Source organism: Microcystis wesenbergii FACHB-1317, assembly GCF_014696875.1.
Taxonomy (GTDB): Bacteria; Cyanobacteriota; Cyanobacteriia; order Cyanobacteriales; family Microcystaceae; genus Microcystis; species Microcystis wesenbergii_A.
In genome coordinates this window covers 1-57,671 of record NZ_JACJQV010000211.1, presented here as the reverse complement: position 1 = coordinate 57,671, position 57,671 = coordinate 1, and the positions used below count along the sequence as shown (strand labels likewise).

The following is a 57,671-nucleotide window of genomic DNA, read 5'->3' as shown; positions in this document are numbered from 1 at the left end:
AAGCTTCTGGGGCATCTTCTCGGTCATTTTCGGCGATTTCTGCGGTTATTATCGGCAAAGAGTTTAATTTGGTGACACGATTGACGATTAAATCATCTTGACTCAGGGTTATCGATTCTTCCCAAGCGGGGATATCGGATGCCTCGGTCATACCGTAAACGATCACTTGTTCTAATCCATCGATGCCCAAGCTTTTGATTTCTGCCGACAAAAAAGGTAATAACTTGTGTTGATTAGGTATATTTTTGGATTGAACTTTTAGAGTCAGGGCATTTTCTTGTGGGGTGGCTTCAATAACCTCTATTTTTCTGGTTAAGAGACTTTGGTTAAGTAGAGCAATAATAGCGGCTGGATGCTGGAGTTTAGCGGCATGGATAAGTTGTGCCTGATTCATGACCTTGAGGGGCTAAGGAGGGGATATTATAATACTAAACCCTGTGGAAAAGGTATAGGAAAGTGGGTGAGTGCCGGAGCAGGGGGAAACAATCCATAACTGGGTTTTTAAAGTTGAATTGGGACTTAATCATGCTATTAAAAACCGATTTGGTATCGGTCTGTCCATCCCTGCCCCCGGTGCCACTTAAATTTCCGCCACGGCTCTTTCGATTAAACGACGAGCCAGGGTTTGAATGCCAGTATGTTCATAGTAATTAGTCGTCATATCGAGGAATGCACCGACATATACCAATTTATCGGCAGAAAAGTCGATAAATCCCTGAATTTTGCTCAATAATCCCTGCTGGGTCAAATCGCGCTCGCTGACAAAACCACTCATCCAACCTTTAGTCGAGTCGAAACTTTGACCGATAAAGTCTAATTTTCTGGCAGTATTTCCCCCCGGAATCAATTCTTTAATACTGCCGAAAGTGGAGTTAGATTCTAATTCTTCCGGCCTGAGAATGCTGAGGGTGGATTCCACTTTGCGGATAAAACTGCCCCCCAGGGGAATTAAACCATCCAAACAAACTAACGCCGCCATCCGCATCAGGGATTCGCCGCTATAATCTCCCAGAGAAGCGACGAAATCATCGATACTATCCCCCGGAATGCCATTAATTTGACAAAAAGCGACTAATTCGGTCACTAATTTCAAGGTTAGATCGATGGTTTGCGCTTTTTCGGGGGCAGGGGTTAATTTTTCGATTAAACCGCCCATGAGGGGAATTTTACCACCGACGGCATTAGCAAGAGAGGCGGTGGCTAGGGCATTATCGGCGCTGTCGATGGTTTGGTAGAGCCAGAGCGCCCGTTGATAGCCCTGGGATTTATCATTAAACAACCAAACGGCTCGATCGCCAATCTGTTGAATCATGCTTTCGTCGGTTTCGCCGGTGACTTTGATAATCGTATTTTTAAACCCGACTAGGTTATCCCACTGCCCCGGCACCACATAATCAAGGGTTTTGAGGACTTTGACGGTGAGATTATTCGTCGGTAATTTGTCCACCAGTTCAAAAATTGGCTTACTCACGGATGTCTCCTTACTTTAATTTTGCTAGACCATCTAAATCGAACTTAGCTAACCAAGTTTGGCGATCGCTGGCGGTAAAATCGGCCTCCCGCGATAAAACCTTGACTTGATAGCGATTATTGACTAAAACGGCGCTGGCGGTTGCACCCTGTTCCACAGAGGGAAAACCTTTAATCGTGGTTTGACTGTCTTGGAATTTATTGGCCGCAGCGGGATTATTGCTGATATCAGATATGGCTAACATGGCCAGAACTTTGCCATCTTGCTTCAGTTTTGCCTCAGCAAAGCCTTTTTTCTCCTGGGTATAGACGCGCTCGTATCCTCCCCCGGAAGGCGGGAAAAACTGATTAAAACTGCCGCCAGAGGTGGATTCTTTCACCACTGCCTCCGCCCCGCGAGCGGTACTTTCTTGTTGCGCCTGGTCAAATTGCGAGGGAGCTTTAGCACAGGAAGTTACTAGCAAAAGTGTCGCTAATACCCCTGCTATCAAGATTTTGCCAAATCGAAAGCTCATAGTTATCTTAATTAAAACTTGCTCATGTTTGTTTGTAGTATATCTCTCGCTTATTGCCGATTATTGTTAAGTTTTTCCGGATTCTGCCACACCAGACCAAAAAAAACAGAAAATCAGCAAAATTCGAGTCAATAACGAAGGCAGGAGGCAGTCCCGATGAAAAAATTTTCACCCCCACAGATGAAAGAGGTTTCCTTCCCTACACCCCACACCCCACACCCTACACCCCACACCCCACACCCTGCCCCCGGGAAAAACTTTTTGCCGCAAACCCCAGCTACAGTCCCGCAATTGCCCCTCGCGCCATAGATGCGATCGCTTGTTCCGTAGCCCGGGGTAGATGATAATATTTACCCCCGGCTTTTAGGGCTAATTCTTTGGCAAAACCGGTGGAGACGAATTTTTTCTCCGTATCGATAACCAGCAGTTTAATGCCTAAAGAGCGAATTTTAGCGGCAATATCGAGCAGTTCTGCCTTAATATCGGGTTTTTCCCCCTCCGGAATCGGTTCGCCTAAAGATTTCGCCAAAGGAATATTACTTCTACCGTCGGTAATCGCCACCACCACCACTTGACCGATATCCCCCGATAAACGGGCATTCATCCCCACATGAACCGCTTGGGTTAAACCGTGGGCTAAGGGGGAACCGCCGCCACAGGGCAGGGTTTCTAGACGTTTTTTCGCTAGGGTAATCGATTTGGTTGGTGGCAATAGTACATCTGCTCGCTCACCCCGGAAAGGAATCAGGGCAATCTGGTCGCGATTTTCGTAAGCTTCCGTTAACAGACGCATGACCGCACCTTTAGCCGACTGCATCCGATTCAGGGCCATGGAACCGGAGGCATCGACGACAAAGACAATTAAAGAACCGGCCTTGCGGGCCAGCCGTTTTGAGCGCAGATCCCCTTCTTCTATAATCACATGACGTTCGGGATTCCTTAAGCGACGGGCTTTTTGATAGGGGGCGGCCGCCCGGAGAGTGGCATCGACGGCGACTCTTTTTACCTTGCCCCGGGGTAACATCGGCTTAATATAACGTCCCCTATCTTCCGAGAAAATCAGGTTACGCGCCCCCGATTTTCCCTGACGCTGGGCCATCTGGGCAAAATACAACACACTGGGATCCAGTAAAACCCCTTCCGGGTCGAAAACAAATTCTTCCGGCAAATTATCCGGCTGTTCCGGCTCTTTTTCTTCCTCTTTCTCCTCCTCTTTTTCTTCCTGTTCCTGCTGGTTTTCGTCTTGGGGCGGTTCCGGTGGTGGCGGTGGTGGTGGTGGCTGTTGTTCCTGTTCCGGGGGTGGTGGCGTAATCAGCGATCGAGGTACAATAACTAATTCGACGGCCCTTTTTAAGTCATCGGCACTGACTAAATCCCGACCTTCTAAAGCAGCGGCGGCCTTGGCTACTCTCACGGCAAAAATCTCGGCGCGATGACCTTCTACCTTACCGCGCACCGCTTCCTCCACTAGATAACTAATTTGTTCGGGTTTAATTTTTACCTCTTTTAACCATTCCCTCGCCAGAATAATTTCGGTTTTTAGATCATCGATTTCTTGGGCATATTGGGCGATAAAAGCGCTGGGAGACACAGCATACTCGATCGCCTGATTGACGGCGGTGACTCGTTGGTCTAAACTAAGGACACCATCGGCGGAAAGAGCAATGGCAATTCTATCTAATAAATGGGTTCGTAAATCCCCTTCTTCTGGGTTATAAGTAGCGATCAGGATTGGTTTACAGGGATGTTGAAAACTGATGCCTTCCCGTTCGATTTGGTTACGTCCTTCGCTTAAAACTGTGAGTAATTGGTTAGCAATTTGGTCATCGAGTAGATTAATTTCATCGACGTAGAGAATTCCCCGATGGGCGCTGGCTAATAAACCGGGTTGAAAGACTGGTTCCCCCTGTTTCACCGATTCTTCCACATCGACGGAACCCAATAAACGATCCTCGGTGACTCCTAGGGGAATCTGCACGAAAGGGGCCCGGATAACTTCCGTGGGGACTTCTCCACTGCTATATTCTTCTTTAGTGCGATCGTCCCATTCGTCGGCATTGTTGGGATCACAATTAAAGACATTACCTGCGATAATTTCGATCGGTGGCAGTAGGGAATGTATCGCTCGCGCCATGACTGATTTGGCGGTTCCCCGACGACCGGCAATTACCACACCCCCCAGGGCGGGATCCACGGCGGCTAAGAGTAGGGCTAATTTAATCGCTTCTTGGCCGACAACGGCAGTCAGGGGAAAATTGAGGGTCAGAGTGGGCATAGATCTAGATTCAGGCGGCCAAATTCTAGTGTAAAACAGAAGCTCACTGGTCTGGCACTTTTCCTCTTTTGATTCCCGAACTCAGATTTTAAGTAGGTAGGCGTTAAAAATTATCAGACACCCCCCTTATCAAGGGGGGCAGGGGGGATCGAACCTAAAATCCCTTTTTAATTTAATTATAACCAGCTACTTAGCTGCATCTCGATGGATTTCTTCCTCCCCGAACCGATCGAGAAGTTGCCGGGTTAATCTAGGATTAGCTCCTGATAACGGCTGTAGAGAGGACAAAAATATGATAGCGACAATAATCGATCGCCTTACGGAAACCAACCCGCAAATTATGCGAGAATGGCAAGGAAGATTAACCCCGAAAAATATCTCGATCGCCTCAGTCATCTCCCTAGTTGGTCAATTATTAGTTTATTTATACTATCAAAATCTCTTGCCAGTAGCGGCGGGATTTAGTCGTTACTGTACCGCTAATCCCCCTCATAACAACGATTATGAGCCCTATAGTGGGATTAAATACTGCATCCAAGACCTAAATGGTCAATGGATGATTATCTCCCGGTTATGGTGGTTGGATATCTTCACTTTTCTGAGCATTACCGGCATTTTCGCTCTTTTAGTGGTGGGAACCTATCAATTAATCGCCGATCTTTCCGGGGAAGAACGCCGGGGTACACTTAATTTTATCCGTCTGAGTCCCCAACCCGCCAGAACGATTTTTATCGGCAAAATTTTCGGGGTTCCCATTCTCCTCTATCTCGTCTGTCTTCTCGCTTTACCCTTTCACTTGGGGGCGGGTTTATTAGCAGGTATTCCCTTGTCGTTAATTTTAGCCTTCTACGGGGTTCTGATCGCTAGTTGTGCCTTTTTCTATCATGCCGCCCTGAGTTTCGCTTTAGCCACGCCATGGTTAGGGGGATTTCAACCCTGGTTAGGCAGTGCTGCAGTCTTAATCTTTGTGTTTTATAGCACTATTGTTACTTTATCGGGCTATGGCGGTTCCCGTACCCCCTTTGATTGGTTAATTCTCTTTAATCCTAGTTTTGTCCTCCCCTATCTAGTTAAATCTACCTTTCTCCCCCCCGATGCGGTACGCTATCTAGGAATCTCACAAATCTTCGGGCTGCGTTGGTACGGTCAATCTCTCTGGCAATCGGTTATAATGGGTATTAGCTTAATTTTGCTCAATTTTTCCCTCTGCACCTACGGTTTAACCAGAATTCTCCAGCGTCGCTTCCATAATCCCCTCGCTACTCTTGTTAGTAAACCCCAAAGTTACTGGATGATGGGCTGTTTTAGCGCTATTAGCCTAGGTTTTGTCTTCCAAACGCTGGAACCGAGCTATCTTTTCGATAATTTTGCGATTCTTAGCGTTTTTGTGGCAATTTTTGGCTTGTTAATCCTTTTTGCCCTCACTCCCCCCCGTCAAACTCTCCAAGATTGGGCGCGTTATCGTCATCTGCAAGGAAAAACGGGCATTAGTCTGGGGAAAGCTTTAATCTTTGGCGAAAAAAGTCCTTCTACCCTAGCCATGGCTGTTAACGTCGCCATTGCCATTTTATTCATTCTTCCCGCTATTTTTATCGCCCCTCTCCATCAATATAAACTAGCCACTGCAGCCGGGTTTCTCTTGGCAATGAACATGATTTTAGTCTATGCCGCTATCGCCCAATTATTGATATTAGCCAGCACAAATAAACGCGCTTTGCTGGCAGCCACTAGCATCGGCATTTTGATTATTTTCCCCTTTCTCTGTTTCGCTGTCTTGCGAGTTGATCCCAGTCAATCTCCGCTGTTATGGTTTTTTACTTTTCTTCCCATTGCCGCTACTAAATACGCTACACTTCCCTCTTTCGCTTTAGCAATCTTCAGTCAGTGGTTGGGTTTAACCCTCCTCGGATGGCAAATTAATCGGCAATTAAATCGCCTTGGTGCCTCGACAACTAAAGCGTTAATCCCGGGCTGAAAAATACCGACTCACAGGGGGGATTAAATAATATCTCTTTGGTTAATTTTCTCCCCTTGAGTGTCGGTTAATTTTTTTTCCCAAAAAAGCTTGACAAAACCCCACGACTTGACAGATAATTTCTTATATAATGGGAATCCGTGCCTGCCTGCGAACCCCCTTTTTTCAGGTCAAATAAAGCCCCAAAAAATTAGGCATTGTCAGATCAGAATAATTTCAGTTCCGGTGCTGATTCGGAGCATCTTTCAATTTGACAACGCCTATTGTAGGGCTAATTCCGGAATTAGCCCTACACCTAGTAATTTCAGTTCCGGTGCTGATTCGGAGCATCTTTCAATTTGACAACGCCAAAAAATTAACCCCAAAAAGTAGGGGGAGTTAGTTTCAGTAATCAGTGAACAGATAAGTAGCTAGACGCGGTTAATTACACATATCTAACTACCTGTTACCTCTTGCCTTAAGAAGCTGCCGACAATTTTCTCCCCTTGAGTATCGGTTAAATTTTTTTTCCCAAAAAGCTTGACAAAACCCCACGACTTGACGGATAATTTCTTATAGAATGGGAATCCGTGCCTGCCTGCGAACCACCTCTTTTCAGGTCAAATAAAGCCCCAAAAAATTAACCCCAAAAAGTAGGCTGAGTTAATTTCAGTTCCGGTGCTGATTAGGAGCATCTTTCAATTTGACAACGCCTATTGTAGGGCTAATTCCGGAATTAGCCCTACACCTAGTAATTTCAGTTCCGGTGCTGATTCGGAGCATCTTTCAATTTGACAACGCCAAAAAATTAACCCCAAAAAGTAGGGGGAGTTAGTTTCAGTAATCAGTGAACAGATAAGTAGCTAGACGCGGTTAATTACACATATCTAACTACCTGTTACCTCTTGCCTTAAGAAGCTGCCGACAATTTTCTCCCCTTGAGTATCGGTTAAATTTTTTTTCCCAAAAAGCTTGACAAAACCCCACGACTTGACGGATAATTTCTTATAGAATGGGAATCCGTGCCTGCCTGCGAACCCCCTCTTTTCAGGTCAAATAAAGCCCCAAAAAATTAACCCCAAAAAGTAGGCTGAGTTAATTTCAGTGAAAAGTGAACAGTGAACTGAAAACTCACATCTGATAACTGATAACTGATAACTGATAACATTTTTACCCCACCACCGATAAACTATCAACGATTAGCGAGGGAGTATAACAGGAGCCATTCCATTGATTATCGGCTCCCAAAGCGATTAAATTCTGCAAAGCTGTATAAACATTTCCCGTCACCATTGTATCTTTAACTCGTCCGGTGATTTTGCCCTTTTCTATGCGATAACCCAGATCGATATTGACAGAAAAATCGCCCGAAATATCGGCCCCATGACCTAAAATTTGGTCAATAACTAGGCCTTCGTCTATTTGCGAGATTAAATCCTCTAAAGTTCCCTCTCCCGGTGCCACGATTAGATTAACTAAATCTGGCATAGGATAAACCCCTAAACTAGGACGAAAACCGTTTCCTGTCGGAGGAGTTTTTAATAATCTGGCCGTGGTACGATCGCTATAGAATTCTTTAACTCTACCTCCCTCAATTAAAGATAAAAATTTGGTAGGAGTTCCCTCATCATCAAAGGGACAACTATAGGGTTCTCGCTCCGGTTGTTGGGATAAAGTCAACTTTTCCGACATCACCAATTGACCGATTTTATCACTCCAGGGCGAGGATTTTTCTAAGATCTGTTTACCATTTAAAGCCATCTCCACCGTACCCCATAACAGGGTAACTGCATTAGCCGTCAATAAAATTGGTAATTTTCCCGTGGGACTATCCACATTATTGGCTGCCCATTGTAGTCGCTGCAATAACTGTTTAATTACCGTTTCGGGATGAGGTGTACTGCGAGTATATTCCCCATCATAAACTGCGAGAAAATCCTCCCCCCGCACCCATTCAATCCCCAGATAATAACTCAAAGCTGTATCGGTATATTGACAATATAAACCCTGAGAATTAACTAAACGGGTGATTTCCCGTTCACATTCCCATTCACCACTACAAATAACCTCAGGGTAAACTTGGCGAATTTGGCCAATCATTTGATTACCCATCTCGATTAAAGATTCTACCGCCACATCTTGCCCAATCGGGTCATAAATTGCCCGTCGTGGTGCCGAAAATTCGATTTCTTCGGGGGCATTGAGATAGGATAAATTTAACGCTGTTTCTACTAAAATTTCCGGTTCCACATCACCATAACCCACCGCTAACCCCGGACAACCCTCGCGCCATAATCTTAAGGCAGTTCCCACGGATTCAGAACTTTCTAGCTGTTTGAGACGATTAGCCTCAAAAAAAACGGGATGGGAAAGGGAGGAAGATTGATAAACTTCGGCTGCCACCGCTCCCGATTTGAGAGCTAGTTCGATGAGTTGTTGCGGATTGATCGTCATGGTGATAGTTTTTGAGATGATAGCTATCTGATTATCTCAAGCCCCGGCGCTTCGGTGCAAACACCGCTCATAAGACTGCAGCGAGTTAAAAAATTTTTGCTTATTCATCAATATTTTTGAGCAAAGATGATCAAGTTGGCAATGAAGTTATCATAGAATCGATCGAGAGTCAAAAATATGGATACTCCCACCTAGAGAGGCCGAAAAAATGACGATTGCCAAAAGCGACGAAACTGCCACCTCTCCGGCACTGATAGAAGAAGATTTCGAGGACTTCTGGGAACCCCCCCCACCCCCCACAGACTTAATTTTTGATGATGGTGAACCCTTGGAAAGCAACCGACACCGCATTGCCATGAATGTCCTGATTCGCTCCCTACACCAGGGTTACGGCGAACGAGACGACTTCTACACGGGTGGCAATATGTTTATTTATTTCAGCCGCGAACAGGCGAAAAATCGCGATTTTCGCGGGCCAGATTTCTTTGCTGTTCTTAATGTCGATGGCAGCAGAGAGCGACAGGGTTGGGTAATTTGGGAAGAAGAGGGACGTTATCCTGATGTTATCGTGGAATTAACCTCTCCTAGTACTGCGAGAACCGATAAAGTGCGAAAAAAGGCAATTTATGAGGGAACCTTCCGCACGCCAGATTATTTCATCTACGATCCTTTTGATGCCAATTCTTTACAAGGATGGCATTTAGGGTCTGACCAACGCTACCATTCTTTAGAACGAAACGAGCGCGGCTGGTTATGGTGCGAAACCTTAGGCTATTGGTTGGGAACTTGGGAGGGTACTATTGACCGAGAAACGGCAATTTGGGCCAGATTTTATGACCCAGAAGGCAATTTAATCCCCTTGCCAGAAGAAGCGGCCCAGGAGCAAGCGGCCGCGGCACAGGAGCAAGCGGCTGCAGCACAGGAGCAAGCGGCTGCGGCACAGGAGCAAGCGGCTGCGGCACAGGAGCAAGCGGCTGCGGCACAGGAGCAATTAAATGCTACTCAGCAAGCTCTGGAAGCGGAAAGACAGCGTTCTCAACGGCTGGCGGCTCGTTTGCGAGAAATGGGGATAGACTTGTAGTACAAGTGTAAGGAATGTTCGGGGTGGGGAGATGGGGAAATGACCTGATGGGGAGCTTTTTGCCTGACTGACGAGCAGATTTTCAACACAATCAGTGGTCGTGCCAAATTAATTTCCTCAATCTTGACGACAAATTCTGTAAACTTCGATCAAAAGTCGCGTAAATTCTGTATTTTCTCTGGAAGTCTTAGATATAGCCTTTAGAATTTTGATCGTAGCGCTAGGCTAATTCAGATCAATTAAACTTCTTCCTCACTCCCGACTTTGTTAGTATCATGAAACCTAACTCTGGCCGTAAACGGTTATTATCCCTGATATCTGCTGTTTCCTGTGGTTCCCTCTTGATTTTATCCCCTCTAGCCCAGAGAGCGCAAGCAGACGATATTACGGATGCCCTAGAAGCGGTAATTGAATATACGGCTCAATTACACCAGATCAATTTTAAGTATTTGTTAAGCAATGGCCCGATAACCACTCCCTGCGGGGTAATTTCCCTAGCGGCTTTCTGCACTGTAGATAATACAATCTACGTCAATCTCCAGCAAGTTACTCGCATTAGTGATAATCCTCTATTTCCCCTTTACGCTGTCGCTCACGAGGCTGCTCACGCTGTTCAGTGGAATCGGGGTATCGGTGGCATTGATGAAGGCGGAATGAGCATCGGCATTGAATTACAGGCCGATTGTCTAGCGGGAGATACCCTTTCCTGGTTATTTACCGAAGCGAGAGGTTTATCCAAACAGGATTATATAATAGCAGGAAAACTTCTAGCGGAAGCGGCATCGGAAGTGGGCGATTTTGAGGCTCCTAATCGCTCCCACGGCACACCGCAACAGCGAGGTGATTCTGTCCTGCAAGGATTCTATGGGGAAAATCATCAAGCTTGTATGCGTTAACTAACACTCAAGGCTCTATTTCCCCTAGAATGCCTAAAAAAGCCTAAAAAACTACTGTAACCCTAACCAAGATAGCAGACCTTGGCCAGTGAGATACTCGATCAACAGGGTGATCACAAAACCAATCATAGCGGCTCTACCGTTGAGGCGCTCGGCATAGTCATTAAAGCCAAATTTGGGGTCTTCTAATTTGGGGGTTTGAGTCGGTTGCGGTTCAGTCATGATCTTTACAGTCCGTTTACATTTCTTTACTATTCTAGCGGAGTTAGAACTTAGGTGGTAACTAATTTCTAACTCCTCTCTATTTGCCCTAATCCCGACCGTTAAGAGCGATTAAAAGGCGCAGAATAAAGATAAATAGGTTGATATAGGTCAAATACATCGATAAAGCAGCACTGAGATACTGTTCATCTCTGTAGGTACGGGGCAAGATGTAAAAGTCCACCACTGCGGAGCCAGCAAACAAGAAAACCCCGATGCCAGAAATAGCGATTTCTAACCAGGTGGGAGTAGCGCCACCAAAGATAGAGAAAATTAGCTGACCAATGAGAACAATAAAGAGAGCGAGAATACCGATGCTAACGGTTTGAGTCAGTGCTAAACCGTCTTTTTCCGACAGATTCGAGCCAATATTGCGTCCCAAGACAAAAGCGATGCCGCAACCGAGGGCAGCAATTGCCACTCCTCGCAAACCAACACCGGAAGTACCTAGGGCCACATAGACGATTCCACTGAGAGTATAGCCAGAAAGAAGACTATAGAGAGTCAGCAGGGGCAGAGCAGTGCCTGTATTGCCTCTTTCCGCAGTATTACGGGCGACAAAAAATAAAATAATCTCGGCAATCAGAGCGACAAAGAAAGTCGGGAAGAAAATCTGGGGATAGGATTGGATCACACCTAAACCGCCATAGGTTCCCACCGCAGTTAAAATTAGACCGCCACCGAGATAGGGTAGGGCCTTGGGGATAACATTGGGGCCGATAAGTGCTTGGCTTTTAGCCTCGCGTAAAGCTTGACGAAAGTTACTGGTATTACTCATGGTGACTAGGTTCGAGATACTTGTCTCAATCAATCTTGTTAAACAGAAACTATTCTTGATTAGTTCGTCAAGAATGGCGAATCGGAGGGAAGAAAAAAAGGTAAATTTTTTCCCCGGCATCGATTCCCTCTTGATTGTAACGAAAAGACTAGGGATCGAGCTAAGTAGTCAGGTGTTAAAAATTGTCAGATGCCCCCCTTATCAAGGGGGGATTAAGGGGGGATCGGTACCGAGGGGGGGATCGAACTCAAAATCTATTTTCTCCCCTCTTGACGGATCAAGTTACCGTAAACAGAAGCCCAATGCAAGGCGATTATGTCCCATAAACTGGATATTTCCAGTTTTTATTAATTACAATCTTCAGAGTATCCCCTGACCTAAAGCCAAACCTGTCACCAACATTCCTAACACTAGAAAAGGCTGAGCGCTGGCTTGATATTTGACATCATTTTTGAGCGGATCCCGCAGAAAATACATATCTTGGAAAGTGATCTGAGGGATAATTAATAACAGTAAGATAGCGGCATAAAGATTCTGATGAATACTAATCAGATAGCCCGCAATTCCCGCTTGAAAAACATCGATCATAATCACGCAAATCCAAGCCGCAGTGGTAATTCCAAACATAACTGGCAAGGATTTTAAGCCTAATTTTTCGTCACCCTCCACACTTTTAAAGTCGTTAACTACAGCAATGCCTAACCCCGCTAGACTATAGATGAGGGTTAGGATCATAATTGTCCCATTTAACTGACCAAAAAGGGCGTGACCTGCCCACCAAGGTAATGCTATATAACTAGCACCGAGGGCATAATTTCCCAGCCAACCATTTTGTTTTAATTTTAAAGGTGGCGCTGAATAAATATAGGCGATAAAAGAACCAAATAGGGTTAAACAGAGCATGATCGGGAAATCATGACCGGCCCAGCGATCAAGAAGATAAGATATTCCTAACCCAGCTGCTAATAAAACCAAAATCTGGCCGACTACTTGGGGAATAGAAATTGCCCCTGAAGGAATTGGGCGATAGGGTTCATTAATTGCATCGATTTCTCGATCGTAAAAATCATTTAAAGTTTGGGTATAACCAGTCATCAACGGACCGGAAAGTAACATACAGGTGGCCGCTTTTAAGACATCTTCTAAAGACCAAGTATAATTACCCGATGAAGCTGCCCCACAGACAACCCCCCAAATTAGGGGAATCCAAGTAATCGGCTTCATCAATTGTAAGCGGATTTTCCAGAGGGAAGTTTCTGCCGATGAGGCCCCTTTCATGCCCAATAATTGGCGAGTTTTGGCCGCTCGATCGTCCTTGTTTTCTATCTCGGTGTTTGACATAATCCCTTAAAAAGAAATAATTAAGTAACCGTCTTGGAATTTTGCCCCTTTTACCGCTCGTCCGGTCAGAGGCGGTGGTACATCAATATTACGCCGTTGATCCCCGGCTTCGATGGTTAATTCTGGACCCGATTGCGTCAGTTTTACCTGTTTTTTCTCGAATCCGGGTAAATAAACCTTGACCTGAGCGGCTGCCGTATCGATTATTAACGGTTTGGGCGGCTGCACCGTGAGAAAATTGGGTAACTCGGCGATTAACTCCTGCCAATCTTCTCCTTGACGGTCGGGTAAAATCGCAGCCGGCAGCGGTGCAAAATCCTCTGTAGCACTCTGGCAGCGATTAAAAATCACTCCCCCCACATTTAAACCGATTTGCTGCGCCGCACCCCAAAGATATTTGGCATCTGCGATCGCAATTGGATCATCATTGGTGACTAGATAGGCTAAAACTCGCCGAGGATTAGCTAAAGCGGAGCGCCCCTCGTCTAGGATGTTATTATCGCCCTTCTGCCCTAAATCTTGGGGATTAAAGGAGAAATTCAGCACGGCGGCGGCGATTGGTTGGAAAAAGGGAGAAAGGGTGCGACCAATCTCAGAATCGCTGAAAACCTGCCGAAAACGCCGTGAATACCAGCTGCCCACCTCTGGAATCCCTAACATTCGCAGACTGTTGATATCTCCGCTGCCGTCGTAGATGATGACATCGTAATTTCCGCTTTTATCCTGTTCCCGCAGGAAATTTAAAGCTAGAGCTTGATCCATTCCGGGTAAAATGCCCAACTCTTGACCATAAACATTTTTCAAGGTGGGAGAACGCAAATACTGCTTTTCTAATTCCTTGACTTCTTCCCAACTTTTTTCTAGTAATTGAGTACTACTAAGCTGGATAACCGAGAGATTAGGGGCAATTTCGGTAATGGAGGAGCTAGGGGAGGCCTTGAGGAGTAATCCCCAAGCGGGACCAGAATCTTGCCCGATCAAGAGAACTTTTGACCCCAGACCAGCCATTTTTCTTGCCGAAGCGATCGCTATTGTACTGCGACCGCTGCCCCCCTTGCCCAAAAAGGTCAAAATTAAGGACATAATTAATTCCTAAGCATTGTATTTAGATGAGTTTGAGTTCATCCTCAAAAAACCAAGTAGCGGTCTTATCATCGAACTGGACAACAGCACCAACACCGCTGCCATCGGTCATCTTAAAGTTTTTGATGACACCCACTTTACCCAATTTACCCGCTACGTCCGAGTTAACGCGGTCTCTTAAGCGACAGACCTTGACTTTTTGCCCGATTTCCATTACTTCCACAGTTTTAATAAGACGATAATTCAATAAACCAATCCTAAGTTTAATATAAATTCGTGTAAGATAAACCCCCCCAATGATCTTCGGTCATTAGTCTTTCTAAGATCATCTGCACTCAGCGATCATATATACTAGAACATTGAACAAAATCAACTTCTTGCTTAGTATAGGCAATAGGCAAGAGGTAGTTAGATATGTGCAATTAATTGTGTCTAACTACTCAAAAAAGGAGTTTTATTTGGTTTCTGGGGCAGGATTTTGCAGATTTTCTATTTGTTCCCTTTGCTTGCGTTTAAACTCCTCGGCCGCTTCGTTGATATTATTGAGGGTGTCTTCCTGAAATTCCGATCCGTCCCGGCTACGGCGAAAATTACTATTATGAATCAAGTCTAAAGGATTAAAACCACCGAGACTATCCCTGCCATCGGAACTACGTTCATTTTTTTGATAATCCGGTTGACTGGGGTTCAAGCTTTGAGCTAACACTTGCGAATTAAAATCAGCCCCGACTAAGAAAATAGTAGCTAGGAATAAAGACGATTTGATCAACATTTTTTGAGTATTCATAATCTAACTAACTCCTCAGAAAATTATCTTGTTTTTGGTTGTGAGAAAGTTACCAGCTTTTCAGTTATCAGTAAACTGATAACTAATAACTAATAACTGATAACTGATAACTGATGACTGATAACTGATTTAAGCAAAACGACGACGAAGTAAGGGCTGAATTGCTAAAAGGATTAGCAGATCAAAAGCTAAGAGCAGGGCTAAAACTGTCAAGAAATTGAGGTCAAGCCAAGGGGTTTGTAAGACTATGCTATCAAAAGACCAGTGCTGATTGAAATAAATATAACGGATCGGTTCGATCGCATAGGTAAGAGGGTTGAGACTAGCGATTACTTGTAACCAATCTGCCATAAAGTTTAAGGGAGCGAGGGCGGTACTGGCAAATAAAAGCGGTAAATTGGTGACGAAAATGACGGCGATTAATTCGATATGTCCGGGGAGAGCAAAGGTTAAACTGAGACTTAAGGCAGTCATACCCAAAACTATTAGGAAAACAATCAAAGCGATCGCACCTAATCCGGCTAAACTGGGCAATCCTGCCCCTAAAAAGGCACTAGCAGCCACGATCGAGGCGGTTTGGATGAAACTGAGGGCGATAATATAGATGGTAGAAGCGGCCACGATCGAGTAACGAGTGGTTAAAGGTGCCACCAAGAGACGGTTAAGGAAGCCAAATTCTCGATCGAACATTACCGGCAAACCGGCATTTAAGGCCCCAGAAAAAGCGGTAAAGACAATCACCCCGGGGGCGAGAAATTTAGCATAACTGAGATCGTTGCCGAATAGTCCCTGGGGGGCATTATAAAACAATGCTCCAAATAAAATCAGCCACATAAAGGGCTGAATTACCCCCGCGATTAGGGTTGAAGGACGACGTTGTAATTGGATGAACAGACGTTTAGTCATGGCCAGAGTTTCTTGCAGAAATTCCCCTAGCACATTTCCCCCATCGTCCACCGTTGCTGCTCTAGTGGGATTGGGGGCTAAACTAGCTTTTAAGGAAGAAGGTGTGATCGTTTGGCTCATGAAATATTTACCTCTAATGCAGTCTTAACGGGTAATTTAGATAGTCAACAGTTTATCAGTGATCAGATGGCTCTCTTGGGGTTCCGGTGAGGGGCAAATCCTCTCGAAAAAAGGGCTTACACTCTACCACTATACAAGGGGCATCAGTCCTGGAGGAGAAGAATGTAAAGATTTATAAATTGTACTTTATGATACAACGCGGGGGGGGGAGTGTGTATGCTCTCTAATGTTCTGTTTGCTTGTCATTGTTTTGGGTTGCCCTATCCCTTAACCCAAATATAAATGTCAGGCACTCAAATCATCTACCATTAACCCTTTTCTTTTCATGAAAATAAAACAACTCGGCTTTTGTATGGTCTTTCCTCAGTCCTGACACTTAAGAAAACGGGTTTCTCAAAGAAACCCGTTTTCTAGAATACAGGTTTCCTCTCTCTTTTTTTGGTTTTTTGAGACCTAGCACGACTACATTTAGCCGTTCGAGATGGGACGAGGCGGACAAGGATTAAGCAAAATTACCAAGTATTTGGCTGAAAGTCGGCATCATTGATAATCACTACGGTATCCCCAGAAGGTTTAATCACAAATAAGCCTTTTTTATAAGCATAGCGATCTACGCCTTTGTTAATTTCAATACCGGCAACTGCACCGTAAGCTTGATAGTTTTTGTAATGAGGAAAGGCAATTTTAAAGCGGGTCAATTTTTCGATAAATTCATCGACATCATCTTGAGATAATCTCGATTTACATTCCACTAAAACGACATCCCGCTCATCAACCGCAAGAATATCAATTTCCATGGCAATACCTTGGCGTTTGACCTGAGCGCGAGGGTAAAGTTCTTTAATATCAATGCCTTTTTCCTGAAAGAGTCGCAAAACCGCAGGTGCTACTAATTCTTCGACGAAGCGCCCCCATCGTGTAGTTAGGCTATCTACTGTACGCTTAAGTTCTGCTATGGTGCGATCGCTTGCTAATTTGGATTGGGTGAGGAGGCGTTCTATTTCAGCCCGATGGCGATCGCTTTCTAACTTTGCTTCCTCTGCACGGCGATCGCTTTCTAACTTTGCTTCCTCTGCACGGCGATCGCTTTCTCTTAAACGGCGATCGAACTCTTCAGTAGAAGTGCGGAATAATTGGTAAATATCTTCAATCGTTATCGGTTCGCTCATCCCTTTGATCCAAAATATTCTCAATCATTTTAGCAATTCATCGGGGTTAATTCCAATCAGCAAGGCGTGTGGCTCTTTGTTCAGCCTCTTGTTTAGCCACGCGGCCAGTTTCAGGAGAAGCCTTCCCTTCTGTGAAAGGCAATTGGCGAAAATGGTATGCTCCCAGCCCTAGAAGAATGTAAAGATTTATCAAATTGTATTTTATGATACAATGCGGGGGGGTAAGTGTGTATGTTGCTCTTTAAGCCCTATTCGTGTTTAATTCTAAAAATGAAAAATCCAATTTTAGCGGTGCTGAGTCAAAAATCTCTCTCAGTTGGTATTGTGGCATCAACCGTTTTCTTCGGCACTACTAGCCACGCCTTGGCCAGCGTTCTGATTGCCGGAGCTCCCACAACTGCGAGTTGGCTCAACGACGTTCAAGCAAAAATTGTTGGAACTGGCCTGATTTCTGGGAGCGTAGATATACTGAATGTCGGCTCTTCTACCCCAACTCTCGCGCAATTACAGGCTTATGACGCCGTACTGTTCTTTTCTGATACATCTTTTGCTAATCCAACCACTTTCGGTAATGTATTAGCAGATTACGTCGATGCGGGTGGTGGAGTAGTCCAAGCGACTTTTTCGTTCTGGAGCACTTTCATAGACATTGGTGGTCGGTGGAGGGCGCAAAACTACGATGTTTGGCAACCAGGAGGACAGAACCAACCCGGAAATCTAACATTAGGAACAATTTACGATCCATCGAACCCGATCCTCGCAGGCGTTACCAGCTTCAATGGCGGGTCATCGAGTTTCTACAATACAGTGGGATCTCTCAACCCTGGCGCAGTAGCAGTGGCTGACTGGAGTAATGGGGTACCGCTAATCGCTGTCAATACCTCCACATTTGCTGGCAAAATAGCTGGGTTGAATTTTTATCCCCCATCAAGCGATGCTCGATCAGATTTCTGGGTCAGTAGTACCGATGGCGCACTGTTAATGGCCAATTCCCTGAACTTCGTCACCAAACAAGTTTCTGTTCCCGAACCCAATTCTCTTCTTGGACTGTTTGCTATCGGGACTCTTGGCGCAGCTTCAACCCTCAAGCGCAAGCTAAAACCATCCAAATCAGCCAAAAAAGAAACCACAAAAGTTGGCTAAATTGCCCACAAAATATCACAAACACCCCTTCATTCAGTCAGTTGAGGGGGTTTTCGCTGGTTACAAGGTAGAACCTTGTAACCAAATATTTAGGCTCTGCCTAATTTAAATATATTATTCTTCAGGTAGAACCTGAAAATAGCGTTCCCAGGTAGAACCTGGGAACGAGGTAGGAGGCGCGGGTTTCCTCTCTCTTTTTTTGGGGGGGTTTTTTGATGGGTAGCATCTAAGTCCTGAATTATGTTAGGATTAGCCCTAGAATGATCAAAAATCATGACTACACAAGCAACAGTAATCCAAGGCACAGCCAAAGAAATTAGGGAAGCACTGGCACTTATACCGGATGATGAAATTGTCCGCCTTATGGTAGGTTGTCCCAGCTTATCTATTATTGCCAGAAAATTACAGCACGAGGCCGCAACTCTTGGCATAACAGCTGCGGAACACGACGCACTCATGGCATCGTTAAAAGATGATTTGTGATGCGGGTTGTTGTTGATACCTTGGAGAAGTCAGATCCTACATTTCATCGGGGTTAATTCCAAGCGCTCTGAGCCTTTCAGCCAGCCGGATGGCTTTTTGTTCCGCCTCTTGTTTCGCCAAGCGCTCTTGATTGGCAATTTGCCGTTCTTGAGCAGCGATCGCCTCAGCGTTCATCGCTCTTTCCTCAGCCGTTAGATAGCGATTTCCCGACTGGTCATACCAGTATAACCATTCCCGATACCAGGCAATATGTTCTCCTTTCTCGTAACCCAGCGCCAAGCCAATTTCTGGCAACCAAACTCGATTATTCTCACTCTCTAGAAGTTGATATTTTCCTGAGATTAATTTATATACTTCTAATCTTTGTCGGTTTTTAAATCTTCCTCTTCTGCCACTGAAAGGATTGTAGATTACATAATACAGAATCCCCAGGCTTTGGTAATTGAGAAATTTCTCCTCATACTCACTGTTATATTTCTCGGAAATTACCTCTAAAAACAAAATCGGCAAGATATATTTTTCCCCCCACAAAACATAGCTTAACCGACCTCTTTCTCCCGTATCATGGTTGACTCCAACTGCTAAGAAACCATCGGGGACAAAAGCTGATTCGTCTGGATTATAATAAACAGCCATATCTACCCCAAAATACCAATCATCTCGACGGTTCCAAATTAAGGCTAATAAATTTAGCAGCAGATTGGGAAGATCATTCTGTAACTGGTTGTCCACTGGAGTTTCATCGGAAGAGGGCAATTCTTCGGCGCTGGGAAGAGGGCGATTTTTGTTATAGGTGAGGTTAACCATAGCTCCTACAAGCGTGGTGTTTGATTACTGCAATTCTAACAGAAAATTACGGTTTTAGATTTCGTTGTTTTTCTGCGATTTCTCAAAGCACTTCATCAAAACTCGGCTCAAGGCTTTCTTGAATGTCATCAACCTGATTAATTTCTTGGTTAGGAGAGGCACTCAGGCACTCATGCAAGAGTCAAAGGGGAGAATAAATCAGGGGTGCTGTCCGCAAAGCTGGAAAATAATGTCTCAAGGGAGAGGAGAGGAGGTGCGGGTTTCCTCTCTCTTTTTTTGGGGGGTTTTATGGGAAGATCGGGGAAGAGCTATGGTGCAATCCCGATCATCATGAAACGAGACTCGATATTTTACCGGCTTTTCCAACAATCCCCCTCCCTTCTCTTCGATTTACTCGAAAACCCACCAGATAATGCCACCGAATACCGCTTTGACTCCGTAGCCGTCAAAGAACCCAAATTTGAGATCGATGGCGTATTCCTGCCACCCGATAATGATAGTAGCGGGGTGATCTATTTTTGCGAAGTGCAATTTCAAAAAGACGAACGACTCTATGAACGGGTTTTCGGCGAATCATTTTTGTATTTTTATCGCCAGCGAGAACGATTTACCGATTGGCAAATTGTTGTCATCTATCCCACTCGTAACCTAGAACAAAGTAACACCCATCCCTACCGAGCGTTCCTCAATTGTAATCAGGTGCATCGAGTTTATCTGAAAGAATTAGGGGAAATTCAGCAGTTACCCCTAGGGGTTGCCCTGATGGTACTCACTACTGTGGAAGAAACCCAAGCACCAGAAAAAGCCCGCTATTTACTGGCACGAACCCAACAACAAATTGCAGATCCAGAAGCAGGTCGCGCCATAATAGAAATGATTGCCACAATTATGGTCTATAAATTTACTAACTTGAGTCGGCAGGAGGTGGAAGCGATGCTAGGACTACAATTGGCAGATACAAGGGTATATCGTGAAGCCAAGGAAGAAGGACGACTGGAAGGACGACTGGAAGGACGACTGGAAGGGGAATCTGCCCTGATTTTGCGTCTGTTGCAACGTCGCTTTGGTGCGGTGGATGAGGTGTTGGCTGCCCGAATTCAGGCTTTAGAAATCGAGCAATTAGAGTCCTTGGCTGAGGCTTTGTTGGATTTTACAGCATTAAACGACCTAGTGCTTTGGCTAAATCGCTACTCGCAACCGCTTAACTAAACCTAGTCAAACCTAAGCCACCTGAAAGGGTGACTCGGTAAATTTTGATTGCCAAATATCCATCCCTACTGATGGGTGACAAGGGCAATTCTCGTCGGAGGGCAGATAAAAGTTTATGCGGATGGCGAGACTCGAACTCGCAAGGCGTAAGCCACACGCCCCTCAAACGTGCGTGTCTACCAGTTCCACCACATCCGCTTGATTTTAGCTTAACCATTATAGCACAGAAAAAAAATAATCTGCAAGCAACTTTTAAAAATTACTGCCGCATAACTTTCGCGCCACCTGAGTTAGTACGGATAAACCTTTTAGGGAACCTTGAATCAAATGGAAGGCCGGGATGGGACGGATTAACATTTGTCGAGCTAGGGGCAATGGTAGCAGCTGACCTTGATTATCAATTGCCGGGGCTAAATCGGGTAAATCCTGTGTCACTTCGTCGCTAATCACGCGCACAATTGCCACTTTTTGCCCCGGTAAAGCCGCTAAAATCCTTGCGCCTTCCATATCTACCACCTCATAGCCCCCCTGTCCTAAACGTCGTTTTTCCTCGGACTGGCTAATTAGGCGATCGCTGGTTAAACCTTTAACGAGACTATATCCGGTTAATTGGGCGATTTCTGCGGTTATTTCTGGCTCGCACTGGCAATAATCCCCCTTTTCTGTGCCACAACCTTGATAGATTACCCCATCTCCGACCCGATAGCGATCGCTAAGACTGCCCGCTAATCCCATTAGCACAATTTTTCCCGTGAGCTTATTAAGAAATTCTAGAGATTGCCCAGAGACTGGGGAACTGTCGAGGAATTCTGGAGCGCCAAGGTTAATGGGGATAATTTGCGGGGCTAAATCGCCGATTTTCCTTAATCCTCGGCGGATTGAGCTATGCTCGGCCCCCCGGGTAACGAGAATAATATCTTCAGGTGTGAGCATGAAATTTTTGAGAAAGTTTCCTAATTAGTCCAGTGAGATGTTATAAACAATAATAGTGAACTAATTAGGAATAATTCTTAAGTAAATAGCCCTGGCACTGACTGGGCGATTGTCTTTCTCACCATGAAAAAGTCTGTCATTCTGCGTTTATCCGAGGTTAACAAGCGTTTTCCCGCTTCTCCTACTCTAGCTGTCGATAATATCAGTTTTAGTTTAACAGAGGGCGAAATTCTCGGATTATTGGGTCCGTCGGGTTGCGGTAAAACCACTCTACTGCGGATGATTGCGGGATTTGAAAAACCATCTCAAGGAGTGATTGAATTGGGAGGGCGAATAGTTGCCGACGAAAAAACCTTTATTCCCCCAGAAAAACGCAATACGGGCATGGTTTTTCAGGATTACGCTCTTTTTCCCCATTTAACTATCGCTGAAAATATCGCCTTCGGGTTAAAAAATTCTGGGGAGAAATTATCGAGCAGAGCTATTAACGCTAGGGTGGCGGAAACTTTAGATTTAGTCGGACTGCAAGGACTAGAAAAACGTTATCCCCATCAGCTATCGGGAGGACAACAGCAAAGAGTCGCCCTCGCCCGCGCTTTAGCCCCAAAACCCTCTTTAATCCTCTTAGATGAACCTTTAAGTAATCTCGATGTGCAGGTACGGCAACGCTTACGACACGAGATCCGTCATATCCTGAAAGCGACTGGTATCTCGGCCATTTTTGTTACCCACGACCGGGAGGAAGCAATGGTGATCAGCGACACAATTGGGGTCATTTGTCAAGGAAAATTAGAACAAATTAACAATCCCGAAGAAATTTATAGTCATCCGGCCTCGCGATTTGTGGCCGAGTTTGTCACCCAAGCTAACTTTCTCCCCGCTAGACGGGAGGGGGAACAATGGCAAACCGAGATAGGAGTCTGGGAAATCCCTGATGGTCAAGATTTGGACAAAGGGGAATTGATGCTGAGAGAGGAAGATGTCAAAATTAAGCCGGATGAGACGGGAGAGCTAGTTATTTGCGATCGCCAATTTTTGGGGCGGGAATACCGTTATTGTCTGCTAACGGCTACCGGCAGCCAAATCCACGCTAGAACAACGATTAACACCCAATTAGACATCGGTACAAAGGTAAAACTATCGATTATTCCCGATAGCGTCCGTGTATTTGCTGACTGATAACTGATACTAAATCCTGTTTAAGGGGTGTGGGGTGTAGGGTGTAGGGTGTGCCCCCCCCTGCCCCCCCGACATCGGGGGGGTGTGGGGTGTGGGGAAGTGGGGAAGTGGGGAGATTTTTTTCAGTAAAAAGGCAGCTCCGAGCTTATCGCTTAATACTAAGTACCTAAGCAAAATTAATTACACATATCTAACCCCCCCTTGCCTATTGCCTCTTGCCTATCTTCACTAGGAAATTAATTTTGCACGACTACTTATTGACTGATAACTTACCCACTGATAACTTACCCACTGATAACTGATAACTGATAACTGATAACTGATAACTGATGCAAGGCTGACAGCTAATATTGATATCGATCGCGATTTAGGACTAGGGTGGCATTTTTAGCGACAAAATCAATAATTTTTTTGGCCACATCCACACCAGTGGCTGCTTCTATTCCTTCTAAACCGGGAGAGGAATTGACCTCAATAACCACAGGCCCGTGATTGGACCGCAATAAGTCCACACCCGCAACCCTTAAACCCATGGCTTTAGTGGCCCGTATAGCTGTACTGCGTTCCTCTGGGGTTAATTTTATTTTTTCTGCTTTGCCACCGCGGTGAAGATTAGAACGAAAATCCCCTTCGGCCCCCTGTCGTTTCATCGAGGCTACCACTTTTCCATCGATGACAAAACAGCGCAGATCTGCCCCACTGGCCTCTTTAATATACTCTTGTACTAGAATATTAGCCTCTAATTGCCGAAAAGCTTCAATAACTGACTTGGCTGCTTGGTCGGTTTCCGCTAGGACTACCCCAATACCTTGGGTTCCTTCTAATAATTTAATCACTAGAGGGGTGCCGCCGACGGTTTCGATTAAACCATCGATATCTTGAGTTGCGTGAGCAATTCCCGTCACCGGTAAACCTATCCCTTCCCGAGCGAGGATTTGCAGACAACGCAATTTATCCCGCGACCGAGAAATTGCCTGGGAGTCGTTGGCAGTAAAAACATTCATCACCTCGAATTGTCGGACGACTGCGGTTCCATAGAAGGTTTTTGAGGCGGCAATACGGGGGATAATCGCATCGAAACTCTCCAAGGGTTTACCGTTATAAACAACCGTGGGTTTATGGGAGGTGATGTTCATGTAACAGCGCAAATAATTGATCACTCGTACCTCATGACCTTGGGCTTCTCCCGCTTCTTTCAGTCGCTTGGTCGAGTAAAGAGAAGCATCTTGGGATAAAATAGCGATTTTCATAAATTTTCGCTTAAATATTGCTTTTAAAACTGAATAGCTCCTTATTCCCCCATATTGGCTTGTTTGGCCGGCAACTCATAAAATTTCTGCTCTCGATCGAAGTCCATCGATTATTATGGCGCTAACAGTTCCCTTTGAACAGTTAGGTTAAATGAAAAGTAAAAAAGAGCAAGCTTAAGACTAGATTTACTTTTGTCCCTAGGCTCAGTTTAAGTAGCTGGTTATAATTAAATTAAAAATGGATTTTGCCTTTAATCCCCCCTTAATAAGGTAGGGTTGATTCATGAATCAACCCTACCCTTGATAACGGGGGTGTCTGATAATTTTTAACGCCTACCTACTTATGACTTTACTAGCGAAATCTTTAGAGGAACTGACCGACTGGGTAAAAGACCAGGGACAACCCGCTTATCGGGGTAAACAATTACACCAATGGCTATACGAAAAAGGGGCGCATTCTTTGGCGGATATTTCCGTATTCCCCCAAGAATGGCGCAGCAAGCTGGCGGATTATCCTATTGGTCGTTCCCTTATACATTATCGCAGTGTAGCACCCGATCGCACTCGTAAATATCTGCTAAAACTGGCGGATGGTTTAATTATCGAAGCGGTGGGAATTCCTAGTGAGAAAAGATTGACGGTCTGTGTTTCTTCCCAAGTGGGTTGTCCCATGGCCTGTGATTTTTGTGCCACGGGAAAAGGGGGTTTTACTCGTAATTTAAAAGCTTATGAAATCGTTGACCAAGTGTTAACAGTACAGGAGGATTTTCAGCAGCGAGTTAGTCATGTGGTGTTTATGGGGATGGGGGAACCTTTATTAAATATCCCCGAAGTGGTGACAGGGATTCATTGCCTGAATCAAGATGTGGGTATCGGTCAGCGTTGTTTAACGATTTCTACCGTGGGATTGCCCCATAAAATCAAGCAACTAGCGGCACATAATTTGCAAATAACTTTTGCCGTTAGTCTCCATGCTTCTAATCAACAAGTTCGAGCTAAATTAATCCCCAGTGCCGACCATTATCCCCTAACTAATCTGATCCAAGACTGTCAGGAATACGTTCAAATCACGGGACGAAGGGTGACATTTGAATACATTCTTTTAGCGGGAGTTAATGATTTACCCGAACACGCAGGGGAATTAGCCAAACTGGTGAAAGGTTTTCAATCCCACGTCAATCTCATCCCCTATAATCCTATTCAAGAGGTAGATTATCAACGGCCTGATCAAAAGAGAATCAGGGCTTTTAAAACTATTTTAGAACAGGAAAAAGTCGCCGTTACTGTCCGTTATTCCAGAGGTTTAGCGGCCGATGCGGCCTGTGGACAATTGCGAGCGAGCGTCATGGTACAATAAACGACCGTAAATCGGCCATTAACTAGGGTTGGCTGAATAAATCTAAAAACCTTGTTGGTTAAGACGTTTAGACTTTTGGAAAATCAAAAAGTGCCAGCCATTGGAGGGATCGGGGGGAAAATTCAGGGGAAAAGTACCTTAAAATAAAACCCTACACCCTACACCCTACACCCCACACCCTGGCCCCACGAGAAACTTTTTGCCGCAAACCCTAACTAGATTGCTAGTCTCCCTGCTAGGCTAAACTAGAGAACTATAACATCAATGTAGGAGCCATTTCGATGCAAAGTCTCTCTAGTGCCAAAGAAAATCGCCTTTTTGTCTATGAAGTCGTCGGTTTGAGTCAAAATGACAATACTGATAACCTAGATTATTCTATCCGTAAGAGTGGCAGTGTCTTTTTGACCGTTCCCTATAGCCGCATGAATCAAGAAATGCGTCGGATTACCCGTTTAGGCGCTCGCATCGTCAGCATTAAACCCTTAAACGCTGCTGCGGCCGAGTAGTTCATCGGAAATTTTGGGTCTGAAACCCCGCCGTTCTAGGTTGGCTTTACGTTAGAATTAAAAGGCCAGTCTCGAAAACCAAGTGGACGGCGCAGCACCTTGAAAACTCGGCTTAGGGGGTTCCGACCAGAAAAGCTTGGCCGAGTAAAAAGTCGCGCGCAACAAGTACAAGAAGCTATAGGCGGTCAACGTACCGTGGGACACACGGAATCGGGCTTCTGAAATGGGGCGAAAGTCTGTGGACTCTGTGTAAGACAGTACATGGTTTTTTAACTGTGGTATGCGACGGTGGTGGAAGCAGAAACTTAAATCGTGAGGTTTAGGAATCGCCGCCCTTTTAGGGCGGCGAGGATGTCAAAAAATAATTATCGCTAATATCTGTCCCCCGCTCTTGTCCTCATCAGGCCAACCAGGGGGATTTTTAGCATAAACGGGAAAAAGTAACATAAATCTTAATAAAAAGTAAAATGCTGCAAATGTGACAGATTTTAACCAGAGACTTAACCTATCCTATCCAAAAGGATAAAAGCGATGTCTGTGGTTTTTTTAAGATAACTCTCAATTAGGCCTAGGTGTAGTGTACCGATGGTAGGCTAAACTATGGAACGATTATCGTGACTTGAGTTGGGAGTTATATTTAATGTACAGTCCGAGTACACTAGCGGGAAACCGTTTATTTGTTTACGAAGTGGCGGGTCTCAATCAAAACGACAATACTGACAGCTTGGATTATTCAATCCGTCAGAGTGGAAGCGTGTTTTTCACGGTTCCCTACAGTCGCATGAATCAAGAAATGCGTCGGATTACCCGTTTAGGTGGTCGTATCGTCAGCATCAAACCCTTCAATGGGATTGCCCCCGTAGCAACTGTTTCTAGTGCCTCCACACCACAGCCAATCGCTCAATCATCGCCCGTCCCCGAACAGACCAAGAAAAAGGCCATGACTCAAGCGAAAGAAAAAACAGATATCCCCGTCAATATCTACCGTCCGAATCAACCCTTTATCGGCAAATGTATCGAGAATTATGCTCTCGTTGATGAGGGGGGTATCGGCATCGTACAACACGTCACCTTTGACCTTTCTGGGGGCGATTTACGCTATTTAGAAGGGCAAAGTATCGGTATTATCCCCCCGGGTACCGATGCTAATGGCAAACCTCATAAATTGAGACTCTATTCGATCGCCTCCACCCGTCATGGTGATAAATTAGACGATAAAACCGTATCTCTCTGCGTGCGTCAGTTGGAATACCAACACCCAGAAACCAAGGAAACCGTTTATGGGGTTTGTTCCACCCATCTCTGTAATATAGAGGTGGGTGCTGATGTGGCCATCACCGGTCCCGTGGGTAAGGAAATGCTGCTACCGGGTGATGAAGATGCCACTATCATTATGATGGCCACCGGGACGGGAATCGCTCCCTTCCGAGCTTTCCTCTGGCGGATGTTCAAGGAACAACACGAAGATTATAAATTCAAAGGTCTAGCTTGGTTGATTTTCGGAGTTCCCAAAACGGCCAATATTCTCTACCAAGAAGAATTAGAGAAAATAGCGGCGGAATTCCCCGATAACTTCCGTCTCACCTATGCCATCAGCCGGGAACAGCAAAATCCCCAGGGCGGCAGAATGTATATTCAACACCGGGTAGCCGAACACGCTGACGAAATCTGGAATCTACTCCAAAGTCCCAAAACCCACGCTTATATGTGCGGACTGAAAGGGATGGAAGATGGTATCGACGATGCTATCAGTGGTGCTGCTGCTAAAAATGGCGCTGATTGGTCTGTCTATCAGAAACAACTGAAAAAAGAACATCGCTGGCACGTAGAAACCTACTAAACCAGAAAGGTTCTCTGAAAATTTTTTCGGGTGGGCATTGCTCACCCTTTTTGTCTTGGCTTCGGTTAAGATCAGTTTCTTAAAAGGCTTTTAATACTAAATCTAGTTATTAAAAACTGATTATCTATTCCCTCTTTTGCATGAGTGCCTCTTACCTTTTGCCTGTCCTCACAAGTAGCCTATACTCAACGGATTTAGTATAAAAAGATGAAATTCTCTCGACGCTTTTTTCCTGTTTTCCTTGCCCTCTGCTTACTGTTTATTTTGCTGCCCCGGGCCTGGAGTTTTACTAATAGCCAAAAACAAATTCTGGCAGATTTAAAAACAGCCGAGATTATTTATCTAGGGGAAAGGCACGATAGCCAAGCCGATCATCAGGCCCAATTAGCTATTATCGAGTATTTACAGGCTAATAATCCCCAAATAGCGATCGCTTTCGAGATGTTTCAACGTCCTTACCAAATCTATTTGGATCAGTATTTAGCCGGCAAAATTAGCGAAAATCAGTTGAGAGAAAAAAGTGAATACGACCAACGTTGGGGATTTGATTGGGAATTTTACGCCCCGATCCTGCGCTTGGCCAAGGCAAAAAAACTACCAGCGATCGCCCTAAATACACCCACGGAAATCACTAGAAAAGTGGCACGGGAGGGCTTAGAAAGCCTCTCCACCTCAGAAATGACCTACATTCCCCCTAAAAGCGAAATAAAACAGGATAACGAGGAATACCGTCAACAGATCTTAGCCGTTTATGAGCAACACACGGGGGGCAAAAGTCAGGGATTCGATCGCTTTTTTTTGGCACAGGTTCTCTGGGATGAAACCATGGCCGATGCGATCGCTAAATTCTGGCAAGCTCATCCCGAATATCAGATCATCGTCCTAGCAGGAAAAGGTCATATTGCCTACGGTTACGGCATTCCCAGTCGAGTCCAAAGAAGATTAGGCGATCGCGTCAGCCAGCGCTCGGTTTTCTTGGGAGACGCGCCTCAATCATCACCAGCAGAAACCAAAAAACCCGCCGATTATTTTTGGCAAGGGCAAAATTAAGCCAGTCAGGAGCTAGGAAGCAAGGGATGATAAGCTAAGAAGCCAGTCTTTTAATTTAGTAGATAATAAGTCTGAAAAACTGAGGCTATTTTATGATTAATTTAACCTGTCAAGATACCGAAACGCTCGATCGCATTTTAGCTGTGACTCGTGCCGTCGGTTGGGGTGGTGCTAAAATTCTCCAATCCTACCACCGCGGTGAACAGGATTTAGCCGTCAACAAGAAGAAAAAAGGCGGACCTGTGACGGCGGCGGATTTAGCGGCAAATAACTATATTTTAGGGGAATTACAAACAAACTTTTCTGATATCGACTTTGGTTATCTGAGCGAGGAAACCCATCAAGGCAATGAAGCTATCCCGAAAGATTGGGTATGGATTATCGATCCTTTGGACGGAACCCGCGATTTTATCAACAAAACGGGAGAATATGCCCTACATATCGCTTTATGTTATCAGGGAAGACCGATCATCGCCGTGGTTGCCCTACCTGATCAAGAAAAACTCTATTTTGCCCAAAAAGGAAAAGGCACTTTTCTAGAAACTAGCCACGGAAATATTACACAGGTAAAAGTTGCCAATAAAGATAAAATTACCGATCTCTATCTGGTGGTTAGTCGTACCCATCGCGACCAACGTTTTGATAATTTATTAAGCCAAATACCCTTCTTCGGTAAAAATTATGTGGCTAGTGTGGGCTGTAAAATTGCCACAATCCTCGAACAAAAATCCGATGTTTATATCTCCCTATCGGGGAAATCGGCGGCTAAAGACTGGGATTTTGCCGCTCCGGAGTTGATTTTAACGGAAGCAGGTGGCAAATTTTCCTATTTTGACGGTCAACCCGTGCGCTATAATCGCGGCGATGTGCGGCAATGGGGGGGGATCATGGCTAGTAATGGTCCTTGTCATCAACAACTTTGTCAGTTATCCACGGCAATCCTCGCCCAAATTGATGCCACTGTCTAATTTCTGCCCCCCTAACCGAGAATCAGAGATCGGTAGAATGGAAAAAAACCAGATCGAGCAATGTTACGGTTAAAAACTTGGCAAGGGTTGATTTTAGCAGTTCCGATCGCCGCCGTGGTGATTTTTCTGATCGTGGCCGCCAGTTTCCAGATCAATCAATGGGGTTTAAATTGGATTTGGGCAGTTTTTACCCTGATTTTTGTTGCTTGGCGCTTCCTGTTGGTCAAATGGACGCGCCCAGTGGTCGGGGAAATTGAAGCCACCATTGCCGAAGTGAAGGCAGAATTAACCCCTCCTGACGGTGATTCCGGGGGCAATGTCGAGGAAATTATCGAGAGGATTATCGTCGAGTCCCGCAATGATCGCCCGGTTTGGGAAGATTGGGCGACTTTTTGGCAACGCTGTCAGGATTTGGTCAGTGCCATCGCTCATATATATTACCCCGATGTCAAGTACCCCTTATTAAATATTTACATTCCCCAGGCCTACGGTTTAATTCGGGGAACTGTGGATGATAGCGATCGCTGGATGCAGAATCTTTCCCCGGCCCTGAATCAAATCACCATCGGCCAAGCCTATCAGGCCTACGAAGTTTATCAAAAATTGCAACCCTCGGCCCAGAAACTTTGGCAAGTCTGGAATTGGGCGCAATGGGTGATCAATCCCGCTGCTGCCGTGGCTAAAGTGGCTAGTCAAAAATACAGCGATCAAGCGGATCAGCAATTATTAGTCAATTTAGGGCAAGTTTTGCGGGAAAATGCCCTGAGAAATCTCTCTCGCCAAGCGGTGTTACTCTACAGTGGCAGTAATCTCGCCCCAACTCTCCCCACCAAAACCAAAATCGCCACCACTACTCTCAAGGAAATTCTCGCCCAAGCAGAACCGATCACGGAAATTGATCGCCAACCGGTTAATATTCTGCTGGTTGGACGCACCGGGGCCGGCAAAAGCAGTTTGATCAATACTCTCTTTCGGGCCGATTTAGCCCAAGTGGATCTATTGCCTAGTACCGATGCGATTCAATCCTACCATTGGCAAACCCCAGAAGGAGACGAGTTAATCCTCTGGGATACCCCGGGCTACGAACAGGCAAATCGGGCTGATTATCGGCAAAAAGTTCTTAATTATGCCAAAAACGCCGATTTATTAATTCTTGTCACCCCCGCCCTCGATCCCGCTCTAGCCATGGATGAGGCTTTTCTTAAAGATTTGCAACAAACTATTGACAATTTACCAGTTATAGTCTGTGTTTCTCAAGTCGATCGCCTGCGTCCGCTGCGAGAGTGGCAACCCCCCTATAATTGGCTGACGGGAGAAAGTCCTAAAGAAGTCAATATCCGCGATTGCTTGCAGTATCGGGCGGAATTATTCGAGGATCTCTGCGATCGCATTTTGCCGATGGTCAGTCAACAGCCGGATAGAGAAGCTTGGGGGGATGAGGAGTTATCAATCGCTTTGCTGGGGGCAATTTCACCCGCAAAACAGTTGCGTTTGGCCCGTTTTTTAGCGGATTTAGAAACTCGAACCCTGGCAGCGGCGAAAATAATTGATCGCTATACTTTACAGATGGCCACGGGGCAAGGTTTAACGGCCCTATTAAAAAGTCCTATTCTAGGTTTTATCTCCACTTTGGCCACGGGAAGACCGACTTTAGCCTATCTTTTAGCTGAACAAATTCCTGTGGAACAATTACCAGTAGCGATCGGTAAATTACAGATGGCATACGAGCTTTCTTCTCTCTTAAATCCGGAGAATAAAAGTTTTGATTTATTGGCACTTTGGCCAATACTATTAGAAAATTCTAGCACTGCTGACAAGGAAGCTTGGGCCTGGGGTCATGCTCTGGTAGAATATTGGACAAAGAACCTATCGATCGAACAGTTCCGGTCAAGTTATCAGGGGTATTTAGAAACGACAAAAACAGGCCTCTAACCAGATTAATTAAGCTAAAACTTTCTTCCACTTTAAAAGTATAGGGGAGTGGGGAGGAGAGGTTTCTGGAGTTGAGATTTCTGGCCCTTGTACTAAAATTCCTCAGTATGCGGTTTAAATGCAGTGCAGCTTAGATGGGTACGGGAATAAAATAATTACTCAAATCTTTGTTTTTAGGTGTGTTATCGCAGAATAATATACCTTGTTTGATCAATAACTTTTTGGGTTTCTATGTCGCTATAACAATGCTAGATATCATCTAAAAGATGGTTTAATTGACCTCTCAACAAATCTAGGTTCTGATTAGCCTTTTCAAGTTCAAGACTCAGGTTTTTTATTTCCGACTCTTGAAGCTTTATCTTTTCAGAAAGATCGTCTATCTGTTGTTTGCAAGAGTCTAGATATCCACTTTTTATGATCTCAATAACATCAAAGTAAGAAATTTTTTTATCATTCATAAAGCAATATATTTGACATATTTGCTCTAAATTCGACAATAAAAAATCATTTTTAAATATATCTGAAAATGATATTATACTAGACGCATCAAAACTTTTTTGTCTCAGGGAAAGGATAAGTTTTTCAATATTTTGATGATTATTGGAAAAAGTGTCACTTGAAAATATTTCTATAAATTTACTGATTTCTATTTTCTTGCTTTCTAAGAACAATAACAATTTTAGAGTTTTTGTCTTTATTCGTATCTTTAGATATTCTGCAATCTCAAGGTTATATTTTTGTTCAAAAACAATTTCCAATAGATCTTTAAATGTAACTATTTTTTTAGATCCTTCATCGTATGGAATTTCTATGTCAAATTCCTGCTCTATTTGATACAAGAAATTTAGAGCATCATCTTCATCTCCACCATTTGATAATTCAAGAATATAATTATACTCAGTTTTAAAGATGACAAAATCTAAAACTGGCTGAGGTATTTCAGAAACTTCAAACTGTTCTATCACAATATTATAAATTCTTGAATAAGTTCTTGAATAAATATCTTCATAAGTTTTATTGTTCATATCCACAATTATAACTATTTTGTTTGTGTTAAAGGTCATCCAATGACAGACTGTCTTGAGTGTAGCATTTTTATTAAACTAATGCAAGCACAAGTAATACTCAATCCTGTTTAAAAAGTATAGAAAAGTAGGCAGGGTGGAACGGTAGGCGAGTGGACAGATTTGCTATAATGCTTCAGCAATTATTGAGATGTTAATTTATTGTAAGCAGAAATGATCGCCGCATTTTCCCAATCATCATCAAAAGGAAGCGCATCGGGATCTGACAAAGCATTAGCCTCGATTTCTGCATCGCTCATCGATTTAACTCGCTCCCAATCGGTTAAATTATTAATATCTGGGGGATTATTTGTTATATTTATCCTTCCTAAAGCTAGTCTTTTCATAGGCTGTGGCCAGTGCAGAACTATAGTGATATACTAAGGATAACTTGATCAATACTTTCTAGGGAGATTTTGCTATCAATTCCCAGAAAGTATCGGGGTTTAGGTTTTGCGTCCGAGAAAATTAATAATCTGGGGATTGATTTCTTTTGACCAATGTTCTTGGGGATAGTGTTTCGCTTCCGCGAGGGAGATTAATTCCACTCCTGATTTAGTGGCTAATTTTTCGACAGTGACAGAAGATAACCAAGGGTCCCCCATTCCCCAGACAAAAAGGATAGGTTTTTCAAAGTTCTCTAAACCTGTCTCAATTTCTGCCATAGTTTTCGATAGGTTTAAATTGCGAATCGTGGCCACCAAAGCGCGACCCACTGCCGAAGTTTTTAGATAAGGTTGACGGAAAATAGCCAGATCTGCATCACTAATCACAAAACCGCTACCGGTTTCTAAAGTACGATCGACTAATAAGGGGTCTTGAGTCGCCATATCTCCGAGGAAAGGTATCCCCCATTGTTTCATTATCCAGGGTAATTTGACATCACTGGACAGGGGAGTATTTAAAACGATCAAGCGCTCAATTTTGTCAGGATTTTCTAGGGCGTATTGCAAACCGACGGAGGCTAAAAAACCCTGGACAATGAGGGAGATTTTCGGCAATTGGAGAGCTTGAATAAAATCGGCCAAGGCTTGACAAAAAGCGCTAGGTGTGTAGGCGAAATCTCTGGCATCGGGTTTAGCGGATAAACCGGAACCGATCCAATCGGGGGCAATAGCATTAATGTTATATTCTTCTAAACTGGTCAATAATTCCCGCCAAATATAGCCATGGGCGGGTAAACCATGGAGTAGGATCACGGGGGTTGTATCCGGTTGTTGAGCGGGGTTAACCTGTCGATAAAACCACTTGAGAGAGCCGACTTCGAGAAAATTTTCTAAAATAGCCATGGTTAATGGGGGATTAATCATCAATAACCATTGTCTAACGTCTAGGAACCGATCGCACCGGCAATTTTTGCACCCTTGCAGTTAAAGAGAGCTTGCGTCGAGACTTTGTGCTTCTCCGGGGGTTAAGGGCAAATGAAGACCGCATTCTTGTTTTAAACCCTTGAAACGGGTGTCTCGTTCGTTGCTATCATCGGCAGTTAAAGGCCGACTGGAGTGCCAATCGCCGACGGAGACATAACCTAGATCAAAGTAGGGATGGTAGGGAAGATCGTATTTGGTCAGATACTCGTAGATGGTTTTGGCATTCCAGTCAAGGATCGGTAATATTTTGTAACGTTCGCCCTGTTGATTGACCCATTGGAGAGTTTTGCGGTGGTCGGTTTGGTCGCGACGTAAACCCGCTAACCAAGCGGTGGCCTTTAATTCCTTCAGGGCCCGTTGCATCGGTTCCACCTTGCGGATTTTGTCGTAGAGATTGAGAGAGTCCAGATCGTTATTTGACCACAGTTTACCGTGGATTGCTTCCATGCGGGCGGGACTGAGGGGAGATTGATAAACTTTCAGGTTTAAATGGAGGCGTTGGCTTAAGTCTTCGGCAAATTGATAGGTTTCTGGGGGAAGATAGCCGGTATCGATCCAAATAATCGGAATATCGGGGATAATTGCGGTGACTAGGTGCAACATTACTGCCGCCTGAATGCCGAAACTGGTACTCATCACCAAACCTTCCCCAAAGGTGGCCGCGGCCCAAGCGACGATTTCCGCAGCCTTAGCGGAGTCAAAACGTTGATTAATTCTGGCGAGGTCGAGGGATAGAGGGTAGGAAAAAGACCGGTCGGCAGTGGCGATGAAGGCGGTTTCTAGGGCCTGTGGATGAGAATTAAGCAAGTGTAAATCTGGCATTCTGGCTAAGATTTAAGGTGTACAGTAGCGGCGGATACTGATAGAGTCCAATCTATCCCTGTGATTGGATTATAGCATTCAGTCATCGGCCCGCTCTAGCTATTCCTTTTCCTTTCCAGAGCCGGGTGATTCGATCGAGGATAATGGAACTATCAGGCCTCAATTGTATCTTAGTCGCTGATTTCAGGATAATTAGACCCTCAGCCCCGCTACTGCTAGAAAAGTTACTATTTAGTAATTTTTTACTTTAAGTTAAGAAACTTATCTAAGGCTAGAACCATATTCGGCGGCCAACGGCGCACGCTTTTTACCCAATCGAGGTCTTGATAGCGGGTATCCATACCGACGGCGGCCACCCAATTGCTTTCCGCTTCTCCCTGTTGTCCTTGACTCCATAAAACGGCGGTTAAGGCGGCCCTGACATCGGGGAACATGGGGTATTTGCGGGCAATATTCCGCATTTTTTGGACTGCTTCTGGATATCTGCCCAATTCGTACAGGGCCAGCGCCAGATTAGCTTGCGCCCAGGCAAAATTCGGGGCTAGTTGAGTGGCTTGGCGATAGTCTTTGACGGCGGCTTCCCAGTCCCCTAAACCGCCCTCAGCGTTGCCGCGATTGTTATAGGCAAAGGCATCATTGGGGGCGAGTTCTAAAACTTTATTATAATCGGCGATCGCTTCTTGATATTTGCCTTCTCCCTCTAAAGCGGTGCCGCGGTTGAGGTAGGGATCGGGGGCATCGGGGGTAATGGCGATCGCTTGGTTAAAATCAGCGATCGCATCCTCTAATTTATTGAGGCTGACTCTGGCATTGCCGCGATTACTCCAGACGGCGGGATTAGTGGGGAATTTGGCGACTAATTCGGTCCAATAGTTTTCGGCCTGGACGTAATCCCCTTTTTCTGTGGCTTCTAGGGCTTTTTCGGCGATAACTTCCCCTTCTCTCATCTGTTCTTCGCTAATAGTCGGGCTATCGGCATAAGCGGCCATGGGTAGGGCAAAAAAGAGTAATAGACTCAATACACAAGCGGTGATCCAACGCATAATTACTTCATAATTTGTTACTTAATCTTTTCTCAATCTACCCTACTTAGGTGAACTCTGCCCTAGATAGTCTTGATAGCCTAGTCTTTGAAGATTGCTTTGTTTTTCGAGGACGGAATCGGTGAGGGATTGACGATAGGCGATAACTTGCTCTAAAAGATCAGTATTACCAGTGGCGAGAATTTGAACCGCTAAAAGTCCGGCATTTTTGGCATTACCGATCGCCACCGTGGCCACGGGAATGCCTGCGGGCATCTGTACAATTGAATAGAGAGAGTCTAACCCTTGTAAAGTGCGCGTGACTACGGGAACCCCAATCACGGGTAAGGGGGTTAAAGATGCCACCATCCCGGGTAAATGGGCAGCGCCGCCGGCTCCAGCGATAATCACTTTTATTCCCCTTAAATGCGCGTTTTTGCCGTATTCAAACATTTTTTCGGGGGTACGATGGGCCGAGACGATGGCGACTTCGTGGCTAATCTGAAAAACCTCTAAAACTGCGATCGCTTCTTTCATGGTGGGTAAGTCGGAATCACTGCCCATAATTACACCCACTAGGGGCGCTGCTGTCACCATAGTTGCTAGAAAATAATTTTGCTTTTTAATCTTATAGCAGGGTTTGTTATTTTGTCTTCAAACCCTACTGATCAGATTTCCCCTAAACTGCATCGGGATCGATGCCTAATTCTCGCAATTTTGCCGCTAATTTTTCTTTAGCTTGTCGTTCCCTTTCTTTTTCTAAAAGAGCCTGTTCTTTTGCCTGTCGTTGCTCTAATTCGGCTTCTTGAGGAGTGGGGACTAATTGACCATCGGCGGTAAAATAACGCAGTTTACTGTCAAATATCCCTAAATATAATCCTAACTGTTCACTCCATAAATAACCTTGGTCATTGGGATAAATGGCTTGATATTGTCCCCCAATTAGTCTAAATCCTTGCAATTCTAACGTATTAGGATCGAACCAAAAATAATTAGGAGTGCGAAAGGTATTCTGATAGAGAATTTTCTTGTTATTGCGGTCAATATTGGCCGTAGAATCGGAGAGAATCTCGACAATTACATCGGGATATTTACCCTGTTCTCCCCAAACTACCCAACTTTTGCGGGGACGTTTTTCGGTATCTAAAACCACAAAAAAATCAGGACCACAGAAATTGCGTTTTTTCAGTTGTTCCTCGTTGTAGTAGATGGTCAGATTTCCCGAAGCGTAGTAATCACTCCTCTCGCGCCATAATAATTCTAGACAACTAAGGAGAATGATGATCTGTTGCAGGTGTAGATCACTTTCCAATGGTGGTTCATCACTCCATAAATCTGTGGGGGGACAGGTAACTTCTGGGATAATGTCTAGGGCTGTCATGACTTTTTCCCGGTATTTTAGGATTGATTAATTGTAGCTTTTTCTCACTACTTTAGAGATGGTGCTGGGGGATTTTTGCCCCTAACTTAATCCTATACCTTGACCGATCGCCGTTTCTAAACTAAAGCCTGACTGCAAATAATGATGGGAATTGGTTGCTCCTCACCTTGCAAGCGGCGGCGATCTAACCAGTCCCGCATCTCATGTTGGCTATATAATTTCTTCAGTTCGCTAAACAAAGCTTCTCCTGTCAGGCTACGGCGCTTAATCAGGTTTAACTCGCGCTTGAGTACAGTGGTAATCGGTTGGCGAAAGGCCTGTTCTAATAGGTTAACCTGCTTACGGATTTCTTCATCCTGAGTGGTTTTAAACAGCAGTCCCAATTCTCGCAAGATGTATCGCTGTGCTTGAGTCAGAGAACGGCTGTACTCCCGTTCAGACTGGCGGTGTTGGACTTCTTGGGCAAATTTCACCTTGACTTGCATGACTGCTTGGTTGTAATTTTTGGGCAGCGGCAGTGCTGCTTCTTCTGGGTTGGTTTTGAGCATTCCTAAAATGCGGGCAGTATCTTTTGATCTGATCTCTCCCTGTTCATCGAGCCAATATAATTGCTGGTAGCCCTTCCAATCTTTGCGGTTCGGGTAAGAAGCTTCACAGAAGACAATTATGCCCTTATTGAGAGAAAAGCGAGCCGTTCGGATGCCATGAGGCAGGTTAGCTATCCGTTCGTATTCAGCCGGATTTTCTCGCTGGAGTTGTCTGAGAATTTCTTCGGCTTCATTGAGGTCGAGAAATTCTCCCTCATCTTCAAACAAACTTAATTGATGGCTGCTACTTTTTTCATAAATCGCATACATAGCCTCTTCGTTAAGCTGTTCCGTTGGGTCAAGAATTGCCGCATCCTCACCGATGGTTTCATGAATTTCTTGAATGCGGTTTTTGAGTTTTTGCCGTAATCCTAGATTCCGCTCCAATCCCGTCTCTGGGAGAAAATTAAAGCCGTAAACCACATCATTCTCGCTGCCAATCCGATCAATCCGACCAAACCTTTGAATGAGTCGGACGGGATTCCAATGCAGGTCATAATTAACAATCAGGTTGCCATCTTGTAGGTTTAAACCTTCGGCTAAAACATCGGTAGCAATTAAAGTCTTGATTTCCGACTCTCCCTGTTGAAATTTATAGTATTTGTTGGCTTTAGGGGCAAATCTTCCCACTACCCGCGCCTTATTTTTATCGCCACTGTAGATGACTTCTAGATCGTCTCGATCGCCGTTAGGATTGAGGTTTTGATACAAGTAAGAGGCGGTATCAGCATACTGAGTAAAAATGAGGCACTTGCTATCCTGCAGCGGAGGTTTATTCAACCAGCTTTTAAGGGTTTGTAATTTAGCGTCTTTGTCTGGGGTAATTGGCTCAACTAAGTGCAAAATTCTCTCTAGCAATTCGATGTCATGTTCGAGGTGTTTCTGCAATCTTGGGGCATCAAAATCAGCTAGATCATACTTCCCAGATGCCTGACTCAAGGCATCGATAATGTCTTGTTCTTCCCCATTGTTTGGTTCACAGAGAATTGCTTGAGCTTCTTCCCCGGCGGGGATAATTCCTTGACGTAAAGCTTCTCGAAAGCGTTGATGGACTTGCAGTAATTTCTTAACAGTTTGTTGGAAAGCATAAACGCTAGATTCAAAGCGTTTGAATAACAGAACTCGCATCAGTCCTCTTAAATTTGCTCCCCCAGTTTGTAAACTGAGTAATGGTTCTTGTTTGCGCTTATTTGGTAATACATAATTTCCCAAACTATAACGAGCATAGCAAAGTTCATTTTTACGAGGGTTGGCTGGTTGCTGTTGGCGAGATTTCCCTAAATATTGGCGCAGTTCTTGGTAAAGTCCTTGATAGGTATCTTCAATACTATATTCAATGGTTTGTAGTTCTCTTTTGGGAAAAAACTGATGCTTACCACCCACAATAACGTAAGCGCGTTGATTTCCGTTTAAATAATCCTTGAAATTGTCTGCATCTACGGGTTTATGAGTCTTGGCATCAAAGCCGTACCAGCGTAAAATGTGGTTGCGAGTGCGCCGGATCAAGATGTTAGATAACAAGTCAGGTAACTGTTTTTCCCCTTTCTCTACTAATCGAAAATACTCTTTTAGATCGGGCGGATCTATGGGTAAATCTGTCTTATCATCTTGATGAAAAAGTTTAATCTGATGGTAAATATCCCAAGCACTTTTATTACGAGGAGTTGCTGTCAGAAAACAGCATTGTCTCCCAGCTGCTAAAAAAGCTTCGACAATTTTATATTTTTGGGTTGCAACATTCCGCAGGTTATGACTTTCATCAATTAAGATAAAATCTCGATCTTTGTATTTAAAATCTTCTAATAAAACTCTGATGCCACTGGTTTCATCTTCCCGCAGCAATCCCATCGATAAAACGCGGGCGTTAAGTTGATAAATTTCGTTGTAGCGTTCCCACATTTCCACCAGTGGCGCTGGACAAATAATTAAGGGGCGGGCTTTTTCCACTTGTTCAAAGCGTTTAACAATGGCAGCACCAATGAAGCTTTTTCCTAGTCCTACCACATCGGAAACGAAACAACCTCCATACTCGCGGATGAGTTTAACAGCTTGGTTAACTGCTACTTTTTGAAAGTCTGCTAGTTTCTCGGTAATTTCGTTATCTATCATCATTTCGCTGGCAGTTTCTTCTGTCAATCGATCGCGCACGAGCATATAGAGAGTTTTCATATAGATGTCGTAGGGACGTACTGGCATCATCGCCCAAGACTGTTTTAAAGACTGCATCAGTATTTCATCAAATTCTGTTGCTTCCTGCCAAAGTTGGTTAAACCATTCTGTTAAACTGGCATGATTTTCATTACCGTGAACGATAACATTAAGTTCGGTATTGTGGGAAATTCCTGATAAAGTAAGGTTAGAAGAACCAACGATAGCAAGGCCTTTTTCTTGACGTTCTAGGGGTTGTCCCTGCTGGTTATAAATTGTCCCGTAGTCGAAGATATAGGCTTTAGCATGGAGTCGCCCTTGAGTATAAACTCGCACCTGAAGGCGTTTTTCTTCAATCATTTGAACCAGCTTTTTTACTAAGGTTTCTGCTTCATCTGTTTGGTCCATTAGTTCGACGCTGGAACGAATATTATCGGCGGTTTCTGTTGCCATCTGCTTGCGTTCTGTCCGTTTGGGGTATTCTTGTGCTTCCAGATGGTCTTTAATTAGTTCTAAGCGGCGGTAGCCTTCTGCTAGTTGTTCGATGGTTTCCCGGTTACTGGTGTTGCCAATCAGGAGGCGCATTTGTTGGATGGTGGCGAGACGAGTTGCGATCGCAGTAAAGCCGGAGAGGAAGAAGTAACCGACGGCAAAATGAGCGGCTTCTGAAGAGTGGAGAATTTGGTTGATGTTATCGACTAATTTTTGCTGGCGATTGTCGATGATGTCGTGGGTAGGCATAGTTCGATATCCATAAGAGAATTGTTATATCAATAATGTTTTTTAAGAAAATTTACCCTATATTTACAGCTAAATTTTTAGGTTCTAAGGGAGAATGATGTAATAACATTAGTTGATTTTCTTGTAAGGTTTCGATAGCATAAGCACGTCCTGATGTGTCGCTAAATTCCACTTCAAAAACTGTCGGTTCATAAACTTCTACAATTGTTCCGACTTGTCCGCAATATAATCCTAATTGGGGTAAGTCTTCTAATAAGGCAACTACATCTAAGAGTTTCATTTGATTATCTCCTTAAAGTACATAACAAGTCACTAAGCGGGGAAAGTTTTCGTCATTTCTGATGATCCAAACACTGTGAATAATGGCGGTTTTGTTTTGATGAGTCAGGGGAAAATCAATAACATACTTTTGTCCATATTGATTGATTTTGTCAGGAATAGCATCATAGGTTTTAACTGCTTCTAGGAGTGCATTTTTAAGAAATTGAACGTTATTAATATCTAAGTTTAAGACGGATTTAAAAACCCTGGCTTTATGCTGTCCATCTGAATGATTTAGATTCAGGGCATAACCGGTCAATTTGTTATCATCAATAATGGTATTTTTAGGATTGGGTAATTTCACATTATACCACCTACTCAATCATTGTCTCTGCTGCCTTGATTGAACTATGATCTATGGCGCTCTCGGTCAATTTCAGAAAATATATCATCGAGTTCTGGTTGATTTTTCCAGACTCCGATTGAGGTTTCAATTTGTTCCCATGATACTTTTTTAGGAATTAAATTATCGGGGATTGACCGAGAAATTTTTACGCCATTAGGAAGAGATAAATCCTCTAATAGCTCGATAGTATTGCCTTTGATAATTCCTTGTATTTTCATAGTAGTTTAGGATAATGCTTGCTCAACTAAGACGGCAGTTTCACGATCTAGAACAGAGAGAGTTTCTTGAATTAAATTGACTTCACGAGCTTCAAAAAGCACTTCGCCACACTGTTCGCACACCCAAGCAGGGACAGCATCCCAAGAAAGATGGTATCCGTTGCGATCAATGGCAAAGGGAGCAGTTCCCCGTTTCATTTGTCCCTTGCAGCAGAGGCATTCCATTCTAACGTCTCCTTCTAAAATTAGATGACCACTTTGATGGATCGGGAAGATAGTTAGTAATAATGGGTTAATTCTCTTGGGGGTTTTAATAATTATATCTCAATCAGGAATATAGCGGTTCTCACACCTGTGTGGCACATTTAAACCTTTGCTGATTAAGCTTTTTAACATCGATAATGTACCTCTTGTGAACAGGAAACGCTATAGAACAGAAAGCGGGTTTCTGGTAAATAGCTAAATTAAAGCTCAGATTTTGTTAAGAAACCCGCTTTCTCCCAGCTTCTTTCTGCTGATTAAGCTTTTTAACATCGATAATGTACCTTTTGTAAACAGGAAACGCTATAATTAAATCAATTATTTCTCTCCGAGATTATTAAACCTGTCATTTTTTTGCTGGACTTTTAAGGTACTTTTTATTGTAAGATAGATCGCCTATTCCACTTTCCACACACCCCACTAAATCTTTAGCTGATTCATAAGCAGAAATCGGTTCTTCTTCTGTAATTTCTGTCTTCTGTGCCTTAAATTGCAAGAATTCAATAAAGTCGATTACTTCTTGCTGTTGTTGGGGGGTGAGAGTGTGCAGTTTTTCTAAGATGGTTTTTTCGTTAGTGATTGCTTGTGTCATGGTTTAATTCTCTTGGGGGGTTTAATAATTATATCTTGACTTCAGATACCCGACTTCTTAAAGAAGTTGACTTCATTTGCTGCCAATACCTCGAAGATAGTCTTTATTGGTGGCTAAGTCCCCTGGTCCCCCATCGACACAACCAATATATTCTTTGGCTGCTTCATAGAATGAAACAGTGTTTTTTTCTTCAGTGATTTCTTTCTTCTGTGCCTTAATTTGATTTTCAGCTTGCTCTAGGTTTAAAAGTTCATGTTTTAATGCTAAAGCAACAAATTTGTCAAAGCTGTTTGCTTTTAGTAATTGAATTATTTTTTCGGTTTCCTGAATTAATTTTATTGTTAATTCTAATGTTTTATAAGTTGTTTTTTCCATTTTATTTGTACTCCTAATTAATGGCATATTCTGTGAATTTTCGTTTAAATGGAGAGTGAAATCCGATGACAATATCTGTTTTAGGAATTCCTAGTTCAACTAACTTTTCAGCTACTGAAATTTCTGTGTTGTTCTGTTGAATATAAACTTTATTGTTAATAATATCTAAATGTAAAAGACATCCATAAATCCAATGATTATTATGCCAACCAACTTGTACTAATAAATAATGTTTCCTCAGATCGTCAAAGATTATTTCTAGGGAAATTTCACTAGACTGCTGAATTTTAGCTTGTTCTTCAATTAGGGATTTAACTAATTCAATGTAGTTGATTGCCATTCTACGATCTCCTCTATTTCAGGGTTATAGACAATAATTTTGATTTGATAATGTTCTAGAATTCTTTGAACAAAACGGCTATGACAAAACACTTCATAAGTATCATTAGGGATGGCTAAGTATAGGGTTCTATCAGGTTCAATTTCTGAAAGAGCAAAACGGTAGTTAAGATATTGTCCACAGGCTAAATGTAGTTCTGTAACAATTGAATCTCTTAAGAAACTTTTGATTTCAATGGCAACTTTTTCTCGTTCTTTTTGTGCTGCAATAACTTTTTCTGCTCCTAAGTCCACATAAAAGTTAACATCTTCAAACTCTAAGGTAAAAGGATCATGGGTAATCGTCCAACCTGCTTTTATGAGTGCATTTCGGACAGCATGGTGAAAGGTATCTTTAGCTGGCATATCCTGATTTTAGCAGGTTTTCCTAATTTTAGCATCTTGTAACAATCTTAAGGTTCACAGTCTAGGAAATCCTTCTTGTTATTTCTCCTCTTCTGTGATGATTTCAGATACCCGACTTCTTTAAGAAGTTGACTTCATTTTCCATTGTAGCTTAAAGCCGTCCTAAAAGGACGGGGTTTTAAACCCAAATTTTCGATAAGATAAGTGTAGGTTAAAATTAAGGGTATGAGGGTTCGTGAGGTTATCCGTCGCCTAATTGATGATAGTTGGTTGCAAGTTTCGCAAAAAGGAAGCCATCGTCAGTTTAAACACCCTGTCAAGCTGAGTAAAGTTACCGTTCCTTGTAAACTGTCAGATGATATACCTATCGGAACTTACAAAAACATTCTACGGCAAGCTGAATTGGAGGGTTGAATGACTGAATTGAATAGTATGGTTGTGGTTAAGGATAACGCTATTGAAATAGAGCGTCAAGAAGAGTTAAAAGACTTCCTCCAAGAACAAGAACAACAAGTTCTTGAGCAATTCAAACCGGGTACATTCGGATGTCATGAGTTACTTGACAGAACAGCGATGGTTAGTGATTCCTTGGAGCGTTTTATTGTTTCCCATCCAGCTTGTGTACAAAACCCTGAATGGTACGCTCTAGCAAGACAAGCTGCTGAGGCTCTACATATTCTCTATCAAAAAGTTGGTGCAGTGCATCTCAAGGGAGACTAAGGTTTTGACTAGCAAGAGAGGTTAAGTAGGTAGGTGTTAAAAACTTTCAGATCCCCCCGCCTATCGGCACCCCCCTTATCAAGGGGGGCAGGGGGGATCGGACTTAAAATCCATTTTTAACTTAATTATAACCAGCTACTTAATAAAGAAATCGAAATTGTTTTCCTCAACTTAATCTACTAATTTTGCTTAAGTATTTTTTTGTTTAACATAGTTCTGTGATGATTTCAGATACCTTTAAGAAGTCGAGTATCTGTGATGATTTCAGATACCCGACTTCTTTAAGAATTCGGGTATCTAACCCCTTACAATCCATACAATGCCGCTACTCTCTCATCTATCTCTTTTTCCCATTCTTCACAGTTAACCCCTTTGGCATCTAAGCATTTTTGCACTAATTTAATGATGGGTTTCTTTTCTGTTTCCAAGATTCTAGAGTGTCGCCTTTCAATTCCTTAGTTCTATTTCCATCTCTAATGAAAATTTTACCTTCTAGATAAGCAATTTCTGATAAATCCAGGGGCTTAACTTCAACCTGACAAATTTCTCCTTCAGGAAGCGTAAAAAATTCTACCATCACTAAAACTTTATTAGGATGAAGTGGATAAGGTGTAATTTTTGACTCCATAATTTGTCGTAAATTATTCTCAAAACCATCCTTATTTTTTCCTTTTCCAACAGTATAATCTGGCTCAAGTCCTTTTATTTCTAAATTATCAGAAACTCCAATGAGAAGAGTACCACCATCGGTATTTAAAAAGGCTGTAATGTTTTTTAAGGATGCAAGAAGAACATCTTTATTTTTTGTATTTGTCTTAATATCTACTCTTAGAGTTTCTTTGAACTCTAGTTTGCTTCCTTCACCTTGAGCAATCAGACTCAGAATTGGATGAGATTTCCAGTAAGTAGGAGGCTTTGTCAAAACTCGACTACAGTGTTCTATATGTCTTTCATACTTTTCTTTTACTTCGGCTAATACTCCCTGAGCTTTTGCTAGTTTAGGATAGCGGCGACAGTACCAAAGTTCTATTTCACGAATATCCTCATAGTCTAATTCATAGAGTTGATAAATAATGGCATCAATTTCTTTTTGTTCATGTAAATGATAGGGATAGCTTTGATTATGCTTTTGTTGATTAATAATACTTTCAACTAAAGTTTTGATTCTATCGTGCAAATCAGGACTTAATGAAGGTAATATCAGTCGTGTTAAAACTTCTTCCCCTGTTTCAACTGTATGGGATACATAGCTCTTGAGTAAATAACGAGAGACAATAGAAGTTAAAAATCCTAGTAAAACTCTTGGTTCAATCCCTCTAACAAAAATAGTTGAACCTTTATTGCCAAAAATACAGCCACTTCCCAATCGAAAAGTAGGACTATAAATACCAGTAGGCGAAAATGTTATCCCCTCTTGAAAATAATATTCTGAGTTTTGAAAACGAGAGGCAATCCTGTGTTCCTCTTGTGGTTCAATCTTATTGAATTCTTTTTTTCGCCGTTTAACATCAGCAATAGTAGCAGTGCGGAGGCGATGGACAGCATCTCTTGACCAATCTATCAAATATTGTGTCGGTACATAGTAATTGGGAAGCCAACCTTCATCAGTATTACTTTCGCCGCCTTTATCAAAGGGCAGAAAACAGCGATTATTATACTTATTGGGAGCTACTCCATTTAGTTTTTCATCATCACTTAAGCCTGCAATATCAGCATCAGTAAGTAATTTACTCTCGTCTAATATTTCATAACTTCCCCTTGCTCCTCTACGTTTACGAAGATAGTAATCATTGTCACTCGTTTGAAGTCCTACTTTTACATCAGCTATTGTCCCCAAGCGAGAAAAATTACTATTGCTCAACAACTGATAAAGCTTGGGTGAACCGATGAAAAGTGACAAGTTATCATAAGTAGCTATCAAAGATTGGGGATAAGTATAACGAGCATAATCTATCGTTTGTAAATCCACACTATGAGCAGCGATCGCAGCTAGGTTCTCAGTTAGTTTATTCCAGTCCCCGATTTGAAGGCTACGCAAATCTGCGGCGATTAGATCATGGCTTTCAGATGCCGTATTTTTAGCAACGGTCAAAATACAAGTATTAACTGTAGCATCAAAAACCCAAGAAGGCAGATCGATAAAATGAGCAATAGTGGTCTTTTCAAGAAATAGCTTTCTTAAAGGTTTGTGAGTTTTAATAGTCCGCCAAGTATCAGAAACTATGTAACATAATTGACCGCCAGAACGTAGCAACTGCAAGCCACGGGCCATGAATAAACCATAAGTATCTTTGGATTGTGCGCCATCAGTCAGACGGTCAAAATAGAGATCGCGCACCCTGTCACCAACAGTCGCACCATAAGGCGGATTAGCTAAGACAATATCAAACCCCTTTTGTGAAAAAACTTCAGCAAATTCTACGGCCCAATCAAATCCGTTAACCTTATTACTTCCATGGGTTATCAAAGCAATTTCAGCTTTAAATTCATTGATTTTTTGTTTGAAAATTTGCTTTTGAACTCCTTCACTCATTGTCAGATAAGAGTTTTTTGCATCTCTATATTGGCGAATTATCTGGCCTCGAAGAGTGTACTGTCCTACATTCTCTGGATTAGGAGCAGTGAGACTATCACCAGATTCAATCTTAAAATCTAAGTTAGGTAACGGTTCAGGATGCTCACCGTCAAATTCTACAGTTAGTGATAGCCAAAGACGTAATCGAGCAATATTTACCGCAAATTCATCAATATCTACACCATAGAGATTATTTTGAATAATATTGAGTTTACGGTGGTAATCATCACGAGCATTTTCCGGTTGAGCGCGGGTGTCAAGCAAACGAGTAAGCGAATGTAGTTCATGCAGCATACCTAATAGATAAGCGCCACTTCCACAAGCAGGATCTACTATTTTCACTTCGCTCAGTTTCTGCAAAAGATCACGAGCTTTTGGAACGTTTATCTGCTCTACATTATGTTCATCAACTAAGGCTTCATAGCCTCCTAAATATCCCTTCAAAGCCTCCCGACACATAAAAGAAACAATCGGTTTAGGTGTGTAATAACTACCTGATTTATGTCTTCCCGTGACTAATTCTTCAAACACTTTTCCCAACATTTCTGGGTCCACTGCTACCTCCACATCAAGGGGTGTACTCTCAGTCACCGTGAAATTAAAATTACTAAAAAGTTTATGTAAGATAACATCGATCGCCTGATCGGGTACTATTATATTAGGATTGCGGTCATCTTCATCCTGTTCAAATAATCCCCCATTAAGATAGGGAACTGTGCCGATTATTTGCCGAAGAAAACCACCGTTATTGATACCAATAATATCCGTTTGTTGGGGATTATTCAGTCCCGTAAAAAACAGATAAGTCAAGCGATTATGATAAAAGTTTTTGTCCGAGGTGCTGTTATCATTCTGATAATCCTGCCATAATGTTTCTAGATAGTCTGTTTGTTCGTTAAACTTCAGCCAACCTTTTTTCTGGATAAAAACAATAAACATCAGGCGATTAAATAGCTTCTGAGTAAATAGTCTTCTTTGGTCAGCATTAGGGATAGTTTTAGTAATTAATTGCTCAACTTTTTCAAAGACCGAGCGATACTGTTCAAAAAATTTCTTAGTAACTTTCTCAACATCAAAAGCTTCATCATGACGTTCCTGAATCGCTAAAGGAGACTCGGAACTAATATTATCTAAATCCAGTAAACTTAGGCGTTCTGTGGCGGTTCGTAACTGTTCCCCCGGACCCACTGTAATTCGCCGCAAGACTTGCCGTTTTTCTTGTTTAACATCATATTTAACATTGATAAAATGCCACCGTTCTTGGTGGAAATCAGAGAAAACAAAGAGAGTGTAGGGATGGTTTTTTAGCAGTTGAGTAACGACAAGACGCTCTAAATTGAGCAGCAGTTGCTTAGAGTTGAGACGAGCATAAATAACCTGAAAATCTTCCCCCCCAGAAGCTAATAAAATTGGATCTTCTGCTAATGCTTCTACTGCTTTATCTGGCCAATTGCGTCGGGACAGGGTTTGATTTTCTCGCTCGTAATTTAACTCAGACCAGAATAATTTTTTGAGCGCATCCAATCCTCTCAGGGATGAAAGAAGGTCATAAACTGACTGCCGAAGTTCAATATCACTCATAAGTTTTCTCACGACCTCTCATTTAGGTTTACTTTCTCTAGGTAGCTGGTTATAAATCCCCCCTTGATCCCTAGGGTTGATTCATGGCAGGGTTGATTCATGGTAGGGTTGATTCATGAATCAACCCTACCCTTAATAAGGGGGGTGTCTGATTTTAACACCTAACTATTTAGGACTTTTGCCACTTCAGTTAAATTGTATCGGGATCGATGCCTAATTCTCGTAGTTTTTGTGCCAATTTTTCCTTAGCCTGACCTTCCCTTTCTTTCTCTAAAAGAGCCTGTTCTTTCTCTAAAATAGCCTGTTCTTTCTCTAAAAGAGCCTGTTCTTTCTCTAAAATAGCCTGTTCTTTTGCCTGTCTTTGCTCTAATTCCGCTTCTTGAGGAGTGGGGACTAATTGACCATTGGCGGTAAAATAACGCAGTTTACGGTCAAATATGCCTAAATATAATCCTAACTGTTCACTCCAGAGATAACCCTGTTCATTGGGAGAAATGGCTTGATATTGTCCCTCAATTAGTCTAAATCCTTGCAATTCTAACGTATTAGGATCAAACCAAAAATAATTAGGAGTGCGAAAGGTATTCTGATAGAGAATTTTCTTGTTATTGCGGTCAATATTGGCCGTAGAATCGGAGAGAATCTCGACAATTACATCCGGATATTTACCCTGTTCTCCCCAAACCACCCAACTTTTGCGGGGACGTTTTTCGGTATCTAAAACCACAAAAAAATCAGGACCCCAGAAATCGCGCTTTTTGAGTTGTTCCTCGTTGTAGTAGATGGTTAGATTTCCCGAAGCGTAGTAATCACTCCTCTCGCGCCATAATAATTCTAGACAACTAAGGAGAATGATGATCTGTTGCAGGTGTAGATCACTTGCCAAGGGTGGTTCATCACTCCATAAATCTGTGGGGGGACAGGCAACTTCTGGGATTATGTCTAGGGCTGTCATGACTTTTTCCCGGTATTTTAGGATTGATTAATTGTAGCTTTTTCTCACAATTGCAGAGATAAGGCGGGGGGGATTTTAACCAATAACTTAATCCTATACCTTGACCGATCGCCTTCCGCACTTTATCCTAGCGCCATGGGCAAATATGTTAAAACTTCTATACAATAGCCCCAATAAGCCCGATAACAACGATGACTGAAACCCTAATTCAACCCGCAACCCTAGTAGAACTCTTACGTTACCGCGCCACCACACAACCAGATGGCCATGCCTACACTTTTCTTATCGATGGCAAAAAAGAAACCCCACCTTTAACCTACAGTGAACTCGATCGCCAAGCAAGAGCAATCGCCGCCTATTTGCAAAAATACCAAGCTCAAGGAGAACGGGCCCTGTTACTCTATCCTCAAAGTTTAGAAGTAGTGGCCGCTTTTTGTGGTTGTCTTTATGCGGGAGTGATTGCCATTCCCGTCCCCCCACCGGAATCGGGACGACTTAAGCGCACTCTGCCCCGTTTACGCGCAATTGTCAAGGATGCTAATGCGGCCTTTGCCCTAGTTACCGAAAGTATTCTGACTCTTATTGAAGGTGTTAAGGAAGAATTCCCAGAATTCGACCAAATGAAATGGATTACCACCGAAAGCATTGATATTTCGCTGGCGGACCAATGGCAAGATCCCCAGGTGGATAAATCGGCGCTTGCTTATCTGCAATATACCTCCGGTTCGACTAATATCCCCAAAGGGGTGATGTTAAGTCATTTTAACCTGATGCACCATTGCGGTTACTTGCAAAAAGCTTGTGGTTACGAACCGGATAGCGTTACCCTCACTTGGATGCCCTATTTTCATGATTACGGGTTAGTCGAGGGTATCACCGTCCCCCTCTACAACGGTACACCCTGCTATCTCATGTCTCCCTTTGCTTTTATTAAGCGTCCGATGCAGTGGTTAAAAAATATTACTAAGTACAAAGTTACTCATAGCCAGGCCCCCAACTTCGCCTATGATCTTTGTACTCGTAGGATTAAAGCTGCCGATTTAGCGGAATTAGACCTGAGCAGTTGGCAGGCCGCGGGAAATGCCGCCGAACCGATTAACCCGAAGGTAATGGCCAAATTTGTCGATACTTTTGCAGATTATGGCTTTTCTTGGCAAACTTTCGCCCCTGCCTACGGATTAGCTGAATATACCCTCTTGATTTCTAATAAACCCAAGGGAACCACCCCAATTATCACCGCTTTGGATGCAACCGCCTACGAACGCGGTAAAATTGTCCCTGTAGGCTCCGATCGAACCACGGGAGTTAGATACGTCCCCAGTTGTGGTCGTCGCGTCTGTGATACCCGTATAGCTATGGTTAATCCCGATACTTTTACCCTTTGTGCAGCCGATGAAGTGGGCGAAATTTGGGCCAGTGACCCCAGTATGGCCGCTGGATATTGGCAACGGGAAGACGCAACCAAAGAAACTTTTCAAGCTTATCTTGCTGATACGGGAGAAGGACCGTTTTTACGCACCGGAGATTTAGGTTTTCTTCTCGATGGGGAATTGTATATCACGGGAAGGATTAAGGATTTAATTATTGTCCGTGGTAGTAATCATTATCCCCAGGATTTAGAATGGTCAGTACAGCATCTTAATGAGGTTTTTCGTCCCGATTATGGTGCGGCTTTTTCTATTGAAGATAATGGGGAAGAACAGTTAGTTATTGTCCAGGAATTAGAACGTCGCAGCGGCGAATTAGATACGGCTAAATTAATCGCCGATATCCGTCAGGAAATCGCCGAAGAACACGAAATTATGACCCATGCCATTGTTTTAGCCAAATCGGGAACAATTCTCAAAACTGCCAGTGGCAAAATTCAACGCCGCGCTATTAAACAGAATTTTCTCAATGGTAATATGAGTGTTATCGATGCTTGGTCAGAAAATCCTGAGTTAGTTAGTAAATTCGATCGCTCTAATTCTGAAACAGAAGCATAGTTTTTTGGGTGGGCATCGCTCACCCGATCGAGTATAAATAATCGTGTTAGGATTAGGTTAGGGATTAAAGGTAAGGAGAAAGTGATGTTAACTCAACTGATGGTCAAGCCCTCTTCTTGGATTGAAAAAGGAATTAAGCTATCGCCAGTAAGGGAAAATTATCTTTTTAAATTCACCGAGGAATTGCAGTGTCGATTAGAGGAACTACGGGAACTAGAAAAAAATTCCCAACTTAATTCTCAAGAAACCGCAGAATTAGCCGGTATTTTAGAGTTAAACGAGATTTTCACGCTCTTAAATGCGAGAATAGTTGCTGAATCTAAATGATTAGTATCACCACTCGATTACAAGTCCGAGCAAGAGCCAACTATCTGTGTGAATACTGTCATTCTCCAGAAGAAATTAGTGCCGCACTATTTGAAGTAGATCACATTCAGCCCAAATCTTTAGGAGGCAAAGATGAATTGGCAAACTTAGCTTTAGCTTGCCAAAGATGTAACAGATATCGCTACAATTTTATCAAGGCAATTGATCCGAAAACAGAACAAGAGGTAGAAATATTCAATCCGCGCCAACAGCATTGGCAAGAACATTTTATCTGGACACCAGATGCTTTAAAAATAGTGGGACTTACTCCCATCGCTAGGGCAACTATTGAACGTTTGGACTTAAATGATGATAATCATAATGAAGGTTTTATCGTTAAAGTTCGTCGATTATGGATCCGGGGAGGTTGGCATCCACCCAGCACCGATAAAAAACAGGAATAAGTAGGGAGGCACAATTATTTGTAGGATGGGTTAGCGGTAGCGTAACCCATGCGGGCGTTGGGTTTCATGCTTCAACCCAACCTACGTTCATCTTATATTTAATTCCACCCACCTACTTAATAGCTTATAAGTTTTTTTCCAGAGGTCAAAATGATTGGTACTCAACAGGAATTATCTAGATTTCCAAAATATTTAAATGATCAGGACTCCAGGAATATAATACTAAATCCCCAATTTTTTTGAACAGAAAAAGTAAGGGCGAGGCATTCGGATAGGAAATCTACAGTTTCAGCGATAGGTTATCGCCCGAATGCTTCGCCCCTACAGGACCCTTGACTTGTGGGGAAAGGTAGAAATTAAGAGGCAAATAATCCCGATATTAATAAAGACATCAGCCAGATTAAAAACAGGAAAATTAATCAATCTAAAATCGAGAAAATCCACCACATAACCAAACAAAAAGCGATCGATACCATTGCCGAAAGCCCCTGCTAAAATAAAACCGTAGGCTAATTGTTCCCAACGATTTAAATGCGGTCCAAAGTAAGCAAAAGCCATTAATGCCAAACTAACCAATAAGGATAGCCATTTTAGCCAACCAACACCGCCCCGAAAAGCACTAAAAGCCGCCCCAGTATTAATCACATAGGTAAAATGAAAAACCCCCGGAATAATCGGGAAAGTATCACCAATTTGCTCAAAACTCTGCACGGTTATATACTTAGTTACTTGGTCTAAAATTAGACCGATAACCGCCACTATCCAAAACCAGCGATTCTTTTTTAACATTGGCTGTGGCATCAATAAAATAATAATTTACGGAAGAAAAAAGCAATAATTACCACCACACAAATTACTACTAATTGCCCTAAAAATGGCCAGACTGAATAATTCATAAATAGGGTGGGCAAACTATCAGGAAAGGTGATTTGACTGGCTTGGGGCTGAAAAATCGACAATCCCAGCATATATAATAAACCGCACAGATGAATCACTAACAAACCGGCAAAAGCACTTAAAGCTAGGGTTTCTATCTTGGCGCGCCAGCGAAAAGCCAACCAACCACACAGCCATGCCCCCGGCATAAAGCCTAAAATATAGCCAAAACTGGGTTCTTTCAGATAACCCATTCCCCCACCCTGGGCAAACACCGGCAACCAAGTTAAACCGAGAAAAATATAGGCCACCTGGGCAAGAAGCCCGGCATTTTTGCCCCCCAGACAGCCCGTTAACAATACTGCCCCAATTTGGTAAGTTATGCCTAGTTTTTGCGAAGATAGACCCGCAGCCGACCAACTAGCTAGGCTTACTGGAACAAATGTACTAAAAATTGTCAGGAGCAAACCAATCAAGGCCCAGATTAACTCATTGGGAACCGATGCGGAAGTGCGCCGGGGCGGAGAGCCTCGTCCTCGACGTGATTTAGGTTGCCTGTTGGGGTTGGTATTCACCGGGGATGGGGGCTTCTCCTCCTATTAAACTAAGATCAGCCAACATCGCCTGATCCTGTTGGGGGGGTTGTCCTAGAGTGGTCAAATAATGCCCAATCAGCATAGCATTAATTCCCGATTTTAGCCCCAGATTTTGCAATTCTCCCATCACCGCCTCTCGTCCCCCGGCATAACGGAGGATTTGTTGAGGTAAGATAAACCGGAAAATAGCGATCGCTTTTAGGGCAGTAAAAGGGTCTAGTTTGGGTAAATGACCTAAAGGGGTGCCACTTCTGGGGTTTAATAGGTTAATCGGCACGGATTCCACTTCTAATTCCGCCAGGGAAAAAGCTAAATCAATGCGATCGGTCCAACTTTCCCCCATACCGATAATTCCCCCCGTACAAGCTTGGATTCCCGCCGCTTTCAGGTTTTTTACCGTTTCTACCCGATCCTGCCAACTGTGGGTGGAGACGACGTTAGGATAAAAATTCTCGGAAGCTTCCAGATTGTGATTATAACGGGTAACTCCAGCTTCTTTTAAGGCCTGGGCTTGGGCAAGGGTTAACTCTCCCAGGGCGCAGCAGGGTTTAATCTTGGCTGTTTCGATGATTTCTTGAACTGTGGCCAGTATTTCCTCGAATTCCTGCGATTTAGGGCTATTGTACTTTAATCCCCGGCCTTGACTAACTAAACAGAAGCGTTTGGCCCCCGCGTCGGCTGCCGCTTTCGCATGGCTGACGATTTCCTCGCGACTTTTTAAACCGTAGATAGGCGAATCTTGACCGGGATGGTGGGCGGATTGGGAACAAAAACTGCAATTTTCCGAACAACTTCCCGATTTTATGTTGATAATGCTACATAAATCTACCGTATTACCACAACAGGCCTGACGAATGCGATCGGCAGCCTCACATAAGCTGAAAATATTTTCCTGACCTTCGATCGCAGTTAAAGCTAGGGCCTCTTGCTTACTGAGTCGATCGCCGGCGATAATCTGATTAGCCCTAGTCTGTAACCAGTTTTTTAAGGCTTCTCCCTCCAGGGGGATAGATTGAGTAGCGGTGTGTGTAGAGACTTGTACCACGTCGTTTCTGCTCTGACTAAGTTAGGCTCATCTTATCATTGTTCAGTTACCGGGGAAAGATTAATAAAAAACTTTAGAAAAAAATGCCCTTTTGTGCTAGACTACCCGCAAAAGTTATCTTGTCTCCGATTTTATGAAAGTTATTCCCACGGAAATTCCTGATGTTTTAATCATTGAACCGCAAGTTTACGGAGACGATCGAGGTTTTTTCTTGGAAAGTTTTAATCAGAGAGATTTTCGAGAAAAAACTGGAGTCAATACCACTTTTGTCCAGGATAATCACTCTATGTCCTTAAAAAATGTCCTGCGAGGATTGCACTATCAAATCCCCAATCCCCAGGGTAAATTGGTGCGAGTGGTGAACGGTAGTGTTTTTGATGTAGCAGTGGATGCGCGTCAAAGTTCCCCCACTTTTGGGCAATGGGTAAGCTGTGTTTTAAGTGCGGAAAATAAACGGATTTTCTGGGTTCCCGAAGGTTTTGCCCATGGCTTTCTAGTTCTCTCTGAACGAGCCGAATTTCTCTACAAAACCACTAATTATTATTATCCCCAATACGAAAAAACCATTTTATGGAATGATGCCGATTTAGGGATTGATTGGCCCCTAGAGATTCCCCCGATTCTCTCTCCTAAAGACCAAGCTGGACAACCCTTTAAATCCGTGGAAGTTTTCCCCTAAAGACAATGAAAAAAGTTTTACTAATTGGTGCTAAAGGTCAAGTAGGACAAGAGTTACAGGTAACTTTACCGCAGTTAGGTGAAGTTATTAGTATCGGTCGAGAAGAACTAGATTTAACTAACTCGGAAAAAATCGGCCAGTTAATTAGGGAAATTCACCCGGATTATCTGGTTAATGCCGCCGCTTATACGGCAGTAGATAAAGCCGAAATCGAGCCAGATTTAGCCTATGCTATCAATGCTACAGCCCCAAAAATTATGGCGGAATCTGCCGAGAAAATTAAAGCTAAATTTCTCCACATTTCCACCGATTATGTCTTTGATGGTCGGAAAAATACCCCCTATCTAGAAACCGATCTAACTAATCCTTTAGGGGTTTATGGACAATCAAAGTTAAGGGGAGAAGAGGAGATTAAAACTGTTAATTCTCAGGCAATTATCCTGCGTACTGCTTGGGTTTACGGCAGTTATGGCAAAAGTAATTTTGTCAAAACTATGCTGAGATTAGGTAAGGAAAGAGAGGAGTTAAAAGTAGTTGTTGATCAGGTGGGAAGTCCCACTTGGTCCAAAGATATCGCCACGGCCATTACTCAGCTTTTAATTAATGTCGATAATCCCGCAGGAATCTATAATTTTACTAATAGCGGTGTTGCCAGTTGGTTTGATTTAACTAAAGCTATTTTTGAGGAGGCAAAAATAAGCGGTATTCCCCTAAAAATTCAGAGAGTAATTCCCATTACTACTGCTGAATATCCTACCCCAGCAGTGCGTCCGGCCTATTCGGTTCTTTCTGGTCAAAAAATCTCGCAACAATTAGGTTATATTCCTCCCTATTGGCGAGATTCTCTCAAAGCGATGCTCAACCAACTATTTAATCTTTAAAACTATGAAAGCACTAATTTTATCCGGTGGCAAAGGTACGAGGTTACGTCCCCTAACTTATACTGGGGCAAAACAGTTAGTTCCCGTGGCTAATAAACCGATTTTATGGTATGGAATCGAATCAATTGTTGCCGCAGGAATTACCGATATTGGCATTATTATCAGTCCCGAAACCGGGGAAGAAATTCGTCAGACCACGGGCAGTGGTGAACAGTTTGGCGCTAAGATAACTTATATTCGCCAAGATCAACCTGCTGGATTAGCTCACGCTGTCAAAACTGCCCAATCTTTCCTAGGAGATTCCCCCTTTATTATGTACTTGGGTGATAACCTAATCGAGGATGATTTATCTCCCTTTTTAGACTCTTTCCAAAAACAGTCCCTTGATGCTTTAATTCTCCTGCGAAAAGTGTCTAATCCTAGTGCTTTTGGGGTGGCAAAAGTAGATGAAACTGGCAAAGTTTTATACTTAGTTGAAAAACCCAAAGACCCCCCCTCAAATTTAGCTTTGGTGGGGATTTATTTTTTTGCCCCCACCATTCACCAAGCGATCGCATCTATTCAACCTTCGGGCCGGGGTGAGTTAGAAATTACCGACGCTATCCAAGAATTAATCAATCAAAATAAAGCAGTAGAAGCCAATAAACTACTGGGTTGGTGGTTAGATACGGGTAAAAAAGATGATTTATTAGAGGCAAATCGGATTATCCTTGATACCAGTCTAGAAATCGCTTTGCAGGGAGAAATTGATGCTAATAGTCAGGTGATCGGACGGGTACAAATTGGTCAGGGTAGTAAAATTATTAATAGTACCATTCGCGGCCCTGTCATTATTGGAGAAAATTGTCACATTGAGAATTGTTTTATCGGTCCCTATAGTAGTGTGGCTAATGGAGTAAAATTAATCGATGCCGACATAGAACACAGTGTAATTCTCAAAGATGCCACGATTATTGGCATTCATCAGCGCATAGTTGATAGTGTTATCGGACGACGGGCAAAATTAGAAATTGCCCCCCAACGTCCCAAGGCTTTACGCTTTATGATTGGGGATGATTCCCATGTGGAATTAGTCTAGTTATCGGGGATTAACTGGGGTGCATCTCATTTTTGTAAATCTACTAAGTTGGGATTTTTAAGGGGAAACTCTCGGCTAAAGTCGGGCGTTACTTTTGATTTTATCACTCAATCCAAGCTTTTGGGGGGTTCTACCCCCCAAACCCCCCGTTGGGGGCGTGGCGCCGCCCCCAAACCCCCCGCGCATTAGTT

Annotated in this window: 58 protein-coding genes and 1 tRNA gene (1 of these 59 running past the window's edge); 21 read left to right on the top strand and 38 right to left on the bottom strand. The window is 43.3% G+C overall.

Going from position 1 to position 57,671, the window contains the following annotated elements; translation table 11 throughout:
- The 4 genes from H6F92_RS22555 to bchD all read right to left on the bottom strand — a co-directional run.
- Positions 1–394, bottom strand: the 5' portion of a protein-coding gene (locus H6F92_RS22555) for a hypothetical protein (protein ID WP_190359565.1). Its footprint begins 257 nt before the window's first position; the window shows 394 of its 651 coding nt (coding positions 1–394); it begins with the start codon at positions 392–394; the stop codon falls past the left edge of the window.
- Between the two features lie 186 nt (positions 395–580).
- Positions 581–1,471: a hypothetical protein gene (locus H6F92_RS22550; protein WP_190359564.1), complete on the bottom strand. Its 891-nt coding sequence runs from the start codon at positions 1,469–1,471 to the stop codon at positions 581–583.
- Positions 1,472–1,481: 10 nt separating this feature from the next.
- A complete protein-coding gene (locus H6F92_RS22545) occupies positions 1,482–1,985 on the bottom strand; it encodes a hypothetical protein (protein ID WP_190359563.1) in 504 nt (167 codons plus the stop codon).
- A 277-nt stretch (positions 1,986–2,262) separates the two neighbouring features.
- Positions 2,263–4,260, bottom strand: coding sequence for a magnesium chelatase ATPase subunit D (bchD, locus tag H6F92_RS22540; protein ID WP_190359562.1), 1,998 nt, complete (start codon positions 4,258–4,260; stop codon positions 2,263–2,265).
- A gap of 292 nt (positions 4,261–4,552) precedes the next feature.
- Here bchD and H6F92_RS22535 point away from each other — a divergent pair, with 292 nt between their 5' ends.
- Positions 4,553–6,235, top strand: coding sequence for a hypothetical protein (locus H6F92_RS22535; RefSeq protein WP_190359561.1), 1,683 nt, complete (start codon positions 4,553–4,555; stop codon positions 6,233–6,235).
- A 1,149-nt stretch (positions 6,236–7,384) separates the two neighbouring features.
- On the opposite strand, the gene H6F92_RS22530 is transcribed toward H6F92_RS22535, so the two are convergent.
- Positions 7,385–8,668 carry a TldD/PmbA family protein gene (locus H6F92_RS22530; RefSeq protein WP_190359560.1) on the bottom strand — a complete coding sequence of 428 codons (1,284 nt, stop codon included), beginning with the start codon at positions 8,666–8,668 and terminating at the stop codon, positions 7,385–7,387.
- Positions 8,669–8,876: 208 nt separating this feature from the next.
- Here H6F92_RS22530 and H6F92_RS22525 point away from each other — a divergent pair, with 208 nt between their 5' ends.
- Positions 8,877–9,749 carry a Uma2 family endonuclease gene (locus tag H6F92_RS22525; protein ID WP_190359559.1) on the top strand — a complete coding sequence of 291 codons (873 nt, stop codon included), beginning with the start codon at positions 8,877–8,879 and terminating at the stop codon, positions 9,747–9,749.
- Between the two features lie 275 nt (positions 9,750–10,024).
- The gene (locus tag H6F92_RS22520) at positions 10,025–10,645 is read left to right on the top strand and encodes a metalloprotease (protein ID WP_190359558.1); all 621 of its coding nucleotides are present in this window, start codon (positions 10,025–10,027) and stop codon (positions 10,643–10,645) included.
- Positions 10,646–10,696: 51 nt separating this feature from the next.
- On the opposite strand, the gene H6F92_RS22515 is transcribed toward H6F92_RS22520, so the two are convergent.
- From H6F92_RS22515 to H6F92_RS22480, 8 genes are all read right to left on the bottom strand, one after another.
- Positions 10,697–10,867, bottom strand: a complete 171-nt coding sequence (locus H6F92_RS22515) for a high light inducible protein (protein ID WP_002742489.1) — start codon at positions 10,865–10,867, stop codon at positions 10,697–10,699.
- Positions 10,868–10,955: 88 nt separating this feature from the next.
- Complete coding sequence (locus H6F92_RS22510; RefSeq protein ID WP_043999493.1) at positions 10,956–11,684, bottom strand: Bax inhibitor-1/YccA family protein; 729 nt, start codon at positions 11,682–11,684, stop codon at positions 10,956–10,958.
- A 360-nt stretch (positions 11,685–12,044) separates the two neighbouring features.
- A complete protein-coding gene (gene chlG / locus H6F92_RS22505; protein WP_190359557.1) occupies positions 12,045–13,025 on the bottom strand; it encodes a chlorophyll synthase ChlG in 981 nt (326 codons plus the stop codon).
- Positions 13,026–13,031: 6 nt separating this feature from the next.
- The gene (locus H6F92_RS22500; RefSeq protein ID WP_190359556.1) at positions 13,032–14,108 is read right to left on the bottom strand and encodes a Get3/ArsA fold putative tail anchor-mediating ATPase NosAFP; all 1,077 of its coding nucleotides are present in this window, start codon (positions 14,106–14,108) and stop codon (positions 13,032–13,034) included.
- A 22-nt stretch (positions 14,109–14,130) separates the two neighbouring features.
- Positions 14,131–14,322: a cytochrome b6f subunit PetP gene (gene petP, locus H6F92_RS22495; protein ID WP_002742483.1), complete on the bottom strand. Its 192-nt coding sequence runs from the start codon at positions 14,320–14,322 to the stop codon at positions 14,131–14,133.
- 240 nt (positions 14,323–14,562) lie between these two features.
- Positions 14,563–14,895, bottom strand: coding sequence for a hypothetical protein (locus H6F92_RS22490; RefSeq protein ID WP_190359555.1), 333 nt, complete (start codon positions 14,893–14,895; stop codon positions 14,563–14,565).
- A 129-nt stretch (positions 14,896–15,024) separates the two neighbouring features.
- Positions 15,025–15,921, bottom strand: coding sequence for an ABC transporter permease (locus H6F92_RS22485; protein WP_046661061.1), 897 nt, complete (start codon positions 15,919–15,921; stop codon positions 15,025–15,027).
- Between the two features lie 512 nt (positions 15,922–16,433).
- Positions 16,434–17,090, bottom strand: coding sequence for a DUF3782 domain-containing protein (locus H6F92_RS22480; protein ID WP_190359554.1), 657 nt, complete (start codon positions 17,088–17,090; stop codon positions 16,434–16,436).
- Positions 17,091–17,360: 270 nt separating this feature from the next.
- Between H6F92_RS22480 and H6F92_RS22475 the strand changes: the two genes are divergently transcribed.
- Complete coding sequence (locus H6F92_RS22475) at positions 17,361–18,233, top strand: PEP-CTERM sorting domain-containing protein (protein WP_242030240.1); 873 nt, start codon at positions 17,361–17,363, stop codon at positions 18,231–18,233.
- A 273-nt stretch (positions 18,234–18,506) separates the two neighbouring features.
- On the top strand, positions 18,507–18,716 hold the full coding sequence (locus H6F92_RS22470) for a hypothetical protein (protein WP_190359552.1): 210 nt from the start codon (positions 18,507–18,509) through the stop codon (positions 18,714–18,716).
- 36 nt (positions 18,717–18,752) lie between these two features.
- On the opposite strand, the gene H6F92_RS22465 is transcribed toward H6F92_RS22470, so the two are convergent.
- Entirely contained in the window at positions 18,753–19,523 is a 771-nt protein-coding gene (locus H6F92_RS22465) for a Uma2 family endonuclease (RefSeq protein ID WP_190359551.1), read from the bottom strand.
- 330 nt (positions 19,524–19,853) lie between these two features.
- Between H6F92_RS22465 and H6F92_RS22460 the strand changes: the two genes are divergently transcribed.
- Complete coding sequence (locus H6F92_RS22460) at positions 19,854–20,732, top strand: Rpn family recombination-promoting nuclease/putative transposase (protein WP_190359550.1); 879 nt, start codon at positions 19,854–19,856, stop codon at positions 20,730–20,732.
- A gap of 116 nt (positions 20,733–20,848) precedes the next feature.
- On the opposite strand, the gene H6F92_RS22455 is transcribed toward H6F92_RS22460, so the two are convergent.
- Positions 20,849–20,930 (bottom strand) — tRNA-Leu (locus H6F92_RS22455).
- Between the two features lie 54 nt (positions 20,931–20,984).
- Positions 20,985–21,665: a nucleoside phosphorylase-I family protein gene (locus H6F92_RS22450; protein ID WP_190359549.1), complete on the bottom strand. Its 681-nt coding sequence runs from the start codon at positions 21,663–21,665 to the stop codon at positions 20,985–20,987.
- Between the two features lie 123 nt (positions 21,666–21,788).
- On the opposite strand from H6F92_RS22450, the gene H6F92_RS22445 reads away from it, so the two are divergent.
- A complete protein-coding gene (locus H6F92_RS22445; protein WP_190359548.1) occupies positions 21,789–22,844 on the top strand; it encodes an ABC transporter ATP-binding protein in 1,056 nt (351 codons plus the stop codon).
- A 344-nt stretch (positions 22,845–23,188) separates the two neighbouring features.
- On the opposite strand, the gene rimK is transcribed toward H6F92_RS22445, so the two are convergent.
- Positions 23,189–24,094, bottom strand: coding sequence for a 30S ribosomal protein S6--L-glutamate ligase (gene rimK / locus H6F92_RS22440; RefSeq protein ID WP_002776181.1), 906 nt, complete (start codon positions 24,092–24,094; stop codon positions 23,189–23,191).
- Positions 24,095–24,437: 343 nt separating this feature from the next.
- On the opposite strand from rimK, the gene rlmN reads away from it, so the two are divergent.
- The 6 genes from rlmN to H6F92_RS22410 all read left to right on the top strand — a co-directional run bounded on the left by rlmN (position 24,438) and on the right by H6F92_RS22410 (position 31,747).
- Positions 24,438–25,451 (top strand): dual-specificity RNA methyltransferase RlmN, encoded by a 1,014-nt coding sequence (gene rlmN / locus H6F92_RS22435; RefSeq protein WP_190359547.1) that lies wholly within the window; start codon positions 24,438–24,440, stop codon positions 25,449–25,451.
- A 281-nt stretch (positions 25,452–25,732) separates the two neighbouring features.
- Positions 25,733–25,957 (top strand): phycobilisome linker polypeptide, encoded by a 225-nt coding sequence (locus H6F92_RS22430; protein ID WP_002732223.1) that lies wholly within the window; start codon positions 25,733–25,735, stop codon positions 25,955–25,957.
- A gap of 640 nt (positions 25,958–26,597) precedes the next feature.
- On the top strand, positions 26,598–27,797 hold the full coding sequence (gene petH / locus H6F92_RS22425) for a ferredoxin--NADP reductase (protein ID WP_002791386.1): 1,200 nt from the start codon (positions 26,598–26,600) through the stop codon (positions 27,795–27,797).
- 207 nt (positions 27,798–28,004) lie between these two features.
- Positions 28,005–28,847: a ChaN family lipoprotein gene (locus H6F92_RS22420; protein WP_190359546.1), complete on the top strand. Its 843-nt coding sequence runs from the start codon at positions 28,005–28,007 to the stop codon at positions 28,845–28,847.
- A 92-nt stretch (positions 28,848–28,939) separates the two neighbouring features.
- Positions 28,940–29,815 (top strand): 3'(2'),5'-bisphosphate nucleotidase CysQ family protein, encoded by an 876-nt coding sequence (locus H6F92_RS22415; RefSeq protein WP_190359545.1) that lies wholly within the window; start codon positions 28,940–28,942, stop codon positions 29,813–29,815.
- A gap of 60 nt (positions 29,816–29,875) precedes the next feature.
- Entirely contained in the window at positions 29,876–31,747 is a 1,872-nt protein-coding gene (locus tag H6F92_RS22410; RefSeq protein WP_190359544.1) for a GTPase family protein, read from the top strand.
- A gap of 248 nt (positions 31,748–31,995) precedes the next feature.
- Here H6F92_RS22410 and H6F92_RS22405 read toward each other — a convergent pair whose 3' ends face one another.
- The 16 genes from H6F92_RS22405 to H6F92_RS22330 all read right to left on the bottom strand — a co-directional run bounded on the left by H6F92_RS22405 (position 31,996) and on the right by H6F92_RS22330 (position 43,739).
- A complete protein-coding gene (locus H6F92_RS22405; RefSeq protein WP_242030242.1) occupies positions 31,996–32,772 on the bottom strand; it encodes an acyl carrier protein in 777 nt (258 codons plus the stop codon).
- Between the two features lie 182 nt (positions 32,773–32,954).
- Complete coding sequence (locus H6F92_RS22400) at positions 32,955–33,158, bottom strand: hypothetical protein (RefSeq protein ID WP_185238381.1); 204 nt, start codon at positions 33,156–33,158, stop codon at positions 32,955–32,957.
- Positions 33,159–33,257: 99 nt separating this feature from the next.
- Complete coding sequence (locus tag H6F92_RS22395; RefSeq protein ID WP_080605436.1) at positions 33,258–34,124, bottom strand: alpha/beta fold hydrolase; 867 nt, start codon at positions 34,122–34,124, stop codon at positions 33,258–33,260.
- Between the two features lie 57 nt (positions 34,125–34,181).
- Positions 34,182–35,003 (bottom strand): phosphoadenosine phosphosulfate reductase, encoded by an 822-nt coding sequence (cysH, locus tag H6F92_RS22390; RefSeq protein ID WP_190359542.1) that lies wholly within the window; start codon positions 35,001–35,003, stop codon positions 34,182–34,184.
- Positions 35,004–35,245: 242 nt separating this feature from the next.
- Entirely contained in the window at positions 35,246–36,046 is an 801-nt protein-coding gene (locus H6F92_RS22385) for a tetratricopeptide repeat protein (protein WP_190359541.1), read from the bottom strand.
- A gap of 42 nt (positions 36,047–36,088) precedes the next feature.
- Positions 36,089–36,622: a 5-(carboxyamino)imidazole ribonucleotide mutase gene (gene purE, locus H6F92_RS22380; RefSeq protein WP_066029554.1), complete on the bottom strand. Its 534-nt coding sequence runs from the start codon at positions 36,620–36,622 to the stop codon at positions 36,089–36,091.
- A gap of 82 nt (positions 36,623–36,704) precedes the next feature.
- Positions 36,705–37,406 carry a Uma2 family endonuclease gene (locus H6F92_RS22375; RefSeq protein WP_190359540.1) on the bottom strand — a complete coding sequence of 234 codons (702 nt, stop codon included), beginning with the start codon at positions 37,404–37,406 and terminating at the stop codon, positions 36,705–36,707.
- Positions 37,407–37,522: 116 nt separating this feature from the next.
- Positions 37,523–40,882 (bottom strand): helicase-related protein, encoded by a 3,360-nt coding sequence (locus tag H6F92_RS22370; protein ID WP_190359539.1) that lies wholly within the window; start codon positions 40,880–40,882, stop codon positions 37,523–37,525.
- 52 nt (positions 40,883–40,934) lie between these two features.
- Positions 40,935–41,162 carry a DUF4926 domain-containing protein gene (locus H6F92_RS22365; protein ID WP_002790332.1) on the bottom strand — a complete coding sequence of 76 codons (228 nt, stop codon included), beginning with the start codon at positions 41,160–41,162 and terminating at the stop codon, positions 40,935–40,937.
- 12 nt (positions 41,163–41,174) lie between these two features.
- Positions 41,175–41,507: a DUF6883 domain-containing protein gene (locus H6F92_RS22360; RefSeq protein ID WP_002790331.1), complete on the bottom strand. Its 333-nt coding sequence runs from the start codon at positions 41,505–41,507 to the stop codon at positions 41,175–41,177.
- A gap of 44 nt (positions 41,508–41,551) precedes the next feature.
- Positions 41,552–41,767 carry a hypothetical protein gene (locus tag H6F92_RS22355; protein WP_190359538.1) on the bottom strand — a complete coding sequence of 72 codons (216 nt, stop codon included), beginning with the start codon at positions 41,765–41,767 and terminating at the stop codon, positions 41,552–41,554.
- 6 nt (positions 41,768–41,773) lie between these two features.
- Positions 41,774–41,992 carry a YgiT-type zinc finger protein gene (locus H6F92_RS22350; RefSeq protein WP_190359537.1) on the bottom strand — a complete coding sequence of 73 codons (219 nt, stop codon included), beginning with the start codon at positions 41,990–41,992 and terminating at the stop codon, positions 41,774–41,776.
- 382 nt (positions 41,993–42,374) lie between these two features.
- A complete protein-coding gene (locus tag H6F92_RS22345) occupies positions 42,375–42,620 on the bottom strand; it encodes a DUF2281 domain-containing protein (RefSeq protein ID WP_190359536.1) in 246 nt (81 codons plus the stop codon).
- Positions 42,621–42,692: 72 nt separating this feature from the next.
- Positions 42,693–42,995 (bottom strand): hypothetical protein, encoded by a 303-nt coding sequence (locus H6F92_RS22340; RefSeq protein WP_190359600.1) that lies wholly within the window; start codon positions 42,993–42,995, stop codon positions 42,693–42,695.
- A gap of 13 nt (positions 42,996–43,008) precedes the next feature.
- Positions 43,009–43,335: a XisI protein gene (locus H6F92_RS22335; protein WP_190359535.1), complete on the bottom strand. Its 327-nt coding sequence runs from the start codon at positions 43,333–43,335 to the stop codon at positions 43,009–43,011.
- A complete protein-coding gene (locus H6F92_RS22330) occupies positions 43,311–43,739 on the bottom strand; it encodes an element excision factor XisH family protein (protein WP_190359534.1) in 429 nt (142 codons plus the stop codon). Before H6F92_RS22330 ends, H6F92_RS22335 begins: the two co-directional genes overlap by 25 nt.
- A 225-nt stretch (positions 43,740–43,964) precedes the next feature.
- Here H6F92_RS22330 and H6F92_RS22325 point away from each other — a divergent pair, with 225 nt between their 5' ends.
- Positions 43,965–44,153, top strand: a complete 189-nt coding sequence (locus H6F92_RS22325) for a type II toxin-antitoxin system HicA family toxin (RefSeq protein WP_069474552.1) — start codon at positions 43,965–43,967, stop codon at positions 44,151–44,153.
- Positions 44,154–44,459: a hypothetical protein gene (locus H6F92_RS22320; RefSeq protein ID WP_002776214.1), complete on the top strand. Its 306-nt coding sequence runs from the start codon at positions 44,154–44,156 to the stop codon at positions 44,457–44,459.
- Between the two features lie 394 nt (positions 44,460–44,853).
- On the opposite strand, the gene H6F92_RS22315 is transcribed toward H6F92_RS22320, so the two are convergent.
- Together H6F92_RS22315 and H6F92_RS22310 are read right to left on the bottom strand one after the other, a co-directional pair.
- Positions 44,854–48,615: an Eco57I restriction-modification methylase domain-containing protein gene (locus tag H6F92_RS22315; protein ID WP_190359533.1), complete on the bottom strand. Its 3,762-nt coding sequence runs from the start codon at positions 48,613–48,615 to the stop codon at positions 44,854–44,856.
- A 190-nt stretch (positions 48,616–48,805) separates the two neighbouring features.
- On the bottom strand, positions 48,806–49,570 hold the full coding sequence (locus H6F92_RS22310) for a Uma2 family endonuclease (RefSeq protein WP_190359532.1): 765 nt from the start codon (positions 49,568–49,570) through the stop codon (positions 48,806–48,808).
- 191 nt (positions 49,571–49,761) lie between these two features.
- Here H6F92_RS22310 and H6F92_RS22305 point away from each other — a divergent pair, with 191 nt between their 5' ends.
- From H6F92_RS22305 to H6F92_RS22295, 3 genes are all read left to right on the top strand, one after another.
- Entirely contained in the window at positions 49,762–51,555 is a 1,794-nt protein-coding gene (locus H6F92_RS22305) for a fatty acyl-AMP ligase (RefSeq protein WP_190359531.1), read from the top strand.
- An 84-nt stretch (positions 51,556–51,639) separates the two neighbouring features.
- Complete coding sequence (locus H6F92_RS22300; protein WP_002767156.1) at positions 51,640–51,882, top strand: hypothetical protein; 243 nt, start codon at positions 51,640–51,642, stop codon at positions 51,880–51,882.
- Complete coding sequence (locus tag H6F92_RS22295) at positions 51,879–52,325, top strand: HNH endonuclease (RefSeq protein ID WP_002797431.1); 447 nt, start codon at positions 51,879–51,881, stop codon at positions 52,323–52,325. The genes H6F92_RS22300 and H6F92_RS22295 overlap by 4 nt, the downstream gene beginning before the upstream one ends.
- Before the next feature lie 321 nt (positions 52,326–52,646).
- On the opposite strand, the gene lspA is transcribed toward H6F92_RS22295, so the two are convergent.
- The 3 genes from lspA to bioB are packed head-to-tail and all read right to left on the bottom strand — an operon-like array spanning position 52,647 to position 54,842.
- Positions 52,647–53,114 carry a signal peptidase II gene (gene lspA / locus H6F92_RS22290; RefSeq protein ID WP_190359597.1) on the bottom strand — a complete coding sequence of 156 codons (468 nt, stop codon included), beginning with the start codon at positions 53,112–53,114 and terminating at the stop codon, positions 52,647–52,649.
- A gap of 11 nt (positions 53,115–53,125) precedes the next feature.
- Positions 53,126–53,776, bottom strand: coding sequence for a biotin transporter BioY (locus H6F92_RS22285; RefSeq protein ID WP_190359530.1), 651 nt, complete (start codon positions 53,774–53,776; stop codon positions 53,126–53,128).
- Positions 53,748–54,842: a biotin synthase BioB gene (gene bioB, locus H6F92_RS22280; protein WP_190359529.1), complete on the bottom strand. Its 1,095-nt coding sequence runs from the start codon at positions 54,840–54,842 to the stop codon at positions 53,748–53,750. Before bioB ends, H6F92_RS22285 begins: the two co-directional genes overlap by 29 nt.
- A gap of 133 nt (positions 54,843–54,975) precedes the next feature.
- Between bioB and rfbC the strand changes: the two genes are divergently transcribed.
- From rfbC to H6F92_RS22265, 3 genes are read left to right on the top strand one after another with little or no spacing between them, the layout of a single operon-like run.
- Complete coding sequence (rfbC, locus tag H6F92_RS22275) at positions 54,976–55,521, top strand: dTDP-4-dehydrorhamnose 3,5-epimerase (RefSeq protein WP_190359528.1); 546 nt, start codon at positions 54,976–54,978, stop codon at positions 55,519–55,521.
- Positions 55,522–55,526: 5 nt separating this feature from the next.
- Positions 55,527–56,402: a dTDP-4-dehydrorhamnose reductase gene (gene rfbD, locus H6F92_RS22270; RefSeq protein WP_190359527.1), complete on the top strand. Its 876-nt coding sequence runs from the start codon at positions 55,527–55,529 to the stop codon at positions 56,400–56,402.
- A 4-nt stretch (positions 56,403–56,406) separates the two neighbouring features.
- Positions 56,407–57,480 (top strand): glucose-1-phosphate thymidylyltransferase, encoded by a 1,074-nt coding sequence (locus H6F92_RS22265; RefSeq protein ID WP_190359526.1) that lies wholly within the window; start codon positions 56,407–56,409, stop codon positions 57,478–57,480.
- Positions 57,481–57,671 lie beyond the last annotated feature (191 nt).

Coding starts and splice junctions, on each gene's coding strand:
- H6F92_RS22545 (WP_190359563.1), bottom strand. CDS start 1,985: ATGAGCTTTCGATTTGGCAAAATCTTGATAGCAGGGGTATTAGCGACA.
- bchD (WP_190359562.1), bottom strand. CDS start 4,260: ATGCCCACTCTGACCCTCAATTTTCCCCTGACTGCCGTTGTCGGCCAA.
- H6F92_RS22535 (WP_190359561.1), top strand. CDS start 4,553: ATGATAGCGACAATAATCGATCGCCTTACGGAAACCAACCCGCAAATT.
- H6F92_RS22530 (WP_190359560.1), bottom strand. CDS start 8,668: ATGACGATCAATCCGCAACAACTCATCGAACTAGCTCTCAAATCGGGA.
- H6F92_RS22525 (WP_190359559.1), top strand. CDS start 8,877: ATGACGATTGCCAAAAGCGACGAAACTGCCACCTCTCCGGCACTGATA.
- H6F92_RS22520 (WP_190359558.1), top strand. CDS start 10,025: ATGAAACCTAACTCTGGCCGTAAACGGTTATTATCCCTGATATCTGCT.
- H6F92_RS22515 (WP_002742489.1), bottom strand. CDS start 10,867: ATGACTGAACCGCAACCGACTCAAACCCCCAAATTAGAAGACCCCAAA.
- H6F92_RS22510 (WP_043999493.1), bottom strand. CDS start 11,684: ATGAGTAATACCAGTAACTTTCGTCAAGCTTTACGCGAGGCTAAAAGC.
- chlG (WP_190359557.1), bottom strand. CDS start 13,025: ATGTCAAACACCGAGATAGAAAACAAGGACGATCGAGCGGCCAAAACT.
- H6F92_RS22500 (WP_190359556.1), bottom strand. CDS start 14,108: ATGTCCTTAATTTTGACCTTTTTGGGCAAGGGGGGCAGCGGTCGCAGT.
- petP (WP_002742483.1), bottom strand. CDS start 14,322: ATGGAAATCGGGCAAAAAGTCAAGGTCTGTCGCTTAAGAGACCGCGTT.
- H6F92_RS22490 (WP_190359555.1), bottom strand. CDS start 14,895: ATGAATACTCAAAAAATGTTGATCAAATCGTCTTTATTCCTAGCTACT.
- H6F92_RS22485 (WP_046661061.1), bottom strand. CDS start 15,921: ATGAGCCAAACGATCACACCTTCTTCCTTAAAAGCTAGTTTAGCCCCC.
- H6F92_RS22480 (WP_190359554.1), bottom strand. CDS start 17,090: ATGAGCGAACCGATAACGATTGAAGATATTTACCAATTATTCCGCACT.
- H6F92_RS22475 (WP_242030240.1), top strand. CDS start 17,361: ATGAAAAATCCAATTTTAGCGGTGCTGAGTCAAAAATCTCTCTCAGTT.
- H6F92_RS22470 (WP_190359552.1), top strand. CDS start 18,507: ATGACTACACAAGCAACAGTAATCCAAGGCACAGCCAAAGAAATTAGG.
- H6F92_RS22465 (WP_190359551.1), bottom strand. CDS start 19,523: ATGGTTAACCTCACCTATAACAAAAATCGCCCTCTTCCCAGCGCCGAA.
- H6F92_RS22460 (WP_190359550.1), top strand. CDS start 19,854: ATGAAACGAGACTCGATATTTTACCGGCTTTTCCAACAATCCCCCTCC.
- H6F92_RS22450 (WP_190359549.1), bottom strand. CDS start 21,665: ATGCTCACACCTGAAGATATTATTCTCGTTACCCGGGGGGCCGAGCAT.
- H6F92_RS22445 (WP_190359548.1), top strand. CDS start 21,789: ATGAAAAAGTCTGTCATTCTGCGTTTATCCGAGGTTAACAAGCGTTTT.
- rimK (WP_002776181.1), bottom strand. CDS start 24,094: ATGAAAATCGCTATTTTATCCCAAGATGCTTCTCTTTACTCGACCAAG.
- rlmN (WP_190359547.1), top strand. CDS start 24,438: ATGACTTTACTAGCGAAATCTTTAGAGGAACTGACCGACTGGGTAAAA.
- H6F92_RS22430 (WP_002732223.1), top strand. CDS start 25,733: ATGCAAAGTCTCTCTAGTGCCAAAGAAAATCGCCTTTTTGTCTATGAA.
- petH (WP_002791386.1), top strand. CDS start 26,598: ATGTACAGTCCGAGTACACTAGCGGGAAACCGTTTATTTGTTTACGAA.
- H6F92_RS22420 (WP_190359546.1), top strand. CDS start 28,005: ATGAAATTCTCTCGACGCTTTTTTCCTGTTTTCCTTGCCCTCTGCTTA.
- H6F92_RS22415 (WP_190359545.1), top strand. CDS start 28,940: ATGATTAATTTAACCTGTCAAGATACCGAAACGCTCGATCGCATTTTA.
- H6F92_RS22410 (WP_190359544.1), top strand. CDS start 29,876: ATGTTACGGTTAAAAACTTGGCAAGGGTTGATTTTAGCAGTTCCGATC.
- H6F92_RS22405 (WP_242030242.1), bottom strand. CDS start 32,772: ATGAACAATAAAACTTATGAAGATATTTATTCAAGAACTTATTCAAGA.
- H6F92_RS22400 (WP_185238381.1), bottom strand. CDS start 33,158: ATGAAAAGACTAGCTTTAGGAAGGATAAATATAACAAATAATCCCCCA.
- cysH (WP_190359542.1), bottom strand. CDS start 35,003: ATGCCAGATTTACACTTGCTTAATTCTCATCCACAGGCCCTAGAAACC.
- H6F92_RS22385 (WP_190359541.1), bottom strand. CDS start 36,046: ATGCGTTGGATCACCGCTTGTGTATTGAGTCTATTACTCTTTTTTGCC.
- purE (WP_066029554.1), bottom strand. CDS start 36,622: ATGGTGACAGCAGCGCCCCTAGTGGGTGTAATTATGGGCAGTGATTCC.
- H6F92_RS22375 (WP_190359540.1), bottom strand. CDS start 37,406: ATGACAGCCCTAGACATTATCCCAGAAGTTACCTGTCCCCCCACAGAT.
- H6F92_RS22370 (WP_190359539.1), bottom strand. CDS start 40,882: ATGCCTACCCACGACATCATCGACAATCGCCAGCAAAAATTAGTCGAT.
- H6F92_RS22365 (WP_002790332.1), bottom strand. CDS start 41,162: ATGAAACTCTTAGATGTAGTTGCCTTATTAGAAGACTTACCCCAATTA.
- H6F92_RS22355 (WP_190359538.1), bottom strand. CDS start 41,767: ATGAAAATACAAGGAATTATCAAAGGCAATACTATCGAGCTATTAGAG.
- H6F92_RS22350 (WP_190359537.1), bottom strand. CDS start 41,992: ATGGAATGCCTCTGCTGCAAGGGACAAATGAAACGGGGAACTGCTCCC.
- H6F92_RS22345 (WP_190359536.1), bottom strand. CDS start 42,620: ATGACACAAGCAATCACTAACGAAAAAACCATCTTAGAAAAACTGCAC.
- H6F92_RS22340 (WP_190359600.1), bottom strand. CDS start 42,995: ATGGAAAAAACAACTTATAAAACATTAGAATTAACAATAAAATTAATT.
- H6F92_RS22335 (WP_190359535.1), bottom strand. CDS start 43,335: ATGGCAATCAACTACATTGAATTAGTTAAATCCCTAATTGAAGAACAA.
- H6F92_RS22330 (WP_190359534.1), bottom strand. CDS start 43,739: ATGCCAGCTAAAGATACCTTTCACCATGCTGTCCGAAATGCACTCATA.
- H6F92_RS22325 (WP_069474552.1), top strand. CDS start 43,965: ATGAGGGTTCGTGAGGTTATCCGTCGCCTAATTGATGATAGTTGGTTG.
- H6F92_RS22320 (WP_002776214.1), top strand. CDS start 44,154: ATGACTGAATTGAATAGTATGGTTGTGGTTAAGGATAACGCTATTGAA.
- H6F92_RS22315 (WP_190359533.1), bottom strand. CDS start 48,615: ATGAGTGATATTGAACTTCGGCAGTCAGTTTATGACCTTCTTTCATCC.
- H6F92_RS22310 (WP_190359532.1), bottom strand. CDS start 49,570: ATGACAGCCCTAGACATAATCCCAGAAGTTGCCTGTCCCCCCACAGAT.
- H6F92_RS22305 (WP_190359531.1), top strand. CDS start 49,762: ATGACTGAAACCCTAATTCAACCCGCAACCCTAGTAGAACTCTTACGT.
- H6F92_RS22300 (WP_002767156.1), top strand. CDS start 51,640: ATGTTAACTCAACTGATGGTCAAGCCCTCTTCTTGGATTGAAAAAGGA.
- H6F92_RS22295 (WP_002797431.1), top strand. CDS start 51,879: ATGATTAGTATCACCACTCGATTACAAGTCCGAGCAAGAGCCAACTAT.
- lspA (WP_190359597.1), bottom strand. CDS start 53,114: ATGTTAAAAAAGAATCGCTGGTTTTGGATAGTGGCGGTTATCGGTCTA.
- rfbC (WP_190359528.1), top strand. CDS start 54,976: ATGAAAGTTATTCCCACGGAAATTCCTGATGTTTTAATCATTGAACCG.
- rfbD (WP_190359527.1), top strand. CDS start 55,527: ATGAAAAAAGTTTTACTAATTGGTGCTAAAGGTCAAGTAGGACAAGAG.
- H6F92_RS22265 (WP_190359526.1), top strand. CDS start 56,407: ATGAAAGCACTAATTTTATCCGGTGGCAAAGGTACGAGGTTACGTCCC.